Source organism: Novosphingobium sp. AP12 (genome assembly GCF_000281975.1).
In the GTDB taxonomy this organism is placed as follows: domain Bacteria; phylum Pseudomonadota; class Alphaproteobacteria; order Sphingomonadales; family Sphingomonadaceae; genus Novosphingobium.
The window spans coordinates 1-54,913 of record NZ_AKKE01000079.1; the positions used below are offsets into that span (position 1 = coordinate 1).

The following is a 54,913-nucleotide window of genomic DNA, read 5'->3' on the forward strand; positions in this document are numbered from 1 at the left end:
ATACGGCCGGCCGGCCGCTGCCGCAGACCGCTGCCGGGCGGCTCCTGCTGCTGCTGGCCGAAGTTGTCGCCGAGCAGGCTGCACCGGTGCCCCTCATCGCGCTGCTGGTTCACCCATTGGCCGGCGGTGGAGAACGCCGCGCACGCTGGCTGGAGAATGCGCGGCGGCTCGATCTTGCGCTGCGCGGCCCGCGTCCGGGCACCGGGCTGGCAGCGCTTGCCGCTCGTGCCGAGGAGGCCAAGTTAGGCGACTGGTGGACCGAGGTGGAAGCCATGCTCGCGCCATTGATGGCGCTCGCCGACGCAGAACCGCTGGAGGCACTGCTCGGCATGCTGGCCGGCGCGGCGGAGGGGCTTTGCGGAGAGGTGCTCTGGGCCGGCGCCGACGGCCGCGCTCTCAGCGCCTTCGTCGAGGAACTGCGCGGCGCGGCGGCCGTGGCGGGGACGCTGCTCGACCCGCGCGACCTGCACGCCGTGCTGCGCGACGCGATGGACCGCGTCTCGGTGCGTCCCCCCTGGGGCGGCCACCCGCGCGTGTCGATCTACGGTCTGCTGGAGGCGCGGATGAGCCGCGCCCATCTTGTTATCTGCGGTGGACTGGTCGAGGGCGTATGGCCCGCCAGCCCGGCGCAGGATTCCCTGCTCCCACCCGCCGTATTGCGCGCGCTGGGTGTGCCGGGCGCGGATTTCCGGATTGGCCTTGCCGCGCACGATCTTGCTGCCACGCTCGGCGCGCCCGAGGTGGTGCTGAGCTGGGCGCAGCGCGACGAAGGCGGCCCGGTCATCCCCTCGCGTTTCGTGCTGCGCGTGCGCGCCATGCTCGGCGACCAGCTAGAACGGCATGTGGAGCGCACGGCGCTGCGCCTGGCGCGCCTGATCGACGATGCCGCCTCGGTTCCGCCGCATCCTCGCCCGCAGCCGATGCCCTCCGAGGAGCAGCGCCGGGTCGATCTCTCCGTTACCGGGCTCGACCGCCTGCGCGGCGATCCCTACCAGTTCTACGCGAACTCGATCCTTGGGCTGCGCAGCATCGATGGACTCGACGCCGAGCCAAGCGCGGCCTGGCGGGGCGAAGTCGCGCACAAGATCATGGAGCTATGGCACCGGGCGGGCGAACCCGAGGGCGCCCTCCACGCCATCGCGCAAGAGGTGCTGAAGGAGGAGAACGCACACCCGCTCATGCGTGTGCTGTGGTGGCCGCGCCTCTCCGCCGCGCTGGAGACGTTCGAGCAAAGCATTCTTGCCGCAAAGGCAGCGGGCCGGCAAGTCCTCGCCGTCGAGGCATGGGGCGACATGCGCCACCGCGACGTGCGCATCCACGGGCGCGCCGACCGGCTTGACCGGCGCGAGGACGGCACTCTCGCCGTGGTCGACTACAAAACCGGCCAGCCGCCGACCGGCAGGCGGGTTCAGGAAGGCTTCGCGCTCCAGCTCGGACTCGTCGGCCTGATCGCTGAGGCCGGCGGGTTCGAGAGCGTTGCAGGCAAGGCGGAAGGCTTCGAATATTGGTCGATGGCGAAGTCCAAAGACGGCTCGATGGGATATATGTTTGAGCCAGTTCTGGAGGGCCGCAAGAAGTCCGGCATACCGCGTGAGGATTTCCTGCCCGAGACGCAGCGGTTCCTCGACGATGCGCTCGATCGCTGGATACTGGGCTCCGAGCCCTTCACCGCGCGGCTCAACCCGGAACTCGGCAGCTATGCCGACTACGACCAGTTGATGCGTCTGGATGAATGGATCACGTCGCTCGGCGGTTCCAGCAGGCACGACAGCGAGGATACGGCATGAGCGGTCCCGCTACCGTCCACCCGCTGCATGGCAATCAGATGCGCGCGGTCGATCCTCAGCAGACGGTGTGGCTCTCCGCCTCCGCCGGCACCGGCAAGACGCAGGTGTTGTCCTCGCGCGTGCTGCGCCTTTTGCTGCAGCCAGGCGTGGACCCCTCACAGGTCCTCTGCCTCACATTCACAAAGGCCGGCGCCACCGAGATGGCGGCGCGGATCAACGGCACGCTGGCGGAGTGGGTGCGGCTGAACGATGCCTCGCTCGGCATGCGCCTCGCCGCGATCGGGGCGGAAGGCACCGAAGACAACAAGGCGCGCGCCCGCACGCTGTTCGCCGCCGTGCTCGACAGTCCGGGCGGGGGGCTGCGGATAGACACGATCCACGCCTTCTCGCAGTGGCTGCTCGCGACCTTCCCGCAGGAGGCCGATCTCATTCCCGGCAGCCGTCCGATGGAGGAGCGCGAGCGGGACCTGTTGGCGCGGCAGGTGCTGGCCGACCTGCTGGTCGATGCGCAGGATGATCCGCTGGGCGACGCGGGCCTGCTGAAGGCAGTCGAGCAACTCTCGCTGCGCCACGGGCCGGACGCGGTCATGGGCTTCCTGCTGCGCTGCGCCTCGGCGCGGGCTGCGTGGTTCGGTGCAGGCGGCTGGCAGGTGGGCGACATGCGCGCCAATGTGCTTCGCCTCGTCGGACTGCCGGCGGACGCGGATGGTGACTGGCTCGCCGCGCAGTGCGCAGATACTGCGTTCGACGTGGTTTCGCTGCGGCGCTGCATGGAGGTGAACCATCAGTGGGGGACCAAGACCGGGCTCGCCGCCGTCGATGCGATCAGCGAGTGGTTGCTGGGCGACGCTGCGCAGCGGGCCGCGGGTATCGACTCGCTGGCGAAGGAATTCCTGACGCAGAAGGGCGAGACCAAGGCGAGCAAGTCGCAGGACAAGCTCGACCCCCAATACCCTGAATATTGCGCCCATGTCGTGGCGGGCATCGCAGCAATCCGCTCGGCGCGGGCGCTGTTGTCGCTGGCCGACCGGCTCGTCCCGGCTCTCCGGCTGGGACGCGCCTTCGCGCTTGCCTGGGAAGAAGCCAAGCAGCGTGAAGGGTTGATCGATTTCGACGACCAGATCCGCCGCGCCGCCGACCTGCTCGGCAACCGGGCACAGGCGGACTGGATCCGTTACAAGCTCGATCGCCGTTTCGACCACATCCTTGTCGACGAGGCGCAGGACACCAATGCCGCGCAGTGGGACATCATCTTTGCCATGGCGGGAGAGTTCTGGGCAGGCCTCGGCCAGCACAAAGACCGGCCCGAAGGCGTGATGCGCACGCTGTTCGTGGTCGGCGACTACAAGCAGGCGATCTTCCGCTTCCAGGGCACGAGCCCTGAAAACTTCCGCCGGGCCGCCGACCGCGTGCGGCGCGAGATGGGCGAGGCTGCACAGAACGCGCAGATGCTGCGCAGCAACTTCGCGCCGCGTGACCTGCTGGAACTGGGGCTCGACCGCTCGTTTCGCACGGCGCAGAGCGTACTCGACTTCGTCGACAATGCCATCGCCGGGGTCGGCCACGAGAACTTCGGGCTCGACGCGCCTCCCGAGCGGCACGAGGGGCAGGAGCGTCCCGGATACGTCGCGCTCTGGCGCCCGGTGAGCGAAAGCGCCGATGACGAGGACGACGACACCGGCGAGGGCGACGAGGACGGCACCGCGCCCAATTGGCTCTCGCGTCCCGACCGACAGATGGCCGAGCGCATCGCCCTGCAGGTGCGCGAATGGCTCGATCGCCAGGGGCCGGGCCTGACGCTGGTAAAGGGCGGCAAGCGGCGCGCGGGCGCGGGCGACATCATGGTCCTGGTGCGCCAGCGCAAGGAACTGGCCGGCTTGATCGTCGCCAGGCTTCATGCAGCGGGTGTGCCGGTGGCGGGGGTGGACCGCCTGCGCCTTGGCGCACCGCTGGCGGTCAAGGACCTGGTGGCCGCGCTGCGCTTCGCGGTGCAGCCGCTCGACGACCTGAACCTCGCTTCGTTACTGGTGTCGCCGCTCGTCGGGTGGAGCCAGGAGCAGTTGCTGGCCCATGCCTGGCGGCCGAGGCACACGCACTTGTGGGACCACATGCGCCGCTCGCGCGAGCCGGAGGTCGGCGCAGTCATGGCGCAGCTGGGAGCGCTGCTCGCCAAGGCCGACTACGATCCGCCGCAGGACCTGCTGCACTGGCTTTTGGTCGGGCCGTGGCAGGGGCGGCGGCGCCTGGTGGCAAGGCTGGGGACCGAGGCCAACGACCCGATCGACGAACTCATAAACGCGGCGCGCGCCTATGTCGTCACGGACACGCCGAGCCTCGCAGGGTTTCTCGCGTGGTTCGATGCGGGCGACGGTGAACTGAAGCGCGAGGCGGACAACGCGGCCGGGCTCGTGCGGGTGATGACGGTCCACGGATCGAAGGGGCTGCAGGCGCCGATCGTGATCCTCGCCGATGCCACGAGTAACCCTGACAATGCGCGAGAGCGCGGGCTGGACCTCCCCGATCCGGCGAACGAGGCCCGGGCGATTCCACTGCCACCGCTGTCGAAGGACGAGAAGCAGGGGCGGATCGCCGCACATATCGAGGCAGCACGCAGCGCCGACGAGCAGGAGCATTGGCGCCTGCTCTACGTCGCCATGACGCGGGCCGAGGAGGCGCTGTTCGTCGGCGGCGCGCTGAGTGCGAGGGACCGCGACGGACCAAGTCCCAAGAGTTGGTACGCGCGCCTGCGCGAGCTTTTCCAGCCTGACGCCGAGATTGCTGACCCGATCTGGGGCGCTCGGTGCGAGCATGGGGCGCTCGTCGAGTCAGTGCCGGTCGTGGCGGGGGCGCCGCAGCTGGACCTGCGTGAGCCGCTGCCGACCTGGCTGGAGCGCGTACCACCGGCCGAGCCGCGTCCGCCGCGTCCGTTGGCGCCGTCCGCGCTCGGCGAGGAGGATGCGCCCGATCCGCCGTTCCCGCCCGGCGCTGGCAGCGATGCCGCCCGGCGCGGTACGTTGGTTCACAAGCTGCTCGAGCGTTTGCCCGATGTCGGTGTCGACCGGCGTGAGGCGGCCGGGCAGGCGTGGCTGAAGCGACATGCGGCAGACCTTGGCGTTACAGACCGGGACGCATTGCTGGCGAGCGCCCTGGCGGTGCTGGACAATCCCGAATGGGCGGACCTGTTCACGCCCGACAGCCTTGCCGAAGTGCCGGTTGCGGCGGTCGTCGGGGGGCAAGTGGTGGCGGGGACGATCGACCGGCTGGTCATCGAACCCGGCCGCGTGCGCCTTGTCGATTACAAGAGCGCGCGGCGCCCTCCCGAGACGGTCGATGCGGTACCGGTGGGCGTACTCCGCCAGATGGGGGCTTACGCCGCTGCGCTGGAGGCGACCTTCCCCGGACGCGAGATCGACGTAGCGCTGCTCTACACCGCCGTTCCTCGTCTCATCGAAGTGCCTGCCGAACTGCTGGCGCTCCACAAGCCGGACTTGGCGCCTCGCGAGTAAAGCTTTCGCGAGTCGCCGTTGCGTCCTTTCGTTTCGTCCCTAGATTGCTGCCCAACCCGTTTTTCCAGGAGTCCTTTCATGTCCACCATTGCCGTTACCGACGCCAGCTTCGAGGACGACGTCCTCAAGTCCGACAAGCCCGTTCTCGTCGATTTCTGGGCGGACTGGTGCGGTCCGTGCAAGATGATCGGCCCGGCTCTTGAAGAGATCGGCGAGGAACTGGCCGACAAGGTGACCATCGCCAAGATGGACATCATGGCCAACACCGGCATTCCCGCAGAGATCGGCGTGAAGTCGATCCCGCTGCTGGTGCTGTTCAAGGACGGCAAGGCCGTCGCCCAGAAGCTCGGCGCAGCGCCGAAGAACGCGCTCAAGGGTTGGCTCGAGAGCGAACTCTGAGCCTTCGGCCTGATCGGTCGGATATGTGAAAGGCCCCTGCCGCTGAGAAGCGGCGGGGGCTTTTTCGTGTCAGGCGATCCTGGCGGCGATGGCGGCGAACTCGTCCCAAAGTGCGGGGCTCGATGCTCCGATGAGGTCGCGGCGTTCGTATTCGTCGACGCGGTAGGGGGTGCCGTCGGGGCGTGCAGCCTTGCCGCCGGCCTCGTTGAGGAACAGCACGCCCGCCGCATGGTCCCACGGCAAGGTGCGGTTGAAGACCGAGATGTCATTGGTACCCAGCACCAGCCGGGGATATTGCTCGGCGGCGCAGCGCGGGATGTCGACGAGGCGGTAGTGCGGGGCGATGTGGGTCAGGACCTTCTCGCGCGCACCTTCGTCGAGGAAGACAGTCGAAATCGCGGCGACCGGTGGGTTTTCGCCGGTTGTGCGGGCGGCGATCCGCCCGCCGTCGATCCATGCGCCTTCGCCCGGCGCGGCGCGGCAGAAGCGGCCGGTCAGGCAGTCGAGAATCCAGCCGCCGAGGATGTCGCCCCGGTCCGCGAGCGCGACGAGTACGCCGAAGGGCGGCTTGCCGGCAGCGAAGTTGTTGGTGCCGTCGAGCGGGTCGACGATCCAGCAGGGGCCGTGCTTCAGTCGCTCCATCACTGATGCATCCGCGAAGACCGCTTCCTCGCCGACCACCGCCGCTTCGGGCAGGAGCGCGGCGAGACGGTCGGTCAGCAAGGCCTCGGCTTCGCGGTCCGCGACGGTGACGACGTCGTCCGCCGCCTTGTTGTCGATCTCGCTGGCGGCGAGCGTCTGATAGCGCGGGAGGATCGCGCGTTCGCTGGCCTCGCGCATGATCGCCTCGACGGCGGAGTGGAGGGCGGGGGTCATCATGTCAGCGGGATCATGACCTGCGCCGCGAAGCCGGGCCTTTGCCGGATGCGATCGTACCACTCCGCCACGGCCGGAAACTCCGGCTTATCGAATGGGAGGCTGAACCAGGTGTAGGCGTAGACGCCCATGGGGATGTCGCCGATGCCGAACTGGCCGCCGGAAAGCCATGGCTTTTTACCGAGATATTTCTCCAGCACGGCGAGGTGGCGGGCGCAGGCGTCGATGCCGTGCGCGATGGCTTCGTGGTCCCACTGTTCCCGCGGCGTGCGGGCGAAGTTGAGGAAAGGCACGCGCTGGGCGTCCGCATAGGCGAACTGCCAGTCCATCCAGCGGTCGGCAAGGGCGCGGTCGATGGGGTCGCGGGGGAACCAGCGTTCGCCGCCGTATTCGGCGGCCATATAGCGCAGGATCGCGTTGGATTCCCACAAGATGACCTTGCCGTCCTCGATCATCGGGATCAGGCGGTTCGGGTTCTTGGCGAGGTATTCGTCGGTGAAGCCGAACTGGCCGCCGATGTCGCGGCGCATGTAGTTCAGGCCCAGTTCCTCGGCGAACCAGGCGACTTTCTTGACGTTGTGGGAGTTCAGCCGTCCCCACAGGGTGAACGCGGGCTCCGCCATCGTCAGCTCCTGTAGTCGGCGTTGATGGAGATGTAGCCGTGCGTTAGATCGCAGGTCCACACCGTCGCGCTACCGTCGCCGAGGCCGAGGTCGACCTCGATGGTCACGTCCTGGCCCTTGAGGTGCGCGGTGACAGGGGCCTCGTCGTAGTCGGCCAGCGGCAGCCCCTCGCGCGCGGCCCAGGTGCCGCCGAAACCGATCGAGAGCTTGTCGCGGTCGGCGGGTTCGCCTGCCTTGCCCACGGCCATGACGACGCGGCCCCAGTTGGCGTCCTCACCGGCGATGGCGGTCTTGACCAGGGGCGAGTTGGCGATGGCCATGCCGACCTTCCGGGCGCTCTCGTCCGAGACGGCGCCGGTGACGCTCACGGCAATGAACTTCTGCGCGCCTTCGCCGTCGCGCACCACGAGGTGGGCGAGCTGGCGGCAGACGTCGTGGACGGCGGCGGCGAAGGCGTGGGCGCCCTCGCTCTGGAACGAGGCGATCGTTGCATTGCCGGCCTTGCCGGTGGCGAAGGCGAGCACGGTGTCACTGGTCGATGTGTCCGAATCGACGGTGATGCACGAGAAGGTGCGCTCGTTCGCGGCGGAGAGGCACGCCTGCAGGAACCCGGGTTCGACCGCCGCGTCGGTGAAGAGGTAACCGAGCATCGTCGCCATGTCCGGCGCGATCATGCCTGAGCCCTTGATGATGGCGCTGATCGTGATCTTGGTTTCGCCGACCATCGCGGTCGCCGTGGCGCCCTTGGCGAAAGTGTCGGTCGTGGCGATGGTCTGGGCGGCGTCCTCCCAGGTGCAGGTCTCGGCGGTGAGGGCCTTTTCGACGCCTTCGCGCGCCTTGTCCTTGGGCAGCGGCACACCGATCACGCCGGTGGACGAGACGAAGACCTCGCCCGGCGCGCAGCCGAGGTGGGCGGAGACCTGTTCCATGATCTGCTCCACCGCCTCGCGGCCGCGGTAGCCGGTGAAGGCGTTGGAATTGCCGGCGTTCACCACCAGCGCGCGGGCGCGGCCATGCGCCACGTTCTCGCGGCCCAGCTCCACCTCGGTCGAGCAGCAGAGGTTGCGGGTGAACACGCCGGCGACGGCGGTGCCTTCTTCGAAGGTGACGTATGTGAGGTCGCAGCGGCCCCAGTCCTTGTAGCCCGCCCGCACGACATGCGGTGTGACGCCGGCAATGGCAGGCAGGGCGGGGAAGGGCGAGGCGAGCGGGGAGACGGGATAGGCCATGGCCGGAGGGCCTAGCGCGAGTTGATGACAGGTCAAGAGTCAGATCGCCAGCCTGCGCGAGCCGCGCGTTTCCGGGGCTGGGCAGCCAGGCGTATGGGCGCGATGGCCGTTGCGAATTCGTCGCGCTTTTGCGCCGGAGTTGTTGCCGTTCCGACGTAAGGCACGGCCATCTCATCGCGCCCAAGCGATTAACACCAAGGCAAAGAGAGGAGGGGCCGCGCCTCCTTCGTTGCAGCTTCTACAAACCTTTTCGGATTCGACGCTGTTGCCGGTGGACACGTCGCGGATGGCTCCTTATCTGGTCTGCGATGGCCCATCGCCTGCTCCTGACCTTGCTTGCCCTGCTGACGGGCCTTGCCGCGCAGATCGGCCCTGCCGACGCGCGCGTGTCGCAGATGGCCAGCACGCAGCTGGTGGCGCCGCGCGAACTCGTCGCCGCCAAGGCGCCCCGGGCTCCTGTGGCCCTGGCGCGCCTGCCCGAACCAGGCCTGCGCAACACCCGTCTCCATGCCCCCCAGCGCATTGCCGCGCCGATCCCGGTTGCCGTCGCGACCGTCCTCACAGGCATAGACCGCGCCCGCGAATAACGCGGGATTCGCGCAACATTTCGCTGTCTCGCGAGCTTCCGACGCGCCCGGCCGGGTCTTTCAACCCTGGCCGCGGCGCGCGACCTTCGATCATACGCATCCACGAATAACAGGGGTTCCCCGCCATGCTCGGCGCACTCGTCAAGTCCATCTTCGGCTCGTCCAACGAGCGTTACGTCAAGTCGCTCGACAAGATCGTCGCGCAGATCAACGCCTTCGAGCCAGCGCTCGAGGCCATGAGCGACGAGGAACTGGCGGCCCAGACCCCCAAGTTCCGCGAGCTGCTGGCGAACGGCTCCTCTCTCGACGACCTGCTGCCCGAAGCCTTCGCCACCGTGCGCGAGACGTCGAAGCGCGTGTTCGGCATGCGTCACTTCGACGTGCAGCTGATCGGCGGCATGGTGCTCCACCGCGGCGAGATCGCCGAGATGCGCACCGGCGAGGGCAAGACGCTGGTCGCCACCACCGCGACCTATCTCAACGCGCTGGAAGGCAAGGGCGTCCACGTCGTCACCGTGAACGACTACCTCGCTCGCCGCGACGCCGAGCAGATGGAGAAGCTGCACGGCTTCCTCGGCCTGACCGTCGGCGTGATCGTGCCCAACCTGAACGAGTACGAGCGCCGCGAGGCCTACGCGGCAGACATCACTTACGGCACCAACAACGAGTTCGGCTTCGACTACCTGCGCGACAACATGAAGCACGAGCGCAGCCAGATGGTGCAGCGCCCCTTCAACTTCGCGATCGTCGACGAGGTCGATTCGATCTTGATCGACGAGGCGCGTACGCCGCTCATCATCTCCGGCCCGACGGACGACAAGAGCGAGCTCTACGTCCAGGTCGACGCGATCGTGAAGCAGCTGGTCCCCGAGGATTACGAGGCGGACGAGAAGACCAAGAACATCAGTCTCACCGAAGACGGCGTCGAGAAGGCCGAGCGCATGCTCGAGGCAGCCGGCCTGCTCGAGGGCTCGAACCTGTACGACGTCGAGAACACGCAGGTGGTCCACCACCTCGACCAGAGCCTCAAGGCCGTGGTCATGTTCAAGCGCGACACCGACTACATCCTCAAGGACGACAAGGTCGTCATCATCGACGAGTTCACCGGCCGCATGATGGACGGCCGCCGTTGGTCCAACGGCCTGCACCAGGCGGTCGAGGCCAAGGAAGGCGTGCGCATCGAGCCCGAGAACCAGACCCTCGCCTCGATCACCTTCCAGAACTACTTCCGCATGTACCCCAAGCTCTCGGGCATGACCGGCACCGCGGCGACCGAGGCGGGCGAGTTCTACGACATCTACAAGATGAACGTCGTCACCATCCCGACCAACGTGCCCGTCATGCGCGTCGACGAGGAGGACGAGTTCTACAAGAACACGCTCGACAAGTTCGCCGCCATCGCCAAGCTGATCCGCACCAAGTACGAGAGCGGCCAGCCGGTGCTCGTTGGCACGGTCTCGATCGAGAAGTCGGAACTGCTGTCGGACTTCCTCAACAAGGAGGGCGTCAAGCACTCGGTCCTGAACGCCCGCTTCCACGAGATGGAAGCGCACATCGTGGCGCAGGCAGGCTCGCTCGGCGCGGTGACCATCGCCACCAACATGGCGGGCCGCGGCACCGACATCCAGCTCGGCGGCAACGTCGAGTTCCGGGTCGAGGACGAACTGCGTGACGTGCCGGAAGGCCCTGAGCGCGACGCCGCGATTCTCAAGATCAAGGCCGAGGTCGGCGAACAGAAGCGCCTTGTGCTCGCGGCCGGCGGCCTCTGCGTCATCGGTACGGAGCGCCACGAAAGCCGCCGCATCGACAACCAGCTGCGCGGCCGTTCGGGCCGCCAGGGCGACCCGGGCCTGTCGAAGTTCTACCTTTGCCTCGAGGACGACCTGCTGCGCATCTTCGGGCCCGACACGCTGTTCTCCAAGATGATGAACAACAACCTCGCCGATGGCGAGGCGATCGGTTCCAAGTGGCTGTCGAAGGCGATCGAGACTGCGCAGAAGAAGGTCGAGGCGCGCAACTACGAAGTGCGCAAGCAGGTCGTCGAATACGATGACGTTATGAACGACCAGCGCAAGGTCATCTACGAGCAGCGCGCCGACATCATGGATGCCGAGACCGTGGACGACGTGGTCCTCGACATGCGCAACGACACCGTCAACGCCATCGTCGCCGACGCCTGCCCGCAGGGCTCCTACCCCGAGCACTGGAAGGTCGAGGAGCTGAGGGAGCGCACGAAGGAAGTGCTCGGCCTCGACATCCCGCTCGACGCGTGGATCGAGGAAGACGGCATCGAGCCGCAGGACATCGAGGAACGCATCGCCGCGCTTGCCGAGGCGCAGATGACCGAGAAGATGTCGCATGACGATCCGGCCATCTGGCGCCAGGTCGAGAAGTCGATCCTGCTCGACCGCCTCGACCACTACTGGAAGGAGCACCTCGCCACGCTCGACGCGCTGCGCCAGGTCGTGTTCCTGCGCGCCTACGCCCAGAAGCAGCCGATCAACGAATACAAGCAGGAAGCCTTCAGCCTGTTCGAGCGCATGCTGGAAACCATCCGCGAGGACGTGACCCGCATCATCTCGGTCAGCGAACTGCGCATGCCCGAGCCGGCGCAGCTTCCGGAACTGCCCGACTTCCTGACCGGCCACATCGATCCCTTCACCGGGCTCGACAATTCCGACGACGGCGATGGCTCCTCGCTCAACCCCGAACTGTTCGGGACCTTCGCCGGCAGCCCGCAGCGCATGACGCAGGACTTCGGCGGCGGCGCCGATGGCTCCGAGGCAGGCGGCGATCCCTATGCCGGCCTGCAGATCAGCCGCAATGCGCCGTGTCCCTGCGGCTCGGGCAACAAATACAAGCACTGCCACGGCGCGCTGGTCTGACGTTCGACCCCATTCGCTGGAAAAAACGCCGTCCGGATCCGTCCGGGCGGCGTTTTTGTTTTGTCGATCAATGACTTCGACCGGCACGCAGGAGACGAAGTAAACTTTTGCTTATTTCGAAGTAAGCTAACCACAATTATGTGCCGCACATAATATAACGGGCGTTGTAATCATTCTGACAGCACTGATTACTTTCGAGGGTTACTTCTATGTATTAGTCCCTAAGTCAGAGGCGGCAGAGCCTCTCATGAGGGGGAAATCATGTTTGCAAGTGCGACACTTAACTCGTCCGGTACGAAGTGGGCCGTCAGCGCGGCGGCTCTCGGTTTCTCGCTGGCGCTGGCGGCGCCGGGTGCGGCGCAGACGGTCGTCAATCCCGGTTTCGAGACTGGCGACGCCAGTGGCTGGACACTCAGCGGCGGCACCTGGACCGACGTCAGCGTATGGCCCCCGGTGGACTCGACCTGGGCCGGTGCGCCGAACTCGGTCACGATCACCAATGCGGGTGACTTCGATCCCTTCACCAGCGCGCCGACCGTGTTCGCGGGCAATCACGCGATCCGCCTGAACGACGCGAACCCGAACTACGGGGTCACCGCGCTGGCGCAGACGGTCAACGGCTATGCCGGCAACAAGCTCTATTACGCCTGGAACGCCGTGCTCGAGCCGTCGCACGGGCCGACCGACAGCCCCTCGTTCATCATCAAGGTGGTCGACAAGACGACCGGCAAGGTGATCAACAACATCGCCTACAGTGCCTATACCGCGCAGAACACCACGATCTTCCGCACCGCCGGCCGCTACGTGACCAGCGACTGGAAGGTCGAGGACATCGACATGATCGCGGGCCACGACTACGATCTGCTGTTCGTCGCGCTCGACTGTCCCTACGGCGCTCACTCGGGCTACGTCTATGTCGACGGCTTCGGCGACATCATCCCAGCCGCCAACGCCAACGTGGGCTTCGACCCCGCCACCGACATCACCCGCGGCGCCGAAGTGCTGATCCCGATCCCGGGAGGCGGCGCGGTGGTCCCCGACATCGACCTCGCCAAGGCGTTCTACACCACCACTGAGCTGAATGACGGCGACGTGAACCCGAACTTCGTGGGCGGTACGCTGCAGTTCGCCTCCGCCGGCGACGTGTCTACCGCGCTGACGGTGCAGACGCAGGGCGGCACAATCGACACCAATGGTCTCGACGTGGGCCTGAGCGGGGGCCTCACCGGGCCGGGCGGCATGATCAAGACCGGGGAGGGTACGCTGACGCTCTCGGGTGCGATCAGCACCATCAACGAAACCTTCGCGGTCCAGCAGGGCACTCTGGCCGTCAATTCCGCGCTGTCGAGCCTGGATGTCACCGTCGCGTCCGGAGCGACTCTCAAGGGCACCGGCACGATCGTCGCCGACGTTGCAGTCGGTGCGGCGGGGAGGCTCGCGCCCGGCAACAGCCCTGGCACCCTGGTCGTCGCAGCGGGCGACGTGACGTTCGACGATGCCGCCCGCTTCGAAGTCGAGATCGACGGGCGGACCTACAACCCCGCGGGCGGCGCTGGCACCTACGACCGGCTCGCGCTGTCGTCCGGTGCGACGTTCCAGCCCAACGGCATCCTGGCGCCGACGCTGCGCGGCATCACCGGCGGGAACAACACCTACACGCCGGCGGTGGGCGACACGTTCACCGTGGTCGAGGGGGGAGCGGTAGGCTCGGGGGCGTTCGATTCGGTGGTCCAGCCGGCAACGGGCCTGGCGGCGAACACGCGGTTCGACGTCATCTACCGCCCGACCAGCGTCACCATCGCGACGACCCCGGGCAGCTTCGCGTCTTACGGAGCCTCGGCCGGATGGAAGGTCAACGCCGTCTCGGCTGCCGAGGGCCTCGATCCCTTCCGCCCGGCTGCTGGTGCACGGGCGGGCGCATTCTTCCCGCTGTTCGACGGGCTCTACGGGATGGACGGCGGCGATCTCGGCTATGCCTTCTCGCAGATCAGCGGCGAGATCCATGCCAACACCATGCAGATGGCGCAGGCATCCGCGCAGGACGTCAGCCGCATCGCGCTCGGTGCGGCGCAGGAACCCTGGGGCTGCCCGCCGGAGGTCCAGACGCCGGGCGAATTCACCGAGCCTCCGCCGGAAGGCGCCGCCGACGGCTGCGGCATCACGTCGGCCAGCAAGGGCGCGACCGTCTGGGGGCGTTACCTCGGCCAGTCGACCGACGTGGGCGAGGACGACATCGCCTATGGCTATGGCCGATCGGCCAAGGGGCTCATCGCGGGCGTCAGCGTCGTCAATGTCGACGGAACCCGGCTCGGCGTCGGCGGCAGCTACAGCAACGGCGACATGAACAGCGACGTGAGCAGCAGCGCCGAGATCGATACCGCGTCGGTGTTCGCCTATGGCGCCCACCGCTTCGGGAGCATCACGATCGGCGGCGTCATCGGTTGGAACCAGGCCGACGTCGATACCGTGAGCAACGTCTCGCTCACCACCGGCAACCTGCAGGCGACGGATGGCTACAAGATCGAGACCTGGACCGGGGCGCTCGATGCGCGGCTGGACGTACCGGTCGGAGCGCGTTCGGTCTTCCGTCCGGTCGTGGGCATGGAATTCGCCAAGACCAGTTCGGACGGCGTCGCCGAAACGGGTCCGGCGACGATCGCCCTGGTGCTGCCCAAGGAAAAGTGGACCAGCGTTCGCACGAAGCTGGGCGGCGAGTTCGCGGTCGGCGTGGGCAATCCGGTCGAGTTCGGGTTGTTCGCCAACTGGTATCACGAGCTCAACGACACGACAGCCGTCCGCACCGCGCAGCTCGGCGCGGCGAACTGGGTGGTCTCCAGCGTCGATGCGGACAAGGATACCATCGAGGGCGGCGCGCTGCTCGGGCTGAAGCTGAACAACGCCATCAAGTTCCGCTTCGAGTATGCCATCCTGCGCAACGGCGAATACCACACCGACCGCGCGTCGGCGGGGGTTGCGATCAAGTTCTGAGCGGCCGGAACGACCCGTTTGGATAGGGGGCGCGGTGCAAGCCGCGTCCCCGTTCGCATGTCGGAGCGATCCGGTTTTGCGACGAATGGCGCGGGCTTCTCGGAGCCCCGCGAAACCCCGGCGCGTCCGTCCTCGTTCCATGGGGAAAGGAGACCGCCATGACCGAAACCATCGAGATGATCCATGAAGACGGCCTGCCCGGCAACGAGAGCACTCTCGAGCCCAAGCCTGAATGGCAGCCGCGCTATCCGGGCTCGGGACGCCTGACCGGCAAGGTCGCCATTGTCACCGGCGCCGACAGTGGCATCGGCCGCGCCGTGGCGGCGCTCTATGCCCGCGAGGGGGCGGACGTGGCCATCGTCTACCTGCTCGAAGACGAGGACGCGGCTGAGACCAGGCGCATCGTCGAGGCCGAGGGCCGCCGCGCCATCACCGTGAAGGCTGACGTGGGCTCGCGTGAGATGTGCGACAATATCGTCGAAGAGACGCTGGCCGCGTTCGGCAGGATCGACATCGTCGTCAACAACGCCGGCGAGCAGCATCCCGACGAGGACATCACCGACATTTCCGAGGAGCAGCTGCGCCGCACGTTCCAGACCAACATCTTCGGGATGTTCTTCATGGTCCAGGCGGCGCGCCCGCACCTGAAGTCGGGCGCCGCGATCGTCAATTGCACCAGCGTGACGATGTACAAGGGCAGCAAGGAACTGCTCGACTACAGCTCGACCAAGGGCGCGATCACCGCTTTCACGCGCTCGCTTTCGGAGAACCTGATCGCGGACGGCATCCGCGTGAACGCCGTCGCGCCGGGTCCGATCTGGACGCCCCTCAACCCCTGCGGCGGCGCGAGCGAGGAGAAGCTGGAGCACTTCGGCGAAAGCACCCCGATGGGCCGGCCCGGCCAGCCCAACGAAGTGGCGCCTTCGTTCCTGTTCCTGGCGTGCGAAGACGCCAGCTACATGAGCGGCCAGGTCCTCCATCCCAACGGCGGCATCATCGTCAACGGATAGTGCGGAAAGGAGAGAAGCCATGCCACGCGGCGACAAGAGCAGCTACACCGACAAGCAGAAACGCAAGGCCGAGCATATCGAGGAAGGCTACGAGGATCGTGGGCTGCCCAGGAAGGAAGCCGAATCGCGTGCATGGGCCACGGTCAACAAGGAGTCGGGCGGCGGCAACAAGTCCGGGTCGGGCCGGGGCAGGAAGGATACCCACGTCTCCTCCTCACGCGGAGGCAAGGCGCACAAGTCCAGCTCGCCCGAACAGCGCTCGGCGGCGGCCCGCAAGGGCTGGGAGACACGGCGCAGGAAGCAGGCGGGCGGTTCGTAGGGCTTCGGCGTCAGGCGGCGATGCGCGCCCGGCCGCGAGCCTTGGCCTCGTATAGCGACATGTCGGCACGCCGGATCGCGTGGATGAGCGAGGCTTCGCCGGCCAGCACTTCGCCGATCCCCATGCTGACGCTCCAGCCGGACTGGGTTTCTCCGACGGCGCGCAGTCGCTCCAGCAAGACGGCGGCGAAGGCGTGGGCATCCCCCGCGGGCGGCAGCAGCACGACGAACTCGTCGCCGCCGAGCCGGGCTGCCTGTCCGTCGCAGACGATAGCCATATCGCGCGCCTCGCGCCCGACAGCCACAAGCACGTCGTCGCCGGCGGCATGGCCGAAGCGGTCGTTGATGCTCTTGAAGTGGTCGACGTCTATCGCGATCGCGGCAGCGCCCGCCGCCGCGAACCCGGGCGCGATATGATCGAGCCCGGCACGGTTCCAGGTCCCCGTGAGCGGATCGCGCAGCGCCGCATCGCGCAGTTGCCGCTGGACATGCTCGACGGGGATGGAGAGCAGGCCGAGGTTCAACACGCCGAGCAGCACCTGGTCCGATAGCATCGCCAGCAGCGCCACCCACTCGGCGCCCGGAAGCGCGAGGATCGTCACGATGATCGAGAGGACGTAGGCCGGCAGGTAACCCAGCATCGCGAGACCCGCCATGCGCCGTCCTGCCGACTGCGAGGCGCCGCAGTCGAAGCCCAGCATCAGTCCGCACAGACCCATCGACAGCGACAGGCCAAGGGCATCCCCCAGCGTTTGCAAGGTTCCGTTGGACGCGGCCCATCCCAGATCGGCGGCCGCGATCGGCAATCCGTGCCCCAGGGCAGCCCCGAGGATCGGGATCGCCATCCAGCCCGCAAGCGGCCGCTTGCCGTCGAGCAGGTTGGCACCCACCACCGGCAACACATTGGTCAGTCCCAACAGGGCATAAAGCGCGGTGACGGTCGCCGATGATCCGGGCGGCGTCATCGAGAATGCGAGGATCGCTCCGCCGTAAAGCAGCGAGGACAGCCCCCACATCGCCAAGTGCCGCTCGCTCCGATTGCGCAGCCACAGCGTCGTGAAGACGAGGCCGAACGCGGAGGAGGCCAGGATGCTGCAAAGGCGGAGTGTATCGACGTCTGGAAACTGCATCACGGCCCCTCGGATGACCGTAGTGCCTTGCCAGGAAAGTGTTAAAATTCCCGTCACTGTGCAGGGCCCTGCAACTTGGCGATGATTTCGGGAAAAGGCCGTTGGTCGGGGAGACAGGATTCGAACCTGCGACATCTTGCTCCCAAAGCAAGCGCGCTACCGGGCTGCGCCACTCCCCGACCTTACGGGCGTCGATGGTCTGTCGCCCAGTGGAGGCGACAAATGTCCGGCATTGGTGGGCCCGGCAGGATTCGAACCCGCGACCTAGCCGTTATGAGCGGCCAGCTCTAACCGCTGAGCTACAGGCCCACCGTACCGGACCCGGCCCCATCGACGGGGCCGGACGGATGCGCGTTAGCTTGGGAGTCGCGTCGACGCAAGCGCGCTCTAGTCGACTTTCACCGACGCCGTGATGTCCGCGACGCTGGTCGGCCTGACGCCGCGTTTTTCCAGATGGGCGAACAGGGCGCGCCACCAGTCGTAGAGCGCATCCAGGTCGGCTTCACTGCGCACATATGGCGTGTGTCCGGGTGCCAGCGAGGGGCTGTGGAACGAGAACACCAGCACCGGCAGGCCCTCGTCGATCGCGATGTCGACGCCGCGCAGCGCTTCCTCGGCGGTGATGCCCTCGGGCGTCAGCGGAATACGCTCGAGCAGGCCGGTCCGCGCGAGCACGCCGCGCACCTGCGGGGCACGCCACAGGTGGGGATAAATGACATTGCCGACCTGCCGCAGCGGGCCCCAGTAAACCGTCGTGAGGGGCAGTTCGAGCAGGCGGTGCTCCGGGTCGACCCAATAGGGGCGCAGCGGATGTTCGCGGTAATTGGGGCCGCCGGTTCCGCTGTAGTCCCAGCGCGCACGTACCGAGGTGTCGATCGTGATGCCGCATTCGCGCAGGATTTCGGCGGTGCGCGGCCCCAGGCCATAGCGTCCCGCACGGTAGATCAGTGGTGCGACGCCGAACGCGCTTTCGATCCTGTCGCGCAGCATGCGCAGCTTTTCCCGTTCAAGTTCGAAGGGAAGATTGCCCGCGAAGCTGTTGAATTCGCTGACCTGCTCGGTGAACGGCGGGCTGACCCAGGGGTGCAATTGCACGCCCACTTCGGCCGTGCCGCGCGTGACCGCCTCGCCGATCGCCTCTGTGGCGAAGGAGGAGCAGGCGACCGGCCAGTCGATGAGGTAGCTCGGGACGACGCCGAAGCCCTCGCAGAACTCCTGGAACTTGCGCAGGGCTGGCACGGTGACGAGGCTGTGCTTCTCCCGGTCGAGCGGGGCCGACCAGTCGAACTCTTCCTCGGTGTCGACAGTCACTATGAAGCGCTGGCCGAAGCCCTTGCCGAAGGTAGCGAAGGACTGCTTGCCGGGCAGCTCCAGGAGATTGGGTCCTGGCAAAAACTTTCCCCTCTGCGGGTCGCATCCGTCAGAATGACAGGGTTCTTAGCGCTTTAGAGCGAAAAGGTTGCCGAAGTGCTATTGCCTGCGTCTTCGCCGGTCAAGGCGGGCAGGGTGAGGTGCAGCCTGTCGTCGACACGGTGCAGCAGCCCGCCCGCAGCCGATGCCTCGGCGGCCGCGAGGCGCAGGGTGAAGCCGATCCCGAACATGCCGGTGGCGAGCGACTGGCCGCGCTCCCCAGCGACCGCGTCGAACAGTGCCTCCGCGTCACGCTCGGCCAGCACCGCTGGCAGGGCGACCGCGATCTCGACCATGGGGCCGCGGATCGACCACGTCAGATCGAGCGCTTCACCGGGCGCCGTCGATCCGGCGAGCGCGGCGAACAGGCGCCACACGAGCCGCTCTACTTCGGCGCGCGCGACCCGCACCGGCAGGCTGGTGGCGGAAGGATCGGAGGGAAGCGTGAAGCCGCTGCCGCGCGGCTCGGTCCAGGCGCGCAGCCGCACGACCGTCTGGGCGAGGACGCGGGCGAGGTCGCACTCGCCCTCGTCGAGCGGCATGGCGCCGGTCTCCAGCTTCACCAGGCGGTCGAGTTCCTCGAATCCGGCGAGAATATGCGCGCAGTCCCCGGCGATGGCGGCGGCGAGCGCGCGGTATTCGTGCGGTGCAGGGCCGTAGAGCTGCTGTTGGATGATCTCGGCGGCGACCTGGATCGCGTTCGCCGGTGTGCGCAGTTCGTGGAGGACCTCGCGCATACGGTCGGCCTCGGCAGTGTCGGGCGCAGGAGCGGCGGCGGCGACCCGGGGCGCGGCGGGGCGGCGCAGGCGGCCGCAGTAGCCGGTGAAGCTGCCGGCCTCGAAACGGGCGATGGCGTCGACCTGCCACGCGCCGCTTACGGCGGGTGCGCCGGCGATGCGGATGCGCGCGGCGCGCAGTGGCTGGCGGCGCTGCATGGCGGCGGCAAAGTCCGCTCCGCCCGCCGATGCGTCCTGCGCGCCGGCAAGGTCGAGGCCGATCACGGAGGGAGCGTAGGGACCGTCGGCCCAGGCAACGCGGCCGTGAAGGTCGGTGGTGAAGTCGATCGCGAGCGCCTGGCGCACGACCGGCGGCGCGGTGTCGCCCAGCGGCAGGCGGGGGGCGTCGGCGCCGGTGTCCGGCGGGCCCATCGCCTCGCGCGCCTTGCGGAATTCCTCGATGCGACGGACGATCGCGCCGATGCCCGCCTCGCTCGGCCCGGCCGGCGCCTCGGCGGCTACCTTGTGCTGGAGATCCTTCTGCAACTGCGCCGCGCGGGCCTTGGCCCATTCGCTGAGCGAGGTCGGCGGCGGCGGGTCGTCGGCCATGTCGAGCAGCTCGAGCACGTCATCCGACATGTCTTGATCGACCGCCATGTTGCCGGTGGGCGCATTGAAGGACGCGCGCGGTTCGTCCGGCAGGGGCGATTCGGGATCGGGCTCGATCGGGCCCGACGGCAAAGCGCGGTCGTGGACGCCGAGCCGCTCGAGCAGCGCCACGACACGGGGTGGGAGGTCGCAGCGGTGACGCAGGATGCCGCGCGCGCGCACGGGGAGGGCGGGAATGAGCGTCAGCCATGCCGCGTCGTCCAGCCTGGCGGCGCGAATCGCCTCGCAGGCAACGTCGGGCTCGGCTTCGGCCAGCAGCGCGAGCAGCCGCGGATTGGTCATCGGCTGGAGCGGCTGGCGCAGCAGGCGCGCGCGGTCCGCAGCTGGGATTTCCCGGCCCAACGCTTCGAGCCGGGCGTAACCGGCAGCCATGGTTTCGCTGAGTTCCGAGCCATCCGGCGCCCGGCCGAGGATGTCGACGAGCTGCCTGAACTGCACCCGCGCCAGGCCGTCCCCGGAGGGCGGCAAGCGCAGCACAGTGGCAAGGCGATCGTCGAAATGCATTCGGTCTCCGGGTCCCGCCGACCATGGCAGGGCAGACCCTATGGCCTCGCTATGATTACCATAAGGAAAACAACGGGGATGTCAGGGGGCTCCTCTCGTAGCAAAGCTGGGGAAGAGCGAAAGTGCACAGTTTCCGCCGTTGCAAAGCGGGACGATTACGCTATGCCATAATAATATTACGGCACACCGACGTTTTCGATGTGTATGTTGCAACGCGGGAGCGTGAATGCGCTCCGCCGGGGAAATTTCGAATGATCAATCTCGATGAAATCGACCGCCGCCTGCTGGCAGAATTGCAGGCGGAAGGGCGGATCACGAATGTCGAGCTGGCCCAGCGCGTGGGCCTCACCGCGCCGCCCTGCCTGCGCCGGGTGCGCAGTCTCGAGGAAGCGGGCGTGATCCAAGGCTATCACGCCGATCTCGACGCATCCAAGCTGGGCTTCACGATCACGGTCTTCGCGCTCGTCAGCCTCAAGAGCCAGGCCGAGGAATCGCTCCGCGCCTTCGAAGACCACATGAAGGGCCTGCCCGAAGTGCGCGAGTGCCACATGCTGAACGGCGAGATCGACTTCATACTGAAGATCGTCAGCCGCGACCTGCAGAGCTTCCAGGAATTCCTCACCAGCAAGCTGACGCCCGCCCCCAACGTGGACAGCGTCAAGACCTCCCTGACGATCCGCACGGCGAAGAACGTGCCCGGCGTGCCGATCGGCTGACGGGGCGCGCCGTGGACATGGGATTCGCGATATGAAAGCGAACGCATGAACGGCCTGATTGCCCTTGGCGGCGTCCTCGTCCTGTTGCTGCTGGTCGGGGGTCTGATCGGCCTGTCCGACCGAGCCCGCTTTTCGCCGCGCTGGCTGGTGGCGGCGGCCTTGCTGGTCGCGGTCAACGATGCGCTGCTCACGCGGGCCTACGGTAACCTGCCTGACGTTTTAGGCGGCAGCTGGAACTGGCAGGGCAAGCTGCTGGCGCTGGCGGCAACGCTCGCGATCGCGGCGCTTCCGGCATTCGGATGGCGCAAGGTCGGCCTGACGCTGGCTCAGGCGCCGGGCAGCCTCAGGGCGGCGTTGCCGGTGCTGGCGCTCTACTGCGCCTTCTTCGTGGCGATAGCCCTGGCCTTTCCTGGCGATCCCGTCAGCGGCGAGGACATCGCGTTCCAGCTGACGATGCCCGGTCTTGAAGAGGAGCCGTTCTATCGCGGCGTCCTGCTTTTCGCGCTCGACCGCGCGTTTATCGGCCGCTGGCGCTTCCTCGGCGTCGACTGGGGCTGGGGCGCACTGCTGTCCTGCCTGCTGTTCGGCATGGCGCATGCGTTCGGCTATTCGGGCGGGGAGTTCTCGTTCGACGCGCGGACCATGGCGCTCACCGCGCTGCCCTCGCTCATCGCCGTCTGGGTGCGCCTGCGGACGGGGAGCGTGCTACTCCCAATCGTCATGCACAATTTCGGCAACGTCTTCCCGATGGTGCTCTGAGCCTAGAGCCCCGCCGCCGCTTCCAGCGCGAGCATGTAGCTCTGCGCGCCGAAGCCCGCGATCGTGCCCTTGGCCGCCATGCCGATCCACGATGTATGGCGGAAATGCTCGCGCGTGTGCGGGTTCGACAGGTGGACCTCGATCACCGGCACCTTGATGCTGCGGATCGCGTCGAGCAGCGCGACGGAGGTGTGGGTATAGGCCCCGGCATTGAGCAGGACCGCGTGCGCGCCGCTGTCCTCGGCCTCGTGCAGCCAGTCGACGAGGGCTCCTTCGTGGTTGGACTGGTGCATGGCGACGCTCATCCCGAGCGCCCGCCCGCGCTCGGCGAGCATGGCGCCGATATCGTCCAGCGTCTGCGATCCGTAGATCTCGGGCTCGCGCTTGCCCAGCCGGTTGAGGTTGGGGCCGTTGAGCACATAGACCAGCTTGTCCGCCATCGTTTCGCAATTCCCGTGTTCGAGCGGGTTCGAGCTTTAGCGGGACGGCGGCCCCGCGCAAGCCGGAGCCGTCACTGCACGGGCGGGATCGGCGGCGGATGCGGCGCGGCCTGCTGGTCGGGAAACGACGGCGCGTCGGGCATCGGAGGTTCTTCGGGGGCGGAGGGGCCGCCATCGTCTTCCGGTTCGTCCTTGGGCTCTTCAGCCTCTTCCGGGATCTCGTCGCCGGCGTAGAACGCATCGAGCGACTGCTCGTTGTTCTTGGCGCGCAGGGCGGCGGCGTCCCGCTCGGCCTGCTTGCTGGCTTCGGCGGCCTCGCTCGCGGAAGCCTGGGCCTGTGCGAGTTGCTCCGCCTCGTCGGACGAGCCGCAGGCCGCGAGGGCGAACACGGAAAGCGCCGACAGGACAAGGCGTGCGGTAAGGCGGGACACTCGGGGCGCTCCTCGGCGGGATTGAATCACGGGATACGACGTAGCGCGCCAAGGTTAGGGATTGCTTAGCGGTCCGATCCCTTGGTCTTGCCCCACTGGCGCATCGCCGCGTAGCCGAGGTAGCCGGTGCCGAAGAGGGCGTAGAGCGGCTCGGGGATGCCGTTCAGATAGGCGGTCATGCTCTCGCCTATGGCGCGGGCGACCGCCGGATTGAAGGCGCCGATCAGGCCCATCGGAAGCGACCACAGGATCATGACGTAGATGACGTAGAGGAAGCTGGGCCGCGCGCGGCTGGTCCAGGGGTCCGAAGAATTGGCTTCGGCCACTACGGCCGAGAGGCTGGCCTGCAGCATCTCGAGCTCCTGTGAATTTTCGAGCCTCAGGAGTTCCAGCTTGGCGCGGTCCCGCGCCTCGGGATCGGGCACGACCTTGTCGATGATGCGGGTGACGGGGCCGAGCAGCGAATCGAGCAGCGGCATGGCGAGTCCTTCCGGTTGAAGTGAGCGACTCGCAACCATATAGCCATATGGGTTCGTGTAGGAAAACGGTTTTGCGCGGCGCGCCAGGACGCTCTGGACGTCCGGAGGCGGCAAGGTGCCGCCAGGTGCTCGCAATGTACGGTCAGGTGCCGTCCAGGTCGCATTCGCGTTGCGGCCTTTTCAAGGCTGCAAGGGGGCGGCGAAATGCGAGAAAATAATTGGTCGGGACGAGAGGATTCGAACCTCCGACCCCCACACCCCCAGTGTGATGCGCTACCAGGCTGCGCTACGTCCCGACCGGAGCGCGGCCTATAGGCAGGTCCTCCAGAATGCGCAAGCGGGGTTTCGAGAGTTTTTCGCCTCCGCCCCCAGCCGGTTGAACGGGCCGGGCACAGGCCTATCTGTCGGCCCGGATGCAGTGGAAGCGCGCAAGCCCGCGCGTTGCCACAGGCGGGCTTTATTGCTAACCGCGCGCATCCGGTTGCGTCCGGTCGGGGATTTTTTCCGACCACGCGCTCCCAAGCCGGCCGGTCCCGCGAACAGCCGGCCGACAGACAAGACAAAGAAGGCCGATCATTTCCATGCAGACCTCGATCCTCGCCCAGCTCGCCGCCGCAGCACCCGCCGGGGCGCCCCCGGCCTGGATTACGTACATGCCGTTCGTGGCGATGGCGCTGATCTTCTGGTTCCTCATCCTGCGCCCGCAGATGAAGCAGCAGAAGGAGCACAAGAACAAGCTCGCCGCGCTCAAGAAGGGCGACGAGGTTCTGACCGGCGGCGGCCTGATCGGCAAGATCGTCAAGATCGACGACAACTACGCCGAGGTGGAGCTGGGCCAGGGCATCAAGGTCAAGGCGCTCAAGTCGACCATCGTCGACGTCATTCCGCCTGCCGGCGCCAAGCCCGCCAACGACTGATCGGGCCGCGGATTTCCCGGGCGGGGCATTGTGCCCCGTCGCTCCGGTGAGATCGCCCGTCTGGAGAGAACGATAGGCAATGCTTGAATTTCCCACCTGGAAGAAGGCCTGGTACTGGGCGCTGACGGCGGTGCTCTGCGCGCTGGCGCTGCCCACGCTGTTGTCCTTCACCAACCTGCGCTGGCCCGAAAGCCTGCCGCATCCGAAGATCAACCTGGGCCTCGACCTTGCCGGCGGCTCGCGCCTCCTGCTCGAGGCCGACCGCAGCCAGGTCATCGCGCAGCGGCTCGAGGGCATGGAGGAGTCGGTGCGCACTCGCCTGCGCTCCGCCGAGCCGCGCATCGCCATCGGCGACGTGTCGAGCCGGGGCGGACGCCTGTCGTTCACCGTGCGCGATGCCGCGCAGGTCGACGCCGCGCGTGAGCAGATCCTTCCGCTGACCACCGGTGCGGGCCTTTCCGGACAGCGCGACTGGGATATCCAGGTCGTCAACGGCAACCAGTTCGTGCTCTCGCCGACGCCGGAAGGCATCGACCTTGCCGTGAGCAATGCGATGGAAACCGCGGTCGAGGTCGTGCGCAAGCGCATCGACGCGCTCGGCACCAAGGAGCCCGATATCCGGCGCCTCGGCGGCACCCGCATCGACGTTCAGGTCCCTGGCCTCCAGGACCCGGCAGCGCTCAAGTCGCTGCTCGGCCAGACCGCCAAGCTCGAATTCAAGCTGGTCGACGAGACCGCCGTGCCGACCGATCTGGCGCAGGGCATCGTCCCTCCGGGCGACGAGATCGTGCCTTATGCCGATGCGGCCGCAGCAGGCGGCGCGCCGCCGGTCATCGCGGTCAAGCGCCTCGGCGGCATCAAGGGCGACGAGCTCACAGATGCCAAGCAGAGCTTCGAGTCCAAGACCAACCAGGCAGTCGTCTCGATCACCTTCAACCAGCAAGGCGGCGAGAAATTCGCCAAGCTGACGACCGAGAACGTCAACAAGCGCTTCGCCATCATCCTTGACGGCAAGGTGCTTTCGGCGCCCAGCATCAACGAGCCGATCCTGGGCGGCAGCGCCCAGATCTCGGGCAGCTTCAACGTGAAATCGGCGACCCAGCTCGCCATCGCGCTGCGTTCGGGCGCGCTGCCGGTCGACCTCACCGTGGTGGAGGAGCGCACCGTCGGTCCCGACCTCGGTGCGGATTCGATCAACAAGGGCATCGTCGCCATGGGCGTCGGCACCGGCCTGCTGATGATCTTCATCCTGGTCACCTACGGCCGCTTCGGCATCTATGCCAACGTCGCGCTCGTCGTGAACCTGCTGATGATCATGGGCGTCATGGCGATCTTCGGCACCACGCTGACGCTGCCGGGCATCGCCGGCTTCGTGCTGACGATCGGTGCCGCGGTCGACGCCAACGTGCTGATCAACGAGCGTATCCGCGAGGAACGCCACCGGGGCCGGCGCGTCGTGCAGGCGGTGGAGATGGGCTACAAGGAAGCCAGCCGCGCCATCTTCGACGCGAACATCACCAACGTCATCGCCGCCATCTCGATGGCCTATTTCGGGACCGGTCCGGTGCGCGGCTTCGCCATCGTCCTGCTGATCGGCATCGCGACCTCGGTCTTCACGGCCGTCACGCTGACCCGCATGTGGGTCGCCGGCTGGCTGCGCAAGGCGCGGCCAGCAGACCTGAACCTGTAAGGGGAGAGGACATATGAAGCTCCTCAAGCTCGTTCCCGACAACACCAACATCCACTTCCTGAAGTGGCGCGTTCCGTTTTACGTGGTCAGCCTCCTGCTGATCATCGCGTCGATCGGGCTGGTCGCCACCAAGGGCCTGAACCTGGGTGTCGATTTCGTCGGCGGCCAGGTGATCCGCGTCACTTTCGAGCGCACCGCTGAAGCCCCCGTCGCGCAGCTGCGCAGCGAGGTCGACGCGCTGGGCTACGGCGAGCCGACCATCCAGCGCTTCGGCAAGCCGAACGAAATCTCGATCCGCATGAAGCTGCCGGAGGGCTCGGACAAGCATCCGAAGCTCGCCGAAGCCATGGCGACGAAGATCACCGGCAACATCCGCAGCAACCACCCTGACGCGCGCATCGACGGCGTCGATTCGGTTACGGGCAAGGTCTCGGGCGAACTGGGCCGCAGCGCGATGCTCGCGCTCGGGCTCGCCGCGCTGCTGGTGGCGATCTATATCTGGGTGCGGTTCGAATGGCAGTTCGGCGTGGGCGCGCTGTTCAGCCTCGTCCACGACGTGACGCTGACGCTCGGCCTGTTCGCGCTGACGCAGATGGAGTTCGACCTCAACATCGTCGCCGCCCTGCTGACGCTGATCGGCTACTCGCTGAACGATACCATCGTCGTCTACGACCGCATTCGCGAGAACCTAAAGAAGTATCGCAAGATGCCGATGCCCGAGCTGCTCAACCTCTCGGTCAACGAGACGCTGGCACGTACCATCGTGACCTCGCTGTCGATGCTGATCACGCTGGTGGCGCTGCTGATCCTGGGACCGGACGTGATCTTCGGCTTCACCGCCGCGATCGTGCTGGGCATCTTCGTCGGCACCTACAGCTCGATCTACATGGCCGCGCCGATCCTGATCTGGCTGGGCGTGAAGCCCGACAGCTTCGTAGCCGCCGAGACCGCGATCGACCGGCAGGACCGTCTCGCCCGCGAGGCCGGCGCGCCCAGGAAGGGCTGACTTGACCTCTCCGGACCGCTGGCGCAGGCTGGCGGTCCGAGAGAGGAATTACAGCATGTCCAAGGTCGTCGTGTCGGAGCCGCACAAGGCTCCGCAGGTTGCGATGCCTGCGGGATTACGCGGGCAGGGCAGGGTCTTCGCACTCGTGGAGCCCGAACGCTTCCCACTCACTCTGCACCGCGTGGATCTCGAACCCGGCGAGCGCTTCGAGGTCGATGCGCGCGAGGCAGACACCGTTCTTTATATATTAAGCGGCGGCGTGGGGTCTTGCGGATGTTCGCTTCCGGCAGGCTCGAGCCTGATCGCCGAGCGCACGGCCTCCGCCACGGTGCAGGCAGGGTTCGAGGGCGCGAGCATCTTCGTTTTCTCCGCCACCGAGCCGGGTAGAGGCGAGGGCGGTCACGTCCATCTCCTGCCCCGCGCCCGCGTCCCCTCCTGCGAGCGCGTGAGCGAGCAGAGCGACACCGGCGGCGCCATCTACGCCGACAGCGACTGCCCGACCTGCGAGGTGTGGCTGCACGAAAATCACTTCGCCGGTGCTGAAGCGCCTACGCTGGAGGAGGCCGCGCGCGGTATCCATTCGCACAGCGAGGACGAGGTCATCGTCGTGCTTTCCGGGCAGATGCGGCTGGGCCCGAAACTCGTGGGGCCGGGGACCGCGCTCGCGATCGCCGCGGACACGCTCTACAGCTTCACCGCCGGTCCCGAGGGCCTGAGCTTCATCAACTTCCGGGCGCGGCGCCCCGGCGACATTCGCTTCGTGAACGGGCCTGTAATGAACGAGACGGGCCTGTGGCGCGCCATCCTGCCTCGCCCCGAATACTTGGAACCGCTTTCCTGAAGCGCGGTCAGCGCGCGTCGAACGCCTCGCGCGCATGCTCGACACGCTCGAGGTTCGCGGCGGCCCACATCCAGACGCCGCAGAACGCCTCGCTGAGGCTCGATCCGAGCGGAGTCAGTGCATAATCGACGCGCGGGGGGACCACGGCGTGGACGTGCCGGGTGATCATGCCGTCACGCTCCATGCGGCGCAGGGTCTGGGTCAGCATCTTCTGGCTGATGTCGGGCACGTGCCGGGCGACTTGGGTAAATCGCAGCTGCCCGTGCTCCTCGAAGACTTCGAGCAGGATCATCGTCCACTTGTCGGCGACGCGGCCGATGAGTTCGGTGACCAGCGCCTCGACGCGCGGGTCGAGGGTCTCGCATTCCCGGTCCTTGTCCGTCGGGGCGATGACGTCTGAGCTCGTGGTTTCCACTGAACAGTCACTCTCTTTTAGGTAAGTATAAATCTTTGGGGTGCCTTCTTCCCGATCGAATGTGAGGCGTTACATCTCGGGCGTCAACCAAGGAGTTCCCCCATGAAAACGACCGGAAACACCATCCTCATCACCGGCGGCGGCTCGGGCATCGGCGAGGCACTGGCGCAGCGCTTCCACGATCAGGGCAACATCGTGATCGTCGCCGGACGCCGGCTCGATGCGCTCGAAGCGGCCTGCGCAGGGCGCGAAAACATGCATGCGCGCGTGCTCGACGTGGAAAGCGCCGAGGGTGTCGCGACATTCGCGGAGGAGTTGCTGGCGGACTTTCCGGCGCTCAACGTGCTCATCAACAATGCGGGGATCATGCGCTACGAGCGGCTCGACCGTCCCCGCGACCTTTCTGACGCCGAGGCCACGCTGGTCACCAACGTACTTGGTCCAATCCGCCTGATCGACGCGCTGATCGGCCATTTCGTGGGCCGTCAGGACGCCGCCATCGTCAATGTCACCTCGGGCCTCGCCTTCGTACCGCTGTCGGGAACTCCGACCTACAGCGCGACCAAGGCCGCGATGCACAGCTACACGCAGTCTCTGCGCGAGATGCTGGCCGGCCGTGTCGAGGTCATCGAACTGGCCCCGCCGGCGGTGCAGACCGACCTGACGCCCGGCCAGAGCACCCGCGAGGGTTACCAGCCCCTCGGCGAATTTGCCAACGAGGTCATGGCCCTTTTCGGGCAGGACCCGACCCCGTCCGAAATTCTCGTCGAGCGCGTCCAGCCGCTGCGTTTCAGCGAGGCACAGGGCAGCCAGGGCGCGATCATGGGTAATCTGACCGGACTGTCGCTGAAGATGTTCGATCAACTCGGGATGTGAGGATCAGTCCTCCCGCGAGTCGAAGGTCGTGTATTCGCGGCGAGTGAACAGCCACTCGCCGTCGATCTTGGCCAGTTCGTCGACGTAGCGGCCGCGCAGGCGCATGGTCTTGCCGGTGGCGGGGTCCTCGAAGATTTCCGAGGTATAGGAAATCGCCGAGGCCCGCTCACCCTCGACAAGGATTTCGCCGGGGTGGGCGACGTAGACCATCGGCCGGGCCGCCCCGCCGCCCAGGCCGTAGTGCTTCATCGATTCGGTCCAGCCCGAGACGATCGCCTCCTTACCGGTGAAGCCGCCGAGGTCGGGGAATTCGGGCAGGGCCCAGAAGGCGTCCTCGGCCCATGTCGCGGCCCAGGTTTCGGGGTCGCGGGTCATGACGCCGTGGGCATAGGTGTCGAGCAGTTCGCGGATGAGGATGCGGTCCTCGAGCGGGCCGGTGAATGCCATTCGCCGTCTCCTACCAGGGGTGCTTTTCGCCGTTCCACTTGTAGAACCCGCCGCTGTCCTCGAGTGCCCAGCCGTCGGTGAGGCGGGCGATGGCGGCGGCGCTTTCCTGCGGAGTGATGTCGGCGCCCGAGCCGCCCATGTCGGTCTGGACCCAGCCCGGGTGAACGAGACCGACGACGATGCCCCGGTCCTTGAGGTCGATCGCGACCGAGCGCATCAGTCCGTTCAGCCCGGCCTTGGTGGCGACGTAGGAGTAGTACCCGCCATGGGGCCAGGTCGAGGCGGCCAGCTGGCTGGAAAAGTTGATGACTTTCGACCCCTCGCCAAGGCGCGGCAGGAAGGCGCTGAGAACTCGCAGCGGGCCCTTGAGATTGATCTCGATCGATTCGTCGAAGTCGGCCCAGTCGACCGGATCGAGCTGCGGCTCCACGTTGCCGCCGACCCCGGCGACATTGTAGAGCACGTCGATCCCGGCATCCCCCGTCGAGGCGGCACCCTCGGTGACGGAGGCGTTGTCGGCGACGTCCATCGTGTGGACGGTGACCTTCCCCTCCGAAGCGGCGGCAAGATCGTTCAGGTGAGCCGCGCCAACCGGATTGCGGACGAGGGCGAAGACCCGGTCGCCGCGTTCGAGGTGGAGCTTGACGAGCTCGAACGCGATGCCGCGTCCCGCTCCGGTGATTGCCACGTTTGCCATCAGGTTCCTTCCGGGGATTCAGGTTGTCCGGCGTGAGCGCGAAGCGCGGCGCCGGTTCGAATCGTTATCCGTGCAACTCTGGGAGGCGCCTTGCCCAGGGGCACCTGTGACTTTGGAGAGCAGTGGTCATTTCGGCATCGCGGGTACGACGCGGGTGAACGATTTATAATCGGAAGCCGGATCGCCCGGTCGTGTTGGATGGGCGCTGGTTGATGAAATACATGTGGCGGCGTGCGTCCTGGCGAGGGGCAGGCCGGCGTGATCGCGACGATGTGAAAGAACCTGCGCGAAGGTAGCAGGCTCCCGCGATGTAGGAAAATCGCCGACCTCCCGGCCTACCGCTCCTCGCTCAGCCGCTGCATCGTGCGGGCGGCGAAACGGCGCAGGCGTTCGAGGCGCTCGCCCGCGCCGAAGACCGGGGCATTGAGCAGCATGCCCATGTGGATCGCACTGGTGAAGTCGTGCGCCAGCTTGAGGTTGTCCCAATCCTCGCGCCACTGCGGGAAGGCCTCGATCATCTCGCTCGTCCAGACCGCGTCGTAGCGGCGCGCGGCGGGCTCGAAGATCGCTGCGAGTTCGCCGTCGGTACGTGCGGCGACGGCCAGTTCGACCCAGGCGGCGTAGTCGCGCGTCTGGACCGATCGCCAGTGCGCGTCGCAGGCTAGCTCGATCATCGGCTCGTCAGCCCGGCGCCGGGCGACCGCCTCGAAGTAGTCGGCGAGGAAAGTGCGCATGCGGTGGTAGACGACATGGTCGACGACCGCCGAGACCAGTTCCAGGCGCGTCTGGAAATGATGGTGCATCGCCCCGCGCGAGACTTCGCAGGCACTGGCGACGGCGGCGGTGGTGAGACCGGGGTAACCGCATTCGACGAGGCGGTCGATGGCCGCCGAGACCAGCCGGTCGCGCATCAGCGCGCTCTTGCGCTGCTGCCACTTCTCAGGGGGCCCCGATTCTATCGAGCGGTCGTGCATCTCCGGCATCAGCGCGGCGAGCATACGGTCCTGCAGGGACTGTGCCTTCATCTTTTCTCCCCAATGCCGGCAATTGTCGGTCATGCGTCGATCCGGCCACACCTAGTCAAAGTCGCAGGTGAGTCCTTGCCCCAAGTGATAGCATAAAAAACCGGCAGTTGAGTCGGTTTATTCCCCTAGTCGGCTGCAAAAAGGGCAAGGACGCGCAACAACAGACGCGGCCGGCCCGGTACGGGAGAGTGACAAGGCATGACCGCCACGATTGCGCGTTTCGACATTGAGTCCGAGGTCCGCGACCTTGCCGCCCGGCGCGACATCGCCGACGCGGCGGCGCGCTACATGCGCGGGCTCGACCGGCTCGACCCGGTGCTCCAGCGCACCGCCTTCCACGCAGACGCGGTGGTCGACTGCGGCCTGATGAAGGGCACGGCGGACGAATTCGTGGAATTCGCGCAAGGCTTCCTCGCCGACATGGGCGCGACGCATCACCTGCTCGGGCAGTCGCGCATCGCCATCGAGGGCGATACGGCCAGCGGGGAATGGTACTTCCAGGCCTGGCATTCCGCTCGCGGCGAGGAAGGAGAGCCCCGCGACCTGTTCATCGCCGGCCGCTACCTCGACGAATATGCCTGCCGCGAGGGTGACTGGCGCATCGTGCGCCGCGTCCTCGTCACCGACTGGGTCAAGGACGACCCGGGTTCGCTCGACTTCTTCGCAGCCAACCCAGGAGCGCCGCGCGGCGGGCGCCGGGGCGCTGATCCCAGTCAGAACTAAAACACAGGAATCGCAAGCCATGAACGTCCAGACCAAGGCATCGCGCTATTCGCCCGACTTCGACATCGAGGTGCGCGGCGATCCGATCACCGCTGACCGCTACATCTCGAAGGAGTGGATGGACGGCGAGATGAAGAACCTCTGGCCCAAGGTCTGGCACCTGGGCGGGCTGATCGCCGAGCTGGAGGAGCCGGGCGACATCATCCGGCACAACTTCGCCAAGGAATCGGTCATCATGGTCCGCCAGGAAGACGATTCCATCAAGGCGTTCTACAATTCCTGCCCGCATCGCGGCAACCGCCTGATCCTGGGCGAGAGCGCCAGCGTCATGCGCATCACCTGCGCCTACCACTCCTGGACCTTCGACCTCGACGGCACGCTGGCCAAAGTGCAGGACCCGGACGACTTCGCGGGCGGCACACCCTGCGGCAAGGTTCACCTCTCCGAACTGCGCTGCGAGACCTGGGGCCCGTTCGTCTTCTGGTGCATGGACGACGACGTCGCCCCGCTGCACGAATGGATGGCGCCGCTCCCCGAACGGCTCAAGGGCTACGGCGTCGAGAACTGGGTGCGCGTGCTCAAGGTTTCGGCGGAGGCGGACTTCAACTGGAAGATCATCCGCGACAACTTCAACGAGAGCTACCACCTCCCGACCATCCACCCCGAACTGGCGACCTTCATCAACGACGGCCTGCCCGACACGCTGTTCGAGATGTACCCCTCGGGCCACAACTCGATGTGGATGAAGGGCCACCAGGCCACCACCCGCGTCGACTACCACACCTCCGAAGTCCCCGCTCCGCTGGGCGAGGCGGCGCGCGCCTGGGACATCGATCCCGAGGAATACAACGGCCGCACCGGCGACCTGCGCGAGGCCATCATCGAGGCCAAGCGCCGGCTGGGGCCGGGGCGCGGCTACACCAACTACGACAACATGAGCGACCAGCAGCTGGTGGACTACTTCCACTGCACGCTGTTCCCCAACCTAACCCTCACCATGAGCCCCGAGCAGCTGCAGGTCCTGCGTACTGAGCCGCACCCGACCGACCCGGAAAAGTGCGTGTTCCAGCACTGGTGCCTCTATCCCCCGGTCGAGGGCATGAAGGAGGTCTTCACCCCCCTCGGCATGTTGCCGCTGGAGCATGACGCGGTGGCGCGCCACTCGGTCTACGGCGACGGGGTTTCGGTGGGCTACGTCGCCGACCAGGACCTCTCGATCGGCACGAGCCAGCAGCAGGGCCTCAACTCACGCGGGTTCAAGGGCTGCATCCTGCCCGGCCAGGAAAAGCGCATCCAGCGCTTCCACGAACTGCTCGACGATTACGTGAAGGGCCCAGGGGCTCAGGCGCAGTGACGGCGGCCTGCCCGGTAGAGGACCGGCTGGCGATCCAGGACCTCCTGGTCGCCTACGCCCACGCCGTCGACAGCCTGCATGACCTGGACGGCATCTGCGAGGTATTCGTGGAGGACGCGGTGTTCGACCTGTCGGGCATCGGCTTTCCCAGCCTCAATGGGCAAAGCGAAATCCGGCAATTCTTCGCCGACACCTTCGCGGCGATGGCGGCGCATGCGCACTACCTCACCAACTTCGCGATCACGGCCTACGACGGCGATACGGCCTCGGTCCGCGCCTACGTGATCGGTATGGGGAAGTATAAGGCAGGCGGCGGCATCACCGTCCACGGGCGCTACTATTTCGACGTGGCGCGCACCGGAGCGGGATGGAAGGCGCGGCGCTACACCATGGACTTCCTGATCCCGCCGGAGGGGTGAGCGAGCCTCAGAGGCTCACCCCGAAAATCTCGCGGCGCGGCCACCCATCGGCATCGTAGACCGGCTCCACGCCCAGCACCGAGTAGATCTGCACCCCGAACCCGGTCAGCTCGTAGTTGCCGAGATGCCCGCGCATGTCGGCATAGGGCGGGTCGGCGAAGTGCTGGAGCAGGGCCTTTTCGCTCTCCCACTCCTCGTAGACGTGCATAAGCCCGGGATCGAGCGGATCGACCGCCCAGTTGTAGGCCACGCAGCCCGTCTCGGCGCGAGCGGCAAGAATGTGCGGCCCGCCGCCGAGGATGATCTCGGCGCAGGTCTTCTCGTCGCCGGCGAAACGCAGCCAACCGGCCACTATGATGCGCATGTCTCGTGTCCTCTCTCGGTGTCGCGGGGGGAGGCTAGGGGCGGCCGCCGCCCGGCGCTTCTGGCACTTTGCACAGGCGCCTCGGCAAACGGTTGCGTTGCCCGCGGCTTGCGGTGCACCGAAGTTCCGTGTCAGCTAATGCGATCCAGTTGCATGTAGCCGTTTTATCTGGCAGCGGGTCCGCATGACTTTAGACCTGCTTCCCATCGGTCAGGGCGCACGCATCGTCGCCGTGGACTGGCCCGCACTCGTCCCGGAAGAAGCGCGGCGCCTGCGCGCGCTGGGCATGGAAGAGGGTGCCCGGGTGGCCGTGGCGCACCGGGGAATTCTCGGCTCGAGCGACCCGATCGCCATCACCATCGGCCGCATGACCGTGGCCGTGCGCCGGGTCCATGCCGCTGCCATGGAAGTGGAAGCGCTGTGAGCCGTCAACGCAAGGTCGCGCTCGTCGGCAATCCCAATGCCGGCAAGAGCGCTCTGTTCAACGCGCTGACCGGCGCGCGCCAGAAGATCGCGAACTACGCGGGCGTCACCGTCGAGCGCAAGTCGGGCCGCTTCGTGCTGCCGACCGGCGAACCGGTGGAGATGACCGATCTTCCGGGCGCCTACGGCCTCGATCCGACCAGCCCCGACGAGGAAGTGACCTCCAAGGTCATCCGCGGCGCCTTCGAGGGCGAGGCGATTCCCGACGTGCTGGTCATCGTGCTCGATGCCTCGAACCTCGAACAGCATCTCGTCTTCGCGCAGGAAGTGCTCGCGCTGGGCAAGCCGAGCGTGGTCGCGCTCAACATGGTCGACCTTGCCGAGCGCGACGGCCTCGTCCTCGACGCCGCCGTTCTCGCCGAGGAACTGGGCGTGCCGGTGATCCCGACAGTCGCCGTGCGCCGCCGCGGCCTTGCCGAACTGGGCGAGGCGATCGCCGCTGCCGGCGAGCGTCATGCCGGCCCCGGCCTCACCGACCTCGGCCCGACCGAGCGCCGCGTCGCCGCGCACGCCATGGCAGGCGCCGCGATCCTCTCTGAATCCAAGACCTATCGCATGCATGCGAGCCTAGACCGCGTGCTGCTGCACCCGTGGCTGGGATTCATGGTCATGCTGGGCATCCTGTTCATCGTGTTCCAGGCGGTGTTCGCCTGGGCGACGCCTTTCGCGGACGCCATCGAGGCGGGCATCGGCGCGCTCCACGACGGGGTGCAGGCAGCGATGCCCGAGAGCCTGCTGCGCGACCTCGTCACCGAGGGCGTGATCTCGGGCGTCGGCTCGGTGCTGGTGTTCCTGCCGCAGATCGTCATCCTCTTCGCCTTCATCCTCGCGCTCGAGGCGTCGGGCTACATGGCGCGCGCGGCGTTCCTGATGGACCGGCTGATGGCTTTCGTCGGGCTTTCCGGGCGCAGTTTCATCCCGCTGCTGTCCAGCTTCGCCTGCGCCATTCCGGGCATCATGGCGACGCGCTCGATCTCCGATCCCAAGGACCGGCTGACGACGATCCTGATCGCGCCGATGATGACCTGCTCGGCGCGCCTGCCGGTGTATACCGTCATCATCGGCGCCTTCATCCCCAACACCGACGTCGGGCTGGGCGTGGGCCTCCAGGGCCTCGTCCTGTTCGCGCTGTTCCTGGCGGGGATTGTCGGGGCGATCGTGGTGGCGCTGGTCATGCGCCTGTCGATCACCAAGGGCGCCGCGTCGGGCTTCATCATGGAGCTGCCGAAGTACCAGATGCCGCGCCTCAAGGACATGGCGATCGGCCTGTGGCAGCGCGCGTGGATCTTCCTGCGCCGGGCCGGCACGATCATCTTCACGGTGACCGTTGTGCTCTGGCTGATGCTCAACTTCCCGAAAGCCGCGCCGGGCGAGAGCCAGGTCAACGCCTCGATCGCGGGCAAGATCGCCAACGGCCTCGCCGTCGTGGTCGAGCCGATCGGCTTCAACCGTGACATGGCGCTGGCGCTGATCCCCGCCATGGCCGCGCGCGAAGTCGCGGTCGCCTCGCTGGCGACGACTTACGCGGTAGACGCGGGCGACAACGAGGACGAGCAGGCGCAGGAACTGGGCGACCAGCTCAAGAGCCGCTGGACCCTGCCGATGGCGCTGGCCTTCCTCGCATGGTTCGTCTTCGCGCCGCAGTGCATGTCGACCATCGCCGTGACCCGGCGCGAGACGAACGGCTGGAAGTGGCCGACGTTCATGCTCGTATACCTGTTCGCGCTGGCCTATATCTCGGCAGGCGCGACATACTGGATCGCGGTGGCGGCGGGGCTTTGACGTCGTTCGGGACCTGATCCGGGACGACGATTAGGGGAAAAACACCTCGCGCAGACTGGCCCCGGGCCATGCCTATGCGCTACCCCATTCGCCAAATTCAGATACGAAAGCGATTCCCGCATGGCAGGCAGCGTCAACAAGGTCATCATCGTCGGCAACCTCGGGGCCGATCCCGAGGTGAAGTCGTTCCAGAACGGCGGGCGTATTGCCAACCTGCGCATCGCGACCTCCGAAAGCTGGAAGGACCGCGCCACCGGCGAGAAGAAGGAACGCACCGAGTGGCACTCGGTCGTGCTCCAGTCGGACGGCCTCGTCGGCGTGGCCGAGCGCTTCCTGCGCAAGGGCTCGAAGGTCTACATCGAAGGCCAGCTGCGCACCCGCAAGTGGCAGGACCAGAACGGCAACGACCGCTACACCACCGAAGTCTCGGTCGGCGGGATCGGCGGCGTGCTGACCATGCTCGACGGTGCCCAGGGCGGCGGCGGTGGCGGCGGTGGCCAGCGCAGCGGCGGCAGCTGGGGCGAGGGTGCTTCCTCCGGCGGCGGTGCGCGTTCCGGCGGTTCGTCCGGCGGTGACGACTGGGGCCGTTCGGGCGGAGCTTCCGGCGGCGGTTCGTCCAGCGGCGGCGGTGACTGGGGCAAGACCGGCGGATCGCCCGGCGGCTTCGGCGACGACCTCGACGACGATATCCCGTTCTGATTCAAGAGAAAACGTAGCGCGCGACGTAGCCCAGGTGATCCGAAAGCTCGTCGCCGCCATTGCCTGCGCCGAACGGCACTTCCAGGCCGCGTAGCCGCATCGGGCCTTCAGAGCCGGGGCGGAAGAACTGCTTGTCCTTTCCGCGCTCGCGGATCGCCGCGACGTCGGCCTTCAGCGCGGCGCCGTAGGCGGAGCAGTCCGCCGCAGCGCTGGCTTCGTGCCCGCCCGCGACGATATCCCGCATCGCCGCGATCCGCTCGGCGTCCTTGCCAACGTTGAAGTCGCCGCCGAAAATCAGGTCGGTCCCGGCATCGACATTGGCGCGGATGAAAGCCCGGGCCGCGCGTGCCTGCCGGGCGAAGGCCACGTTGCTCCGCGCGACCGACACGCCCGCCGCCTTACGCGCGTTGAGGTGCGTATCGGCGACCGCGACGGGGCGCTGACGGCCGGGCACCGCGATCCACGCCACCAGCACGCCCTTGGCCGCGAGGCAGTCGAAACCCGCGCACATCGCGTCGGAGAAGGTCATGCGGCGGGTCCTGACGATGGGGTGGTCGGACAGGATCACCAGCCCGCTGTCGAGCCAGCGGCCCATGCCTTCGCCGCTCGTCCATGCCGCGTTTCGGGCGAAGTCGTCGTCGCCAGCCCCGGCCCGGGCGTCCTCTGGCCCGGCACCCGTCGAGACATGAGCGTAGCCTGCCCGGCGGGCGATTTCCTTGGCTTCGGGAATGAAGGCTTCCTGCAGCAGGATCACGTCGGGCTGGCGCCCTTCGCGGCGCAGCTTGCGCAGGCCCTCGGCGATCTTCGCGAGCGCCTCGACCCGGCCCCGGGCGAGGGGGAAGGGAAGGCCCTTGACGTTGTAGGTCATCACCGAAAGCGTCCCGTCGTGCCCGCGCGGGGCGAGCATGGGCCACTCGGGCGCGGCGGCAGGCGAGGGCCGCGAAAGGTTCAGGACACAGACGGCCGCAAGGGCCGCGATGGACATCTTGGTCAGGCGCTTCACGCGATTCGTCCCCCCGAACTTTCGCAGCAGCATTGTCGCTGCGGCGGCCTCTAGGGGGCACGTGTGAAGGTGGCGCTACGGAGCCGTGAAGGTCCCGTGGCAGTTTCCTTAACGCAGTGGAAAACTATTCCCTATCTGCCATCGGGACCCAGCTTCAGTCCCTTGAGCGCCGCGAACGGGCTTTCGTCCTCGGGCTTGCCGATACCCGCCGCCTTGCGCGCCGCCTCGGCCTGGGGGCCGGTGAGGAACGGGTCGATGGCGAGGCCGAGGCTCTGCGTCACCGCTTCGCCGAGGTCGATGTAGGCGCCGGAGTATTCGATCTCGTCCCATTCGATGGCGGACAGCTCCACTTCCTCGTCGGGCGCGTAGATCGTGGTTTCCGGCACGAAGTGGAAGAACAGCGGCTCGTCGATCGAGACGTCCATGTCCTCGGCCGAGACCGCGCAGGGCTGCACGATGTCCGCCTGCAGCCGCCCGCGTGCCTGCACGCCGCGTTCCTGGCGGTGCAGTTCGAGATCGGCGACCAGCCGGTCGATCCGCACCAGCCCGAAGCGCGCCGCGATCGCCGCGCGCTCGGCTTCGCCGGCTTCGAGGTGGGGCGCCTTGCCTTCGGCCTGCCGGACGTCGATCTTCAGGGAAAATTCGGGGCGGGGCATGTCGTTCATCGTGCGATCCTCGCTGCCATGAGGTCCTCTGCGGAAGTGGCGTCGATCTGGGCGTGAAGCGCGCGGACTTCGGCGGCGAGCCAGGCCTTGTCGGCGCCTGCCGTCAGCGTGACGTTGCGTTCCAGTACGGCGACCAGTTCGCCGTCGTCCTTCGCAAGCGCTTCCCGCAGCGCGCCGATGCGCCCGCCCAGAACGCTCATCAGCCGCCCCATCCGCTTGCCGACGCCGAGGTCGCCCACGCCCGACTGGCGCAACTGGCCGTCCATGTCGTCGACGAACAGCTCGGTCAGCCGTACCGATGGCTCGATCAGCGTGTCGTCCGATGCCTTGTCGCGCTCCATCCGCAGCATGACGAGCGCCATGACCAGCGTCACCGCGTCGAACCGGCCGGGCACGGTGTCGGCCACGCCGCCGGTCGCGTACCAGCGCTTCTCGCGCGCGATCTCGACCACGCGGTGCCACAGCGGACGGACCGCATCACGGGTATCGGCGCGCTTGCCCAGCAGGCGGGAGATCAGGGACACGGAAAACGGTAGCCTTTCGTTCGGGGCCTACGCTCAAGCACTTGTTCAGCGGCAATTCAAGCGGCTGGCCCCAACCGGCACTGCCCTGGCGCACAACCGGCATTGCGCGGGCGCGTTCGGGGCCTTAAGGCCGGTGGCGATATATGGGTCTGGCGGCGGCTGGCAATGGCCGGCGGTCACAAACGCCTTACGTTTTGGAGTGTTGAAATGCGCAAGGTGGGTCTGAAGGCCGGGACAGCGGGCATGGCTCTGGTGCTGGTCACGCTGATGGGCGGCTGCACGTCGATCCGCGACCATCGTGGTTACCTGGTCGACCAGTCGCTGCTCGATTCGGTCCAGCCCGGCATCGACAACCGCCTTTCGGTGGAGAAGACCCTCGGCCGCCCGACCTTCGAAAGCCAGTTCGGCGAGAAGGACTGGTACTACCTGTCGCAGATCGTCAAGACCCCGCCCTTCCGCAGCGCGCGCACTTCCGAGCAGACCGTGCTGCGTGTCCGCTTCGACCCGACCGGCAACGTCGTCGCGGTCGACAAGCGCGGCATGGAGCAGGTCGCCCGGCTCGACCCGGACGGCCACACCACGCCGACGCTGGGTCGCCATCGTAGCCTGCTGGAAGACCTGTTCGGCAACATCGGTTCGGTCGGTGCCGCCGGCATGGGCGGCTCGGCCACGCCTCAGGGCCCCGGCCCCAACGGCAGCTGATCGCGCAGGTGATCGCAGGGGCAGGGCGGCGTGCGCCTTGAACCTTGCCGTCACCGCCATATATCCGGCCGCATGAACAACAACGGGGCGAGCCACGGCCTTATCGAGTGGCACGGTACGACCATCATCGGCGTGCGAAAGGGCGGCAAGACCGTCATCGCCGGTGACGGTCAGGTTTCCATGGGCAATACGGTGATGAAGCCGAACGCCCGCAAGGTGCGGCGCATCGGCGAAGGCGGCAGCGTCATCGCCGGTTTCGCCGGCGCCACGGCCGACGCCTTCACCCTTTTCGAACGCCTCGAACGCAAGCTGGAGCAGCACCGCGGCCAGCTGATGCGCGCCGCCGTCGAACTCGCCAAGGACTGGCGCACCGACAAGTACCTGCGCAACCTCGAAGCGCTGATGATCGTCGCCGATACCGAGACGCTGCTGGTGCTCACCGGCAACGGCGACGTGCTCGAGCCCGAAGGCGGCATCACCTCGATCGGGTCGGGCGGCAACTACGCGCTCGCCGCCGCCCGCGCGCTCGATGCCTATGAAGAGGACGCCGAGATCATCGCGCGCAAGGCCATGCAGGTCGCCGCCGATATCTGCGTCTTCACCAACGACCGCGTGACGGTCGAGACCGTCTGAGCCGGAAAACACACATGAACGACAATCTCACGCCCAAGGCGATCGTCGCCGCGCTCGACGCGCACATTGTCGGCCAGACCGATGCCAAGAAGGCCGTCGCCGTCGCGCTGCGCAACCGCTGGCGCCGCCAGCGCCTCGACGCGGACCTCCGCGACGAGGTGACGCCCAAGAACATCCTGATGATCGGCCCGACCGGCTGCGGCAAGACCGAAATCAGCCGCCGCCTCGCCAAGCTCGCCGACGCACCCTTCGTGAAGGTCGAAGCCACCAAGTTCACCGAAGTCGGCTACGTCGGCCGCGACGTCGAGCAGATCGCCCGCGACCTCGTGGAAGAAGCGATCCGGCTCGAGAAGGAGCGCCGCCGCGAATCGGTGCGCGAAGCCGCCAGCAAGGCCGCGATGGACCGCCTGCTCAACGCATTGGTGGGCGAGGGCGCATCGGAAGCGACGCGCGCCGCCTTCCACCAGCGCATCACCCAGAACGCCATGAACGAAACCGAGGTCGAACTCGAGGTCGAGGATGCGCCGGCCGGTCCGATGGAAATCCCCGGCATGGGCGGCTCGGTCGGCATGATCAACCTGGGCGACATCATGGGCAAGCTGGGCGGCAGCAAGCTCAAGCGCCGCAAGATGAAGGTGCCCGACGCCTGGGACAAGCTGGTCGACGAGGAGTCGGAAAAGCGCATGGACCAGGACGACGTCGCCCGCGTCGCTCTGGCGAACGCGGAGTCGAACGGCATCGTCTTCCTCGACGAGATCGACAAGATCGCCGTCTCCGACGTGCGCGGCGGCTCGGTCTCCCGCGAAGGCGTGCAGCGCGACCTGCTGCCGCTGATCGAGGGCACCACGGTCGCCACCAAGTACGGCCCGATGAAGACCGACCACGTCCTCTTCATCGCCAGCGGCGCCTTCCACGTCGCCAAGCCGAGCGACATGCTGCCCGAACTCCAGGGCCGCCTGCCGATCCGCGTGGAGCTGAAGGCGCTGACCGAGGAGGATTTCGTGCGCATCCTGTCGGAAACGCGCGCCAACCTCGTCGCTCAGTACAAGGCGCTGCTCGGCACCGAGCAGGTGACGGTCGAGATCACTCCCGACGCCATCCGCGAAGTCGCCAGGATCGCTGCTCAGGTGAACGAAAGCGTCGAGAACATCGGCGCCCGCCGCCTGCAGACGGTGATGGAGAAGCTGCTCGAGGAACTCAGCTTCGAGGCCGAGGATCGCAAGGGTGAGACCGTGACCGTCGACGAGGCCTACGTGCGCGAGAAGCTCGAGGGGCTTGCCGGCAATACCGACCTGTCAAAGTACATTCTCTGACGGCGGCGGCGTCCCCGGTTCTGTTCTGCCGGGGGCGTCGGCGCTTTTGTTCCTTGAATGTTCCGGCGAAACGATTAGCCTTCGCGCCGAAGGAGAATCGCCATGAAACTCGAAGGTGGATGCCACTGCGGCGCGGTGCGCTACAGCGTCGAAGGTGAACCCAAGCACGTCGCGCTGTGCCATTGTACGGACTGCCGCAAGTCGTCCGGCGCGCCCACGGTGGCCTGGGCTGCATACTCGGCGCCCGAATTCGCCCTCACCGCCGGCACCCCCTCGGCCTACAATTCGAGCGGCGCTGCCATGCGCCACTTCTGCCCGACCTGCGGCTCGGGCCTCTATTACGTCAACGAAGAAGTCCTGCCCGGCCTTGTCGACATCCAGGTCGCCACCCTCGACGATCCCGGTGCCCTCACGCCGCAGGCCCAGATCCAGGTCGCCGAACGCATCGGGTGGATGAGGGACATCGCCGCCCTGCACGAATTCGAGCGCTATCCGGGGTGAGTGAACGGAGCGGAGCATCTGAACGACGTCGTGTCCTGACGCGGGTCGATTACACCTCGCGGGACTTGCCAGCGGGCATGGAGTGGCTAGGCATCGGGGCCTGATTAGAGAAAGACCCTGCGCGATGTACCAGACACCCGAAGACCGCCCCGTGTACCGCCTGCTGACCGGCGCCGATGACCGTGCCTTCTGTGAGCGGGTGTCCGAGGCGCTGGCGCAGGGGTGGCGGCTTTACGGCTCGCCCACGCTGGCGTGGGATACGGCGGAAAACTGCATGAAGGCGGCGCAGGCCGTCGTCTGGCACGAGGCCGATGTCGTGAAGTAAGGGAACGGGAGGGCAGCGCCGACGGCCCGCCAGCGGCGCCCTCCCGGTTACCTGGAGCGCGTCAACCGGTGGAACAAGCCGCGTGCCACGCTCTGGCTGTGCCTCACCTCGTCGGCGACCGACCTGATCTCTTCGGTGTAGCCCGCCAGCCGGATCTCGCCGATCCTGTCGGCATGGACCGATACCTGATCGGCCAGCGTTACCGCCATCGTTTCGACGTCGTCCACCGGCGTCTTCGCCAGCATAAGCGCCACGATGTCGTGGAGGGCGTAGTGTGCGCCTTCGAGATGAAGCATGGCTTCTTCGAGCGCTTTGAGACGTTCACGCATGGTTCGACTGTGCTCTTGGCGAATCTTCGAAGAAGGTCGGGATATCCGATGCGGCGGCCATTACAATTGATTGCAGTCGAATGCAATGATCTACTTGGCTCGGCGGTCGTCCGGCTGGCGCAGGACAATCGTGACCGCCCAAAGCAAGCTGACCGGTTCCGCCCCAGCAGATTATCTACGCGATTGTACGTGGTAAATGCCGATCTCGGCGGAGGCGGTCGCAAGACGCCGGTGCCTCGCTTCAGAAGCGTGAGGCGGTCCGATCCTGGGATCGGATGGGTGATGCGGAGCCTGGTAGATGTTGGCTCCCCGAGTAGGATTCGAACCTACGGCCATTCGATTAACAGTCGAATGCTCTACCGCTGAGCTATCGGGGAGCAGCCTGTCAGTGTTACCACCGCCGGGCAGGGGTGCGCCTATAACAGCGTCGTCAGCGATGGCAACCCTCAGAAGGCAGAAATTTGGTCCGTGGGGCTGAAAAATTCGATCAATGTTTCAGGGCCTGGGCAAACCTGCGGATCAGACCTGGAACTGCTCGGCGAAGATGCGTTCCTCCAGCGTGAAACCGGCGTCGAACAGCAACGTGAGTTCCTTTTCGGCCGAGGCGACGATGCGCACCCAGGCGACGTCGCGCACTTCCTTCTGGTCGGCCACCGCGGCGACGGGGCGCTTGCCGGGTTCGCGGATGTGGAATTCCACCTCGGCGCTCTCGGGTAGGATCGCGCCCTTCCAGCGGCGGGGGCGGAAGGGGCTGAGCGGGGTCATCGCCACCATGCGGCTGCCCAGCGGCAGGATCGGTCCGTTGGCGGAGAGGTTGTACGCGGTGGAGCCCACCGGCGTCGCCACCAGGATGCCGTCGCCCGCCAGTTCCTCCATGCGAACGCGCCCGTTGATGCGGATTTCGACTTTCGCGGTCTGGCGCGTCTCGCGCAGCAGCGAGACTTCGTTGATCGCGTAGTAGCTGTATTCCCGGCCGTCGCGGCCGACGGCGTGCATGCGTAGCGGGCGGACGGGGACGGGATGCGCCTCGGCCACACGCTGGGCGATGGGCACGTGGTCGTGCGGGCCGTTCATGAGGAAACCCACGGTGCCCAGGTTCATGCCGTAGACCGGCTTGATCGGGTGCCCGCCCAGCATTTCGTGCAGGACGTGGAGTAGGAAACCATCGCCACCCACGACGACGAGCACGTCGGCCTCCTGCGGCGAGACCCATGCGTGGGACTCGCGCAGCGCCACGGCGCCGGCCTGCGCCTTGGCGCTGTCCGACACGATCAGCGCCAGTTTCGCATCCATGCTCATGATCTCCGGGCGCCGCCTTCGTCCTGTTCCGGGACGAAGCCCGTTGCGAGGTGTTGGGCTGTCGAATTTTGAAAGGATTTGCAAGGGCTTTGGGCTATGGCCGCGCGATGGGTGCCAAACGAGACGACAAGGTTCACAGCAATCCCAAGGGCATAGCCGCTCCCAAGGGCGCCGCGTCGCCAAAGGGGACAGCGGCCAAGGGGCTGGCGGATCGCCTGACCGGCATTCCCGGCCTCGAAGCGGTGTTCGAGCGCGTCGCCACCTGGCGCGAGGACCCGGTGCTGATGCCGCACATGGCGCACGTCCACGCGATGCTGCTGAGCCTGCGCCGGCTCGACGCGATCAACATGGCCTACGGCGCCGCAGCCGGCGACGGCGCGCTCGAGGAAGTGGCGGCGCGCATCTCGCATTTTGCCGAGGAGGAACTCGACGGACCCTGGCTCCTGGCGCGGGCGGGCGGGGGCAGCTTCCTGCTGGTCGCCAACGAGGCCTGCAGCCGCGAGCGCTGGCAGCTGGTCGCCGACCAGCTCGCCGACATGATCGCGCGGCCGATCCCGGTGCCCTCCGGTGTCCTGCGCCTTTCCCCGCGTGTCGCGCTGATCCGCGCACTGACCGGCGAAAGCGTAGAGTCCATGCTCGACCGGCTCGGGCACGCGATGGGTGATGCGCACGAACTGCACGGCTCGCGCCTGTCCTGGGCCGATGGTGAGGTCACTCCGCCCGGCCGCTCGGCGCAGCAGCTGGAAGCGGACCTCCTCGTCGCCATCGACCGCGACGAGATCGAAGTGCTGTTCCAGCCCCAGTTCGACCTCACCGACGACAGCCTCACCGGCGCCGAGGCCCTGGCGCGGTGGAACCACCCGGAGCTCGGCCGCATCGGCGCGGGCGCGCTGTTCGCCATCGCCGAGCGCGCGGACCACGTCGGCCCGCTCTCCCGCCATATCGCCCACAAGGCCATGTGGGCGGCCAAAAAGTGGCCGGGCCAGCTGCGCCTTTCGATAAACGTCACCGCCGCCGATCTTGCCTTCGGCAGCTACACCCGCCAGATGCTCGACCTCGTGCGCGAAAGCGGCTTCCCGCCGCGCCGGCTCACACTCGAAGTCACCGAGCAGACGCTGATCGGCGACATCACGCTCGCCGCGCAGACCATGGCCGAGTTCTCGGCGCAGGGCATCCGTATCGCGCTCGACGACTTCGGGGCGGGGTTCTGCAACTTCCGCTACCTCAAGGTCCTGCCGATCCATTACCTCAAGCTCGATCGCTCGATGATCGACGGCATCACCACCGACCGCCGCGACGTGGCCGTCCTGCGCGCGATCGTCGCCATGGCGCGGGCGCTGGACCTCCAGGTGATCGCCGAGGGGATCGAGGAGGAAGGGCAGCGGGAAGTGGCGGCGCGTGAGGGCTGCGCCTATTTCCAAGGGTTCCTGAGGGCGCAGCCGATGAGTGCGGCTATGTTCGCGAAGCTGGCGCGGGTCGAGGAAGAAGAACAGGGATAGAGCAGGGGAGAATAGCTCCCCGGCACCCCCGTCTTCCTCACCCCTTGCGAGCCACCGCGCTCAAACCCTTGGTCAGCTGCAGCAGACCGTTGAGCCTGCTCTTGGGATCGCCCCACGCGCGCTGGAGCACCAGCTTGTTGTCCGGTCGCAGCTTCACGGTGCCCTGCAGGCGCTCGGCGTAGGCGATGAGCCCGGCGGGGTTGGGGAAACTGTCGTTGTGGAAGCTGACGAGCGTACCGCGCGGGCCGACGTCGATCTTGGCGATGTGCGCCTCGATGGCCTGCCGCTTGATCTGGATGAGCTGAACGAGGTTCGCGGTCGGCTGCGGCAGGGGCCCGAAGCGGTCGATCATCTCGGCGGAGAGCGATTCGATTTCCTGCCGGCTCTCGGCATCGTTGAGGCGGCGGTACAGCGCCATGCGCACGGCGAGGTCCGGGACGTATTCCTCCGGGATCATGATCGGGGCTTCGACCGTGATCTGCGGGGACAGGCCCGAGGTGTCCTTCTCCAGTCCGACGCCGCCCGCGCGCGCGGCGAGGATCGCGTCCTCCAGCATCGACTGGTAAAGTTCGAAGCCGACTTCGCGGATGTGCCCGGATTGCTCGTCGCCCAGCAGGTTACCGGCGCCGCGAATGTCGAGGTCGTGGCTGGCGAGCTGGAAGCCGGCGCCTAGCGAGTCGAGGTCGCCGAGCACCTTGAGGCGCTTTTCGGCGACTTCCGACAGCGCCTGCCCGGCGGGCGACGTCAGGTAGGCGTAGGCGCGCAACTTGGAGCGCCCGACGCGGCCGCGCAGCTGGTAGAGCTGGGCGAGGCCGAAGCGGTCGGCGCGGTGGATGATGATCGTGTTGGCACGCGGAATGTCGAGACCCGATTCGACGATCGTGGTCGAGAGCAGGACCTCGTACTTGCCCTCATAGAAGGCGCCCATGCGCTCCTCGACCTCGCTCGGGCTCATCTGGCCGTGCGCGGCGATGCTCTTGACCTCGGGGACGTGCTTCTGCAGCCACTCCTCGACCTCGGGCATGTCGGCGATGCGGGGGACGACGATGAAGCTCTGGCCGCCGCGATGGTGCTCGCGCAGCAGGGCCTCGCGCATCACCATGTCGTCCCATTCCATCACGTAGGTCCGCACCGCGAGGCGGTCGACCGGCGGGGTCTGGATGGTCGAGAGTTCGCGCAGGCCCGACATCGCCATCTGCAGCGTGCGCGGGATCGGCGTGGCGGTGAGCGTCAGGACGTGGACGTCGGCCCGAAGCTGCTTGAGCTTTTCCTTGTGAGTGACGCCGAAGCGCTGCTCCTCGTCGACGATGACGAGACCCAGGTTCTTGAAGTTCACCGACTTCGAGAGGATCGCGTGGGTGCCGCAGACGACGTCCATGGTGCCCTCGGCCAGCCCGTCGCGGGTGGCCTTGGCCTCCTTCTCTGGGACGAGGCGCGAAAGGCGGCCGACGTTGAGCGGGAAGCCGGCGAAGCGCTCGGCGAACCCGGAATAGTGCTGGCGCGCGAGCAGGGTGGTCGGCGCGACGACGGCGACCTGCTGCCCGGCCATGGCAGCGACGAAGGCGGCGCGCAGGGCCACCTCGGTCTTGCCGAAACCGACGTCGCCGCAGACGAGGCGGTCCATCGGGCGGCCCGAGGCGAGATCCTCCAGCGTGTCCGCGATCGCGGCTTCCTGGTCCTCGGTCTCGGCCCAGGGGAAACGGTCGATGAACTGGTTGAACGAGCTTTCGTCGGCCACCAGCGCCGGGGCTTCGCGCAGGGCGCGCTCGGCGGCGGTCTTCATCAGCTCGCCGGCGATTTCCTGGATGCGGTCCTTGAGCTTCGCGCGGCGCTTCTGCCACGCCTCGCCGCCCAGCTTGTCGAGCACCGCGCCCTCGCTCTCGCTGCCGTAGCGCGAGAGGACGTCGAGGTTCTCGACCGGGATGTAGAGCTTGTCGCCGCCCGAGTAGGTCAGCATCACGCAGTCGTGCGGGCTCTGGCCCACCGGGATCGACTGCAGGCCCTCGTAGCGGCCGATGCCGTGGTCCATGTGGACGATCAGGTCGCCCGGGGTCAGCGCCGCCAGTTCGGCAAGGAAGGCGTCGCTGTCCTTCTTGCGCTTCTTGCGGCGCACGAGGCGGTCGCCGAGGATGTCCTGCTCGGTGATGACCTCGACGGAATCGTTGGAGAAGCCGGTTTCCAGCGGCAGCACCAGCGCGGCGGAGCGTCCCTGCACCGCGAGGCCGAGCGCTTCCTGCCAGGTGTCGGCAAGGCGCGGCTCGGGGCTTTCCACTTCGCCCAGGATCGAGGCGAGGCGCGCGCGGCTGCCGGTGGAGTAGGTCGCGAGGATCGCCTTGCGGCCGGACTTGGCGATGGCCTTGAGGTGCTTGGCGGCGGCCTCGTAGGCATTGTCGCCGCGGGCGCGCTCGGCGGCGAAGTCGCGGGCGTTGCGGAAGCCGAAGTCGAGGACCTTGGCGCTTTCCGGCTGGGCGAAGGGATCGGCGCGGTGGACCGGGTGGGCGGTGACGGCGAAGTCGAACTCGTCCCGGGTGAGATAGAGCGAGTCGATCGCCAGCGGGCGGTAGGAACCCGCCTTCTGGCCCGAGGTTTCTAGCCGCGCCTTGTGATAGTCCGCGATGTCGGTGAAGCGCTCGTCCACGGCGCCCAGCGCAGGGCTGTCGATGACGATCAGGTCGTCGTCGCCGAGGTGGTCGAACAGGGTGACCAGCCGGTCCTCGAACAGCGGCAGCCAGTGCTCCATCCCGGCGAGGCGGCGGCCGTCGCTGACCGCCTGGTAGAGGGGGTCGGCGGTGGCGTTGGCGCCGAACATCTCGCGGTAGCGGGTGCGGAAGCGCTTGACAGTGTCGTCGTCCAGCAGGGCTTCGCTGGCGGGCAGCAGCAGGTGGTCGGGCACCGTGCCGGTCGAGCGCTGGGTGCCGGTGTCGAACAGGCGCAGCGTTTCCAGCTCGTCGCCGAAGAAGTCGAGGCGCAGGCCACCGGGGCCGTCCGGGGTATTCAGGCCAGACGGCACGATGTCGAAGATCGAGCCGCGCACCGCGAACTCGCCCGCGTCGATCGCGGTGTCGGTGCGCTGGTAGCCCTGGCGGCGCAGCAGCGCGATCAGGCTTTCGTGGCCCACTTCCATGCCGGGCTTGAGCAGCCGCACCGATTCGCGGATGCGGAACGGCGTGAGCACGCGCTGGAGCAGGGCGTTGGTCGTGGTGACGAGCAGCTGCGGGCCGGTGCGCTTGAGCTGCAGCCGGTGCAGCGCGGCGAGGCGCCGGGCGCTGACCGACAGGGCCGGGCTGGCGCGGTCGTAGGGCAGGCAGTCCCACGCGGGAAACTCCACCACGTCGAGCTCTGGCGCGAAGAACTGCGCGGCGTCGGCCACGCTGCGCATCGCCGCCTCGTTGTCGGCCACGAAGACGGTGCGGCCTTTTGCGGCGACGGCACGGGCGAGGTCGGCCATGACCAGCGGCTGGCTGCCACGGGTCACCGAAGCCAGCGTCAGCGGCGTCGTGGCGGAAAGGATGCGGGAAAAATCAGGCATGTCGGGGATGAGGGCGAGATATGCGGTAGTTGCCGCAAATTCAATCGCCTTGGTGGCCGCAGCGGCGGCGAATCCGTTTTCCTACAGCGCGGGCTGCGCGGTACTCCGGAAAGGAATGCGGCAAGGGTGCGGAAGGAGAGCGGTGATGGGGATCGTGGAAACACCGGATATCGCCTCGCGTGGCGGGGCAAGTCCAACCTGGAAGGCGCCAGGTGCGCGGTGCAAGGCGACACTTTCAGCGCACAAGGCGACGCTTTCAGCGCACAAGGCGACAGGTGCAACTCTGCAAACAGGCATTTGCAGACGCAAGGCGACACTTTTGCCGCACAAGGCGACAGTTTTTGGGCCAAGACGCGGAGTTTCGCCTCTGGACCGTGTAAACCGTGTAAACCTGTCGCCTCGCAGGACGGACAGATCCGCCGCCGGTCAGTCCCTCGGAATCACCACGTAATCCAGCTTCATCATGCGCTCGATCAGGGGGCCGCGGTATTCTTCGGGGATGCTCAGGGTGCCGAGCGCCCAGCCCATGATGTCTACGTCTTCCTCGTCGATCATGCGCTCGAACAGGACGATGTCGTCCTCGGACCATTCGGCATGGAAGCGGTCGAAGAAGCAGCCGATCATGTAGTCGGCCTCGCGGGTGCCGCGGTGCCAGGCGCGGAACTTGAGGCGGGCGAGGCGAGGCGAGAGTTCGGTCATGACCGCGCCGTTACAGCGCGGCGCGGTCATGGGCAACAGGTCGCGCTCAGCTATGCAGGACGCGGATGATCTCCTGCGCAGGCCGGCCGGTGAGGTTCTTGGGGACCTCGGCGACGAGCACGTCCTTGAGCTGCTTGTGATAATGGCGCCGCATCTCGCCCAGCGAGCGCGGATCGGCGACCACGACGAGCTGCTCGATGTCGCGGGAGAGGACCTGCTGGTTGAGCCAGCCCGCCACCGCCGCGACGTGCGCGCTTTCGTCGAGCGCATCGTTGCTGCCATCCCCGGTGCGCGCGGAGTGGCGGGTCGGCCCGTCCAGGCGGCGCGAGCCGGCGCTGAAATTGGTCGCCTCGAGGTCGGGCACGTCCACCGCAGTCAGCCGGGGCTCGGCTTCCATGCCCGAGTTGCGGTAGAGCTCGAAGTTCTCTCCGTCGACGATCGCGAACACGGTTCCGTGCGGCAAGAGCATGGGCTTCTCCTTCATTGCATGCCCAACGCCAACGGAGCTGTGGGCAACTCGGTTCCGGCAAAGCGCCGCCGTGTCTGGCGAAACGGTGCGCACTCGCGCTAAGAGGCGAAGGTAATGCGGCCCGAAGCACTCAATTCCCTTTTCGTCGAAGTCGAGGCGCTGGAAGGCGTCGGCCCCAAGCTGCGCAAGCCGCTGGAAAAGCTAGGGCTTACCCGTATCCGGGACCTGGCCTATCACCTGCCCGACCGGTTCGTGGAGCGCCGGGCCATCGCCAACCTCGACGAGGCGAGCGTGGGCGAGAATGTCATCATCGCGCTGACGCCGCGCGAACACCGCTCCCCCAGCGGGCGCGGGCCGTTCCGTGTGCTGGCGGAGGACGCGGTGGGCAATGTCTGCACGCTGACCTACTTCGGCCGGGCATCGTATTCCGCCAAGAAGCAGCTGCCGGTGGGCGAACTGCGCTGGGTGGCCGGGCGGATCGACCAGTACGGCCAGATGCTCCAGATCGTGCATCCCGAGCACGTATCGGAAGATTCCTCCGCGCCGATCGGCCAGCTTTGCGAGGCCGTCTATCCGCTTTCCGAAGGACTGACGCAGGGCCGCGTCGGTTCGCTGGTCGGACAGGCGCTGAAGGGCCTGCCCGAGCTTCCCGAGTGGATCGAGCCCGGCCTCATGGCCAAGATGGGTTGGCCCGTATGGCGAGAGGCGCTGACCGAGGTGCACCGCGCGGTCCACGCGCCCGCGCGCGACCGGCTGGCCTACGACGAACTCCTCGCCAACGCGCTGGCGCTGATGCTGGTGCGCGAGAGCAACCGCGCGCAGCGGGGCACGCCGCTGATTGGCGACGGATCGCTGCGGGCTAAGCTGCGGCTGCCCTTCGCCCTGACCGGCGCGCAGGTCCGCTCGATCGGCGAGGTCGAGGGTGATCTCGCGCAGGCCTCGCCGATGCTGCGGCTGCTGCAGGGCGACGTCGGCTCGGGCAAGACGGTGGTGGCGCTGTCCTCGATGCTGATCGCGGTGGAGGCAGGGGCACAGGCGGCGCTCCTGGCGCCAACCGAAATCCTCGCCCGCCAGCACTATGATACGCTGTCGCGGATGTTGCAGGGCACCGGCGTCGAGATCGCGCTCCTGACCGGGCGCGACAAGGGCAAGGCGCGCGAGGCGATCCTGATGGGGCTTCTGGACGGGTCGATCCAGATCGTGGTCGGCACCCACGCGATCTTCCAGGATGCGGTGGCCTACCGCAATCTCGCGCTGGTTGTAATCGACGAGCAGCACCGCTTCGGCGTCGGACAGCGGCTCATGCTCACGCGCAAGGGCCGCCGGGTGCCGCATACGCTGGCGATGACCGCGACGCCGATCCCGCGCACGCTGACGCTGGCGCAGTACGGCGAGATGGAAGTCTCCAAGCTCGACGAACTGCCACCGGGACGCCAGGCGATCGACACCCGGGTCGTCGCAGTCGAGCGGATGGACGATGTTGCCGGTGCACTCGCCCGGCACATCGCGACCGGGCAGCAGGCCTATTGGGTTTGCCCGATGGTCAACGAGAACGAGAACGACGACCTCGCCGCCGCCGAGGCGCGCTACGCGGCGCTTAAGGAGCGCTTCGGCGATACCGTGGCGCTCGTCCACGGCCAGCTTCGCCCGGAGGCAAAGGACGCGGCGATGGAGCGGTTCGCGCGCGGAGAGGCGAGCCTTCTGGTCGCGACCACGGTGATCGAGGTCGGCGTCGACGTGCCCAACGCCACGCTGATGGTGATCGAGCAGGCCGAGCGATTCGGCCTCGCCCAGCTGCACCAGCTGCGCGGGCGTGTCGGGCGCGGGGCGGAGAAATCGACGTGCCTGCTGCTGCGCGGCGGCCAGCTTTCCGAAACCGCGCGGCAAAGGCTGGCACTGATGCGCGAAACTCAGGACGGCTTCCGGCTTGCGGAGGAGGACCTGCTCTTGCGCGGCGGCGGCGAACTGCTCGGCACCCGGCAGTCGGGCGACACGCCGTTCCGCATCGCCAGCTTGGAGCAGATCAGCAAGCTTCTCCCGCTGGCTCACGACGACGCGCGCCTGCTGATCGAGCGAGACGGCGGGCTGGCGGGCCCAAGGGGCGAGGCGGCGCGGCTGCTGCTCTACCTGTTCGAGCGGGACTGGGGGGTTCAGCTACTCCGCTCGGGCTGATACCGATCGCATCGCCGATCTCGGTAATGCGGTTTGACCAATGACGACGGCGCACTTGCGCGGGCAACCGTGCAGATGATACCAAATGCGCCACATAAGATCATAAATCGGTCAGACCGCAGGGAGAGTGGCAATGAACCGGGAACAGGGGACGGCCCAGTGCGCCGGGCAGGACGAATCGCATGCGCCGAGGCTCTATCGCAGGGTCGCCGCGCAGCTGATGGATGAGGTGCGGGCAGGGCGCTATCCGGTCGGCGCGCGGATGCCGGCGGAACGCGAACTCGCGGTCCAGATGGGTGTCAGCCGCCCGATCGTGCGCGAGGCACTGCTGGCGTTGGAAGTCATGGGCATCGTCGAAGTGAAGCTGGGCTCGGGCGCTTACGTCCTGCGCTCGCCCGAGGACGAGCCCGTCGCAATCGACGCCTCAGAGGTCACGCCGATCGAACTGGCGCAGGCCCGCCTGATCTTCGAGGGCGAAGCCGCCTCCCTGGCGGCGGTGAACATCGCCGAGGAGGAACTCGCGCTGATGGACCAGGCCGTCGCCGACATGAATCGCGAGGACGGGACGTTTGAGGACTGGCAGGCGGCACTGACGCTGTTCCACCTCACCATGGCCAAGGCCACGCGCAACGTCGCGGTGGAGCGCGGGGTGCGCGACCTGTGGGACATGCGCTCGCGCTCGCCCGAATGCCGCCGGATGCTGGAGGAAGCGCGCAACTACAATTACCGCTACAGCCTGGAGCAGCACGTCGAGATACTGGCGGCGCTGAGGGCCCACGACGCCGAGCGCGCCAGGGCGGCGGTGCGGATGCACCTGCAAGGCTCGATCAACCATGTGCTGATGGCGCTGGAGGAGCGAGCGGTCGCCGATGCCCGGGCGCGGGTGGCGGAAATCCGCTCGCGTTATTCCACCGATGGTAAGCGCTGAAACGACAAAGGGCGCGTCCCGAAAGACGCGCCCTTTGCGAATAAATGGTCGGGGAAAGAGGATTCGAACCTCCGGCCCCTGCCTCCCGAAGACAGTGCTCTACCAGGCTGAGCTATTCCCCGACCGGAGGGCGATCCGAAGACCGCCCGGGGCAGGAGCGCGCCTATATAGGGCGACTCCGGGGGTGGCAAGGGGGCTTTGTGGAATTAATTGAGAGGGGTGAAGAATGCGCGGAAATGGGGGTGCCCGCTTCCCATGCCGGGCTCGCATAGGTAGGTTTTGCGCATGACGACCACCACTCTTCGCCCCGATCCCGCCCCCGCCGCCGTGACACCGCACTGGGAGCACCAATACCTCGATCTCATGCGCCGGATATGGACGCAGGGCGACGAGCGGGTCGACCGTACCGGCGTCGGCACCCGCGCCCTGTTCGGAGAGACGATCCGGTTCGACCTGTCGGGCGGGGCGATGCCGCTGCTCACCACCAAGCGCGTCTACTGGAAGACCGCAACGCGCGAGATGCTGTGGTTCCTCACGGGCGACACCAATATCCGCAAGCTCTGTGCGCAGGGCGTGGAAATCTGGACCGACTGGCCGCTCGACCGCTACCGCCGCGAGACCGGCGAGGCGATCGAGCGCAAGGACTTCTCCGCAAGGATCGTCGCCGATGAGGCCTTCGCGCTCGAATGGGGGGACCTTGGTCCGGTCTACGGCAAGCAGTGGGTGGATTGGCCGACCTACGAGCCGGCGGGCGAAGGCCTGTTCAGGAACGGCCCCGGCATCAACCAGGTCGCGCAGGTGGTCGAGAGCCTCAAGGCCAACCCCGGCAGCCGCCGTCACATCATCGAGGGCTGGAACGTCGCCGAGCTCGATTCGATGGCGTTGCCGCCCTGCCACAAGACCTATCAGTTCCATGTATCGGGGGGACGGCTGTCATGCCTGCTGTACCAGCGCAGCTGCGACCTCGGCCTTGGCTTCGCGTTCAACATGTGGTCACTGGCGCTGCTGACGCGGATGCTGGCGCAGCAATGCAACCTCGAGCCGGGTGAGGCCGTTTGGACAGGCGGTGATGTCCACCTCTACCTCAACCATGCGGCGCTGGTCGAAGAACAGCTGTCGCGCG

General features: G+C 67.1%; 52 protein-coding genes and 5 tRNA genes (1 of these 57 cut by a window edge). 30 read left to right on the forward strand and 27 right to left on the reverse strand.

From position 1 onward, the window contains the following. From PMI02_RS13350 to trxA, 3 genes are all read left to right on the forward strand, one after another. Positions 1-1,787: PD-(D/E)XK nuclease family protein (locus tag PMI02_RS13350; protein WP_007683484.1), on the forward strand; the 1,787-nt coding region annotated here is incomplete at its 5' end. Continuing rightward, positions 1,784-5,293 carry a double-strand break repair helicase AddA gene (addA, locus tag PMI02_RS13355; protein ID WP_007683487.1) on the forward strand — a complete coding sequence of 1,170 codons (3,510 nt, stop codon included), beginning with the start codon at positions 1,784-1,786 and terminating at the stop codon, positions 5,291-5,293. The genes PMI02_RS13350 and addA, both read left to right, overlap by 4 nt. A gap of 78 nt (positions 5,294-5,371) precedes the next feature. Further along, a complete protein-coding gene (trxA, locus tag PMI02_RS13360) occupies positions 5,372-5,692 on the forward strand; it encodes a thioredoxin (RefSeq protein WP_007683489.1) in 321 nt (106 codons plus the stop codon). Positions 5,693-5,761: 69 nt separating this feature from the next. Here trxA and PMI02_RS13365 read toward each other — a convergent pair whose 3' ends face one another. From PMI02_RS13365 to argJ, 3 genes are read right to left on the reverse strand one after another with little or no spacing between them, the layout of a single operon-like run. Beyond that, positions 5,762-6,571, reverse strand: coding sequence for an inositol monophosphatase family protein (locus PMI02_RS13365; RefSeq protein WP_007683491.1), 810 nt, complete (start codon positions 6,569-6,571; stop codon positions 5,762-5,764). Continuing rightward, positions 6,568-7,191, reverse strand: coding sequence for a glutathione S-transferase family protein (locus tag PMI02_RS13370; protein ID WP_007683493.1), 624 nt, complete (start codon positions 7,189-7,191; stop codon positions 6,568-6,570). Before PMI02_RS13370 ends, PMI02_RS13365 begins: the two co-directional genes overlap by 4 nt. Positions 7,192-7,193: 2 nt before the next feature. After that, positions 7,194-8,420: a bifunctional glutamate N-acetyltransferase/amino-acid acetyltransferase ArgJ gene (gene argJ / locus PMI02_RS13375; RefSeq protein WP_007683495.1), complete on the reverse strand. Its 1,227-nt coding sequence runs from the start codon at positions 8,418-8,420 to the stop codon at positions 7,194-7,196. A 308-nt stretch (positions 8,421-8,728) separates the two neighbouring features. Here argJ and PMI02_RS13380 point away from each other — a divergent pair, with 308 nt between their 5' ends. The 5 genes from PMI02_RS13380 (at position 8,729) to PMI02_RS13400 (ending at position 16,209) form a co-directional block, all read left to right on the forward strand. After that, positions 8,729-9,007 carry a hypothetical protein gene (locus tag PMI02_RS13380; RefSeq protein WP_007683498.1) on the forward strand — a complete coding sequence of 93 codons (279 nt, stop codon included), beginning with the start codon at positions 8,729-8,731 and terminating at the stop codon, positions 9,005-9,007. A gap of 125 nt (positions 9,008-9,132) precedes the next feature. Next, a complete protein-coding gene (gene secA / locus PMI02_RS13385) occupies positions 9,133-11,892 on the forward strand; it encodes a preprotein translocase subunit SecA (RefSeq protein WP_007683501.1) in 2,760 nt (919 codons plus the stop codon). Between the two features lie 261 nt (positions 11,893-12,153). Further along, complete coding sequence (locus PMI02_RS13390; protein WP_007683503.1) at positions 12,154-14,880, forward strand: autotransporter outer membrane beta-barrel domain-containing protein; 2,727 nt, start codon at positions 12,154-12,156, stop codon at positions 14,878-14,880. A gap of 158 nt (positions 14,881-15,038) precedes the next feature. Then, positions 15,039-15,890, forward strand: a complete 852-nt coding sequence (locus PMI02_RS13395; RefSeq protein ID WP_007683505.1) for a glucose 1-dehydrogenase — start codon at positions 15,039-15,041, stop codon at positions 15,888-15,890. A gap of 19 nt (positions 15,891-15,909) precedes the next feature. After that, positions 15,910-16,209 carry a hypothetical protein gene (locus tag PMI02_RS13400; RefSeq protein WP_007683506.1) on the forward strand — a complete coding sequence of 100 codons (300 nt, stop codon included), beginning with the start codon at positions 15,910-15,912 and terminating at the stop codon, positions 16,207-16,209. A gap of 10 nt (positions 16,210-16,219) precedes the next feature. On the opposite strand, the gene PMI02_RS13405 is transcribed toward PMI02_RS13400, so the two are convergent. The 5 genes from PMI02_RS13405 to PMI02_RS13425 form a co-directional block, all read right to left on the reverse strand. Beyond that, entirely contained in the window at positions 16,220-17,338 is a 1,119-nt protein-coding gene (locus PMI02_RS13405; protein ID WP_007683508.1) for a GGDEF domain-containing protein, read from the reverse strand. A gap of 102 nt (positions 17,339-17,440) precedes the next feature. Continuing rightward, positions 17,441-17,517, reverse strand: a tRNA-Pro gene (locus PMI02_RS13410). A gap of 54 nt (positions 17,518-17,571) precedes the next feature. Then, positions 17,572-17,647: transfer RNA gene (locus PMI02_RS13415), tRNA-Ile, on the reverse strand. A gap of 78 nt (positions 17,648-17,725) precedes the next feature. Then, entirely contained in the window at positions 17,726-18,730 is a 1,005-nt protein-coding gene (locus PMI02_RS13420) for a polysaccharide deacetylase family protein (protein WP_007683510.1), read from the reverse strand. 53 nt (positions 18,731-18,783) lie between these two features. Further along, a complete protein-coding gene (locus PMI02_RS13425) occupies positions 18,784-20,637 on the reverse strand; it encodes a HAMP domain-containing histidine kinase (protein WP_007683512.1) in 1,854 nt (617 codons plus the stop codon). 251 nt (positions 20,638-20,888) lie between these two features. Here PMI02_RS13425 and PMI02_RS13430 point away from each other — a divergent pair, with 251 nt between their 5' ends. Both PMI02_RS13430 and PMI02_RS13435 read left to right on the forward strand, forming a co-directional pair. Next, positions 20,889-21,353 carry an Lrp/AsnC family transcriptional regulator gene (locus tag PMI02_RS13430; RefSeq protein WP_007683514.1) on the forward strand — a complete coding sequence of 155 codons (465 nt, stop codon included), beginning with the start codon at positions 20,889-20,891 and terminating at the stop codon, positions 21,351-21,353. A 45-nt stretch (positions 21,354-21,398) separates the two neighbouring features. Next, positions 21,399-22,112 carry a CPBP family intramembrane glutamic endopeptidase gene (locus PMI02_RS13435; RefSeq protein ID WP_007683516.1) on the forward strand — a complete coding sequence of 238 codons (714 nt, stop codon included), beginning with the start codon at positions 21,399-21,401 and terminating at the stop codon, positions 22,110-22,112. A gap of 2 nt (positions 22,113-22,114) precedes the next feature. On the opposite strand, the gene aroQ is transcribed toward PMI02_RS13435, so the two are convergent. From aroQ to PMI02_RS13455, 4 genes are all read right to left on the reverse strand, one after another. Next, the gene (gene aroQ, locus PMI02_RS13440; RefSeq protein WP_007683518.1) at positions 22,115-22,552 is read right to left on the reverse strand and encodes a type II 3-dehydroquinate dehydratase; all 438 of its coding nucleotides are present in this window, start codon (positions 22,550-22,552) and stop codon (positions 22,115-22,117) included. Between the two features lie 71 nt (positions 22,553-22,623). After that, entirely contained in the window at positions 22,624-22,983 is a 360-nt protein-coding gene (locus tag PMI02_RS25915; RefSeq protein ID WP_007683520.1) for a hypothetical protein, read from the reverse strand. Between the two features lie 65 nt (positions 22,984-23,048). Beyond that, positions 23,049-23,462 carry a holin family protein gene (locus tag PMI02_RS13450; protein WP_007683522.1) on the reverse strand — a complete coding sequence of 138 codons (414 nt, stop codon included), beginning with the start codon at positions 23,460-23,462 and terminating at the stop codon, positions 23,049-23,051. A 219-nt stretch (positions 23,463-23,681) separates the two neighbouring features. Continuing rightward, a tRNA-Pro gene (locus PMI02_RS13455) sits at positions 23,682-23,758 on the reverse strand. A gap of 285 nt (positions 23,759-24,043) precedes the next feature. Between PMI02_RS13455 and yajC the strand changes: the two genes are divergently transcribed. The 4 genes from yajC (at position 24,044) to PMI02_RS13475 (ending at position 27,916) form a co-directional block, all read left to right on the forward strand. Continuing rightward, positions 24,044-24,379, forward strand: a complete 336-nt coding sequence (gene yajC, locus PMI02_RS13460) for a preprotein translocase subunit YajC (RefSeq protein WP_007683524.1) — start codon at positions 24,044-24,046, stop codon at positions 24,377-24,379. Positions 24,380-24,458: 79 nt separating this feature from the next. Then, positions 24,459-26,069 carry a protein translocase subunit SecD gene (gene secD / locus PMI02_RS13465; protein WP_007683525.1) on the forward strand — a complete coding sequence of 537 codons (1,611 nt, stop codon included), beginning with the start codon at positions 24,459-24,461 and terminating at the stop codon, positions 26,067-26,069. A 13-nt stretch (positions 26,070-26,082) separates the two neighbouring features. After that, positions 26,083-27,075: a protein translocase subunit SecF gene (gene secF / locus PMI02_RS13470; RefSeq protein WP_007683527.1), complete on the forward strand. Its 993-nt coding sequence runs from the start codon at positions 26,083-26,085 to the stop codon at positions 27,073-27,075. A 55-nt stretch (positions 27,076-27,130) separates the two neighbouring features. Beyond that, positions 27,131-27,916 carry a hypothetical protein gene (locus PMI02_RS13475; protein WP_007683529.1) on the forward strand — a complete coding sequence of 262 codons (786 nt, stop codon included), beginning with the start codon at positions 27,131-27,133 and terminating at the stop codon, positions 27,914-27,916. Positions 27,917-27,923: 7 nt separating this feature from the next. Here the strand turns inward: PMI02_RS13475 and PMI02_RS13480 are convergent, their stop codons facing one another. Then, positions 27,924-28,331: a helix-turn-helix domain-containing protein gene (locus PMI02_RS13480; RefSeq protein ID WP_007683531.1), complete on the reverse strand. Its 408-nt coding sequence runs from the start codon at positions 28,329-28,331 to the stop codon at positions 27,924-27,926. Positions 28,332-28,433: 102 nt separating this feature from the next. Here PMI02_RS13480 and PMI02_RS13485 point away from each other — a divergent pair, with 102 nt between their 5' ends. Beyond that, complete coding sequence (locus PMI02_RS13485; RefSeq protein WP_007683533.1) at positions 28,434-29,207, forward strand: SDR family oxidoreductase; 774 nt, start codon at positions 28,434-28,436, stop codon at positions 29,205-29,207. A gap of 3 nt (positions 29,208-29,210) precedes the next feature. Here the strand turns inward: PMI02_RS13485 and PMI02_RS13490 are convergent, their stop codons facing one another. The 3 genes from PMI02_RS13490 to PMI02_RS13500 form a co-directional block, all read right to left on the reverse strand. After that, positions 29,211-29,654 carry a nuclear transport factor 2 family protein gene (locus tag PMI02_RS13490; protein ID WP_007683535.1) on the reverse strand — a complete coding sequence of 148 codons (444 nt, stop codon included), beginning with the start codon at positions 29,652-29,654 and terminating at the stop codon, positions 29,211-29,213. Positions 29,655-29,664: 10 nt separating this feature from the next. After that, positions 29,665-30,351 carry an SDR family oxidoreductase gene (locus tag PMI02_RS13495; protein WP_007683537.1) on the reverse strand — a complete coding sequence of 229 codons (687 nt, stop codon included), beginning with the start codon at positions 30,349-30,351 and terminating at the stop codon, positions 29,665-29,667. Positions 30,352-30,686: 335 nt separating this feature from the next. Beyond that, positions 30,687-31,376 (reverse strand): TetR/AcrR family transcriptional regulator, encoded by a 690-nt coding sequence (locus tag PMI02_RS13500; protein WP_007683539.1) that lies wholly within the window; start codon positions 31,374-31,376, stop codon positions 30,687-30,689. A gap of 198 nt (positions 31,377-31,574) precedes the next feature. Between PMI02_RS13500 and PMI02_RS13505 the strand changes: the two genes are divergently transcribed. Genes PMI02_RS13505 through PMI02_RS13515 form a run of 3 tightly spaced genes read left to right on the forward strand, consistent with a single transcriptional unit; the run spans position 31,575 to position 33,872 of the window. Beyond that, positions 31,575-32,099 (forward strand): nuclear transport factor 2 family protein, encoded by a 525-nt coding sequence (locus PMI02_RS13505; protein ID WP_007683540.1) that lies wholly within the window; start codon positions 31,575-31,577, stop codon positions 32,097-32,099. 19 nt (positions 32,100-32,118) lie between these two features. Then, entirely contained in the window at positions 32,119-33,453 is a 1,335-nt protein-coding gene (locus tag PMI02_RS13510; protein WP_007683541.1) for an SRPBCC family protein, read from the forward strand. Beyond that, a complete protein-coding gene (locus PMI02_RS13515; RefSeq protein WP_007683542.1) occupies positions 33,450-33,872 on the forward strand; it encodes a nuclear transport factor 2 family protein in 423 nt (140 codons plus the stop codon). The genes PMI02_RS13510 and PMI02_RS13515 overlap by 4 nt, the downstream gene beginning before the upstream one ends. A gap of 7 nt (positions 33,873-33,879) precedes the next feature. Here PMI02_RS13515 and PMI02_RS13520 read toward each other — a convergent pair whose 3' ends face one another. Next, the gene (locus tag PMI02_RS13520) at positions 33,880-34,236 is read right to left on the reverse strand and encodes a putative quinol monooxygenase (RefSeq protein WP_007683543.1); all 357 of its coding nucleotides are present in this window, start codon (positions 34,234-34,236) and stop codon (positions 33,880-33,882) included. A 184-nt stretch (positions 34,237-34,420) separates the two neighbouring features. On the opposite strand from PMI02_RS13520, the gene PMI02_RS13525 reads away from it, so the two are divergent. From PMI02_RS13525 to ssb, 3 genes are all read left to right on the forward strand, one after another. Then, positions 34,421-34,660: a FeoA family protein gene (locus tag PMI02_RS13525; RefSeq protein ID WP_007683544.1), complete on the forward strand. Its 240-nt coding sequence runs from the start codon at positions 34,421-34,423 to the stop codon at positions 34,658-34,660. Further along, positions 34,657-36,501, forward strand: a complete 1,845-nt coding sequence (locus PMI02_RS13530) for a ferrous iron transporter B (RefSeq protein ID WP_007683545.1) — start codon at positions 34,657-34,659, stop codon at positions 36,499-36,501. The genes PMI02_RS13525 and PMI02_RS13530 overlap by 4 nt, the downstream gene beginning before the upstream one ends. 120 nt (positions 36,502-36,621) lie before the next feature. Beyond that, positions 36,622-37,200, forward strand: a complete 579-nt coding sequence (gene ssb / locus PMI02_RS13535) for a single-stranded DNA-binding protein (protein ID WP_007683546.1) — start codon at positions 36,622-36,624, stop codon at positions 37,198-37,200. Position 37,201: 1 nt separating this feature from the next. Here the strand turns inward: ssb and PMI02_RS13540 are convergent, their stop codons facing one another. The 3 genes from PMI02_RS13540 to PMI02_RS13550 form a co-directional block, all read right to left on the reverse strand. Continuing rightward, positions 37,202-38,203, reverse strand: a complete 1,002-nt coding sequence (locus tag PMI02_RS13540) for an endonuclease/exonuclease/phosphatase family protein (protein ID WP_036503801.1) — start codon at positions 38,201-38,203, stop codon at positions 37,202-37,204. 131 nt (positions 38,204-38,334) lie between these two features. Further along, entirely contained in the window at positions 38,335-38,868 is a 534-nt protein-coding gene (locus tag PMI02_RS13545; protein ID WP_007683549.1) for a DUF177 domain-containing protein, read from the reverse strand. After that, positions 38,865-39,392 carry a ubiquinol-cytochrome C chaperone family protein gene (locus tag PMI02_RS13550; protein WP_007683551.1) on the reverse strand — a complete coding sequence of 176 codons (528 nt, stop codon included), beginning with the start codon at positions 39,390-39,392 and terminating at the stop codon, positions 38,865-38,867. Before PMI02_RS13550 ends, PMI02_RS13545 begins: the two co-directional genes overlap by 4 nt. A 207-nt stretch (positions 39,393-39,599) precedes the next feature. On the opposite strand from PMI02_RS13550, the gene PMI02_RS13555 reads away from it, so the two are divergent. The 5 genes from PMI02_RS13555 (at position 39,600) to PMI02_RS13575 (ending at position 42,866) form a co-directional block, all read left to right on the forward strand. Continuing rightward, positions 39,600-40,094: an outer membrane protein assembly factor BamE gene (locus tag PMI02_RS13555; protein ID WP_007683552.1), complete on the forward strand. Its 495-nt coding sequence runs from the start codon at positions 39,600-39,602 to the stop codon at positions 40,092-40,094. Between the two features lie 72 nt (positions 40,095-40,166). Continuing rightward, entirely contained in the window at positions 40,167-40,727 is a 561-nt protein-coding gene (hslV, locus tag PMI02_RS13560; RefSeq protein ID WP_007683553.1) for an ATP-dependent protease subunit HslV, read from the forward strand. Positions 40,728-40,741: 14 nt separating this feature from the next. Beyond that, positions 40,742-42,040 carry an ATP-dependent protease ATPase subunit HslU gene (gene hslU / locus PMI02_RS13565; RefSeq protein WP_007683554.1) on the forward strand — a complete coding sequence of 433 codons (1,299 nt, stop codon included), beginning with the start codon at positions 40,742-40,744 and terminating at the stop codon, positions 42,038-42,040. 102 nt (positions 42,041-42,142) lie between these two features. Further along, positions 42,143-42,541, forward strand: coding sequence for a GFA family protein (locus PMI02_RS13570; protein ID WP_007683555.1), 399 nt, complete (start codon positions 42,143-42,145; stop codon positions 42,539-42,541). A 124-nt stretch (positions 42,542-42,665) separates the two neighbouring features. Further along, positions 42,666-42,866 carry a DUF1737 domain-containing protein gene (locus tag PMI02_RS13575; protein ID WP_007683556.1) on the forward strand — a complete coding sequence of 67 codons (201 nt, stop codon included), beginning with the start codon at positions 42,666-42,668 and terminating at the stop codon, positions 42,864-42,866. A gap of 47 nt (positions 42,867-42,913) precedes the next feature. Here PMI02_RS13575 and PMI02_RS13580 read toward each other — a convergent pair whose 3' ends face one another. From PMI02_RS13580 to PMI02_RS13590, 3 genes are all read right to left on the reverse strand, one after another. Next, complete coding sequence (locus PMI02_RS13580) at positions 42,914-43,195, reverse strand: hypothetical protein (RefSeq protein ID WP_007683557.1); 282 nt, start codon at positions 43,193-43,195, stop codon at positions 42,914-42,916. 302 nt (positions 43,196-43,497) lie between these two features. Further along, a tRNA-Asn gene (locus PMI02_RS13585) sits at positions 43,498-43,572 on the reverse strand. Positions 43,573-43,714: 142 nt separating this feature from the next. After that, a complete protein-coding gene (locus tag PMI02_RS13590; RefSeq protein WP_007683558.1) occupies positions 43,715-44,488 on the reverse strand; it encodes an NAD kinase in 774 nt (257 codons plus the stop codon). Positions 44,489-44,601: 113 nt separating this feature from the next. Between PMI02_RS13590 and PMI02_RS13595 the strand changes: the two genes are divergently transcribed. Then, the gene (locus tag PMI02_RS13595; RefSeq protein WP_081496706.1) at positions 44,602-45,993 is read left to right on the forward strand and encodes an EAL domain-containing protein; all 1,392 of its coding nucleotides are present in this window, start codon (positions 44,602-44,604) and stop codon (positions 45,991-45,993) included. A gap of 37 nt (positions 45,994-46,030) precedes the next feature. Here PMI02_RS13595 and mfd read toward each other — a convergent pair whose 3' ends face one another. The 3 genes from mfd to PMI02_RS13610 all read right to left on the reverse strand — a co-directional run bounded on the left by mfd (position 46,031) and on the right by PMI02_RS13610 (position 50,690). Beyond that, positions 46,031-49,522 carry a transcription-repair coupling factor gene (gene mfd, locus PMI02_RS13600; RefSeq protein ID WP_007683560.1) on the reverse strand — a complete coding sequence of 1,164 codons (3,492 nt, stop codon included), beginning with the start codon at positions 49,520-49,522 and terminating at the stop codon, positions 46,031-46,033. Between the two features lie 426 nt (positions 49,523-49,948). Further along, complete coding sequence (locus PMI02_RS13605; protein WP_036503805.1) at positions 49,949-50,221, reverse strand: succinate dehydrogenase assembly factor 2; 273 nt, start codon at positions 50,219-50,221, stop codon at positions 49,949-49,951. 46 nt (positions 50,222-50,267) lie between these two features. After that, the gene (locus tag PMI02_RS13610; protein WP_007683563.1) at positions 50,268-50,690 is read right to left on the reverse strand and encodes a host attachment protein; all 423 of its coding nucleotides are present in this window, start codon (positions 50,688-50,690) and stop codon (positions 50,268-50,270) included. A gap of 114 nt (positions 50,691-50,804) precedes the next feature. Between PMI02_RS13610 and recG the strand changes: the two genes are divergently transcribed. Next, a complete protein-coding gene (gene recG, locus PMI02_RS13615) occupies positions 50,805-52,862 on the forward strand; it encodes an ATP-dependent DNA helicase RecG (protein WP_007683564.1) in 2,058 nt (685 codons plus the stop codon). 133 nt (positions 52,863-52,995) lie between these two features. Further along, positions 52,996-53,790, forward strand: coding sequence for a FadR/GntR family transcriptional regulator (locus PMI02_RS13620; protein WP_007683566.1), 795 nt, complete (start codon positions 52,996-52,998; stop codon positions 53,788-53,790). Positions 53,791-53,835: 45 nt separating this feature from the next. Here PMI02_RS13620 and PMI02_RS13625 read toward each other — a convergent pair. Then, positions 53,836-53,912 (reverse strand) — tRNA-Pro (locus tag PMI02_RS13625). A 163-nt stretch (positions 53,913-54,075) separates the two neighbouring features. Between PMI02_RS13625 and thyA the strand changes: the two genes are divergently transcribed. Next, positions 54,076-54,913, forward strand: the 5' portion of a protein-coding gene (gene thyA / locus PMI02_RS13630) for a thymidylate synthase (protein ID WP_007683568.1). 128 nt of this gene lie beyond the right edge of the window; the window shows 838 of its 966 coding nt (coding positions 1-838); it begins with the start codon at positions 54,076-54,078; the stop codon falls past the right edge of the window.

Excerpts from the sequence above, each read along its gene's own strand:
- PMI02_RS13595 (WP_081496706.1), top strand. The coding sequence starts at position 44,602 with ATGGGTGCCAAACGAGACGACAAGGTTCACAGCAATCCCAAGGGCATA.
- PMI02_RS13590 (WP_007683558.1), bottom strand. The coding sequence starts at position 44,488 with ATGGATGCGAAACTGGCGCTGATCGTGTCGGACAGCGCCAAGGCGCAG.
- PMI02_RS13570 (WP_007683555.1), top strand. The coding sequence starts at position 42,143 with ATGAAACTCGAAGGTGGATGCCACTGCGGCGCGGTGCGCTACAGCGTC.
- secF (WP_007683527.1), top strand. The coding sequence starts at position 26,083 with ATGAAGCTCCTCAAGCTCGTTCCCGACAACACCAACATCCACTTCCTG.
- PMI02_RS13525 (WP_007683544.1), top strand. The coding sequence starts at position 34,421 with ATGACTTTAGACCTGCTTCCCATCGGTCAGGGCGCACGCATCGTCGCC.
- hslV (WP_007683553.1), top strand. The coding sequence starts at position 40,167 with ATGAACAACAACGGGGCGAGCCACGGCCTTATCGAGTGGCACGGTACG.
- addA (WP_007683487.1), top strand. The coding sequence starts at position 1,784 with ATGAGCGGTCCCGCTACCGTCCACCCGCTGCATGGCAATCAGATGCGC.
- PMI02_RS13405 (WP_007683508.1), bottom strand. The coding sequence starts at position 17,338 with ATGCAGTTTCCAGACGTCGATACACTCCGCCTTTGCAGCATCCTGGCC.
- aroQ (WP_007683518.1), bottom strand. The coding sequence starts at position 22,552 with ATGGCGGACAAGCTGGTCTATGTGCTCAACGGCCCCAACCTCAACCGG.
- secD (WP_007683525.1), top strand. The coding sequence starts at position 24,459 with ATGCTTGAATTTCCCACCTGGAAGAAGGCCTGGTACTGGGCGCTGACG.
- hslU (WP_007683554.1), top strand. The coding sequence starts at position 40,742 with ATGAACGACAATCTCACGCCCAAGGCGATCGTCGCCGCGCTCGACGCG.
- PMI02_RS13490 (WP_007683535.1), bottom strand. The coding sequence starts at position 29,654 with ATGGCATTCACCGGCCCGCTCGAGGACCGCATCCTCATCCGCGAACTG.
- PMI02_RS13620 (WP_007683566.1), top strand. The coding sequence starts at position 52,996 with ATGAACCGGGAACAGGGGACGGCCCAGTGCGCCGGGCAGGACGAATCG.
- PMI02_RS13365 (WP_007683491.1), bottom strand. The coding sequence starts at position 6,571 with ATGATGACCCCCGCCCTCCACTCCGCCGTCGAGGCGATCATGCGCGAG.
- PMI02_RS13430 (WP_007683514.1), top strand. The coding sequence starts at position 20,889 with ATGATCAATCTCGATGAAATCGACCGCCGCCTGCTGGCAGAATTGCAG.
- PMI02_RS13520 (WP_007683543.1), bottom strand. The coding sequence starts at position 34,236 with ATGCGCATCATAGTGGCCGGTTGGCTGCGTTTCGCCGGCGACGAGAAG.
- PMI02_RS13495 (WP_007683537.1), bottom strand. The coding sequence starts at position 30,351 with ATGGCAAACGTGGCAATCACCGGAGCGGGACGCGGCATCGCGTTCGAG.
- trxA (WP_007683489.1), top strand. The coding sequence starts at position 5,372 with ATGTCCACCATTGCCGTTACCGACGCCAGCTTCGAGGACGACGTCCTC.
- argJ (WP_007683495.1), bottom strand. The coding sequence starts at position 8,420 with ATGGCCTATCCCGTCTCCCCGCTCGCCTCGCCCTTCCCCGCCCTGCCT.
- PMI02_RS13575 (WP_007683556.1), top strand. The coding sequence starts at position 42,666 with ATGTACCAGACACCCGAAGACCGCCCCGTGTACCGCCTGCTGACCGGC.
- ssb (WP_007683546.1), top strand. The coding sequence starts at position 36,622 with ATGGCAGGCAGCGTCAACAAGGTCATCATCGTCGGCAACCTCGGGGCC.
- PMI02_RS13450 (WP_007683522.1), bottom strand. The coding sequence starts at position 23,462 with ATGCCGCTGCTCGATTCGCTGCTCGGCCCCGTCACCCGCATCATCGAC.
- PMI02_RS13380 (WP_007683498.1), top strand. The coding sequence starts at position 8,729 with ATGGCCCATCGCCTGCTCCTGACCTTGCTTGCCCTGCTGACGGGCCTT.
- PMI02_RS13555 (WP_007683552.1), top strand. The coding sequence starts at position 39,600 with ATGCGCAAGGTGGGTCTGAAGGCCGGGACAGCGGGCATGGCTCTGGTG.
- PMI02_RS13400 (WP_007683506.1), top strand. The coding sequence starts at position 15,910 with ATGCCACGCGGCGACAAGAGCAGCTACACCGACAAGCAGAAACGCAAG.
- PMI02_RS13395 (WP_007683505.1), top strand. The coding sequence starts at position 15,039 with ATGACCGAAACCATCGAGATGATCCATGAAGACGGCCTGCCCGGCAAC.
- PMI02_RS13475 (WP_007683529.1), top strand. The coding sequence starts at position 27,131 with ATGTCCAAGGTCGTCGTGTCGGAGCCGCACAAGGCTCCGCAGGTTGCG.
- recG (WP_007683564.1), top strand. The coding sequence starts at position 50,805 with ATGCGGCCCGAAGCACTCAATTCCCTTTTCGTCGAAGTCGAGGCGCTG.
- PMI02_RS13390 (WP_007683503.1), top strand. The coding sequence starts at position 12,154 with ATGTTTGCAAGTGCGACACTTAACTCGTCCGGTACGAAGTGGGCCGTC.
- yajC (WP_007683524.1), top strand. The coding sequence starts at position 24,044 with ATGCAGACCTCGATCCTCGCCCAGCTCGCCGCCGCAGCACCCGCCGGG.
- PMI02_RS13435 (WP_007683516.1), top strand. The coding sequence starts at position 21,399 with ATGAACGGCCTGATTGCCCTTGGCGGCGTCCTCGTCCTGTTGCTGCTG.
- PMI02_RS13510 (WP_007683541.1), top strand. The coding sequence starts at position 32,119 with ATGAACGTCCAGACCAAGGCATCGCGCTATTCGCCCGACTTCGACATC.
- PMI02_RS13545 (WP_007683549.1), bottom strand. The coding sequence starts at position 38,868 with ATGAACGACATGCCCCGCCCCGAATTTTCCCTGAAGATCGACGTCCGG.
- PMI02_RS13425 (WP_007683512.1), bottom strand. The coding sequence starts at position 20,637 with ATGCATTTCGACGATCGCCTTGCCACTGTGCTGCGCTTGCCGCCCTCC.
- secA (WP_007683501.1), top strand. The coding sequence starts at position 9,133 with ATGCTCGGCGCACTCGTCAAGTCCATCTTCGGCTCGTCCAACGAGCGT.
- PMI02_RS13370 (WP_007683493.1), bottom strand. The coding sequence starts at position 7,191 with ATGGCGGAGCCCGCGTTCACCCTGTGGGGACGGCTGAACTCCCACAAC.
- PMI02_RS13610 (WP_007683563.1), bottom strand. The coding sequence starts at position 50,690 with ATGCTCTTGCCGCACGGAACCGTGTTCGCGATCGTCGACGGAGAGAAC.
- PMI02_RS13580 (WP_007683557.1), bottom strand. The coding sequence starts at position 43,195 with ATGCGTGAACGTCTCAAAGCGCTCGAAGAAGCCATGCTTCATCTCGAA.
- PMI02_RS13605 (WP_036503805.1), bottom strand. The coding sequence starts at position 50,221 with ATGACCGAACTCTCGCCTCGCCTCGCCCGCCTCAAGTTCCGCGCCTGG.
- PMI02_RS13500 (WP_007683539.1), bottom strand. The coding sequence starts at position 31,376 with ATGAAGGCACAGTCCCTGCAGGACCGTATGCTCGCCGCGCTGATGCCG.
- PMI02_RS13505 (WP_007683540.1), top strand. The coding sequence starts at position 31,575 with ATGACCGCCACGATTGCGCGTTTCGACATTGAGTCCGAGGTCCGCGAC.
- mfd (WP_007683560.1), bottom strand. The coding sequence starts at position 49,522 with ATGCCTGATTTTTCCCGCATCCTTTCCGCCACGACGCCGCTGACGCTG.
- PMI02_RS13485 (WP_007683533.1), top strand. The coding sequence starts at position 28,434 with ATGAAAACGACCGGAAACACCATCCTCATCACCGGCGGCGGCTCGGGC.